Origin of the sequence: Roseicyclus mahoneyensis, from assembly GCF_003148775.1 — a bacterium.
Lineage (GTDB): Bacteria > Pseudomonadota > Alphaproteobacteria > Rhodobacterales > Rhodobacteraceae > Roseicyclus > Roseicyclus mahoneyensis.
In genome coordinates this window covers 1-51,001 of the sequence record NZ_QGGW01000015.1, presented here as the reverse complement: position 1 = coordinate 51,001, position 51,001 = coordinate 1, and the positions used below count along the sequence as shown (strand labels likewise).

The following is a 51,001-nucleotide window of genomic DNA, read 5'->3' as shown; positions in this document are numbered from 1 at the left end:
CTGATCGCGCCGATCGCGATGGAAGACGGCCTGCGCTTCGCCATCCGCGAAGGCGGCCGCACCGTCGGCGCAGGCGTGGTGTCCAAGATCCTCGCCTGACTTCGCCCGCGGCGAAATCAGCCCGCCCATACGGGTAGGCCCTTGCACTGAGACAGGCCGCGCTGTAGAGCGCGGCCTTCACCGGCCAACAAGGCCGGATCAATGAAACCGGTTCGACGAGGGATCGCGCATCGCGCCGCCCTCCTCTCAACTGAAAGGAACAGACCATGGCGATTGCCAGCCAGAATATCCGGATCCGCCTCAAGGCGTTCGACTACCGGGTTCTCGACGCCTCCACCGCGGAGATCGTGAACACCGCGAAGCGCACCGGCGCTCAGGTCCGCGGGCCGATCCCGCTGCCCAACAAGATCGAAAAGTTCACGGTTCTCCGTGGGCCGCACATCGACAAGAAATCGCGCGACCAGTGGGAAATTCGCACCCACAAGCGTCTGCTCGATATCGTCGATCCGACCCCGCAGACGGTGGACGCGCTGATGAAGCTCGACCTCGCCGCCGGCGTGGATGTCGAGATCAAGGTCTGAGGGGGGACACGCGATGTTGCGCTCTGGTGTAATCGCCAAGAAGCTGGGCATGACCCGGCTGTTCATGGAAGACGGCCGTCAGGTTCCGGTGACCGTCCTTCACCTCGACAAGCTTCAGGTGGTCGCGCAGCGCACCCCCGAGACGGATGGCTACACCGCCGTCCAGCTGGGTGCCGGCACCGCCAAGGTCAAGCGCGTCTCCGCCCCGATGCGGGGGCATTTTGCAAAGGCCAGCGTTGAGCCCAAGCGCAAGCTTGTGGAATTCCGGGTGGATGCCGAGAACCTGCTGCCCGTCGGCGAGGAAATCATCGCTGACCACTACTTCGAGGGTCAGTTCGTCGACGTGTCCGGTACTTCGATCGGCAAGGGTTTCGCCGGTGCGATGAAGCGGCACAACTTCGGCGGTCTGCGCGCGTCGCACGGCGTGTCCGTCAGCCACCGCTCGCACGGCTCCACCGGCCAGTGTCAGGACCCGGGCCGCGTGTTCAAGGGCAAGAAGATGGCGGGCCACATGGGCGCTGCCCGCGTGACCACGCAGAACCTGCAGGTCGTGCGCACCGACAGCGACCGTGGCCTGATCATGGTCAAGGGCGCGGTGCCCGGCTCCAAGGGTGGCTGGGTCACGATCAAGGACGCGGTGAAGAAGCCCTTCCCCGAGAACGCGATCCTGCCCGCCGGTCTGAAGTCTGCCGCCGAGGAAGCCAAGCGCATGGCCGACGAGGCCGCAGCCCAAGCCGCCGCCGAAGAGGCCGCCGCAGCCAAGGCCGCCGCAGAGGCCGAACAGGCAGCGCTCGAGGCCGCCGAGGCCGAAGCCGCGACCGAGGCACCTGCCGAGGATACCGAGAAGAAGGACGGTGAGGCATGAAAATCGACGTCATCAAACTCGACGGCGGCACAGCCGGAACAGTCGATCTGGGCGAAGAAATCTTTGGCCTGGAACCCCGTGCTGACATTTTGCACCGTGTGGTCCGCTGGCAGCGCAACAACGCGCAGCAGGGCACCCACAAGGTCAAGACGCGTTCGGAGACCAGCTACTCGACCAAGAAGATCTACAAGCAAAAGGGCACCGGTGGCGCACGTCACGGTGACCGGAACGCCCCGATCTTCCGCAAGGGTGGTATCTACAAGGGCCCGACCCCGCGCAGCCATGGTCACGAGCTGACCAAGAAGTTCCGCAAGCTGGGCCTCAAGCACGCGCTGTCGGCCAAGGCTGCCGAGGGTAACCTCGTCGTCATTGACTCGGCCGCGATGGATGCACCCAAGACCGCAATGCTGGCCAAGCAGATCAAGAACCTTGGCTGGAAGCGGGCGCTGATCATCGACGGCGCACAGGTCGACGAGAACTTCGCCATGGCGGCGCGCAACATCGAAGGGCTGGATGTCCTGCCGTCGATGGGCGCGAACGTCTATGACATCCTCAAGCGGGACACCCTGGTCATCACCCGGGCCGGTCTCGAAGCTCTGGAGGCGCGCCTGCAATGACCGCGAAAGCCGCACATTACGACGTGATCCGCAAGCCGATCATCACCGAAAAGGCCACCATGGCGTCTGAAAACGGCGCAGTGGTCTTCGAGGTCGCGATCGAGGCGAACAAGCCGCAGATCAAGGAAGCCGTGGAGACCCTCTTCGGCGTCAAGGTGAAGGCCGTTAACACGACCATCACCAAGGGCAAGGTCAAGAAGTTCCGCGGGCGCACTGGCACCCGCAAGGACGTGAAAAAGGCCTATGTCACTCTCGAGGCGGGCAACACCATTGACGTCTCGACCGGGCTCTAATAGGCCGCAACATCTTATTGGCCCCGGGCGCGTCCCGGGGCCGTGACATTCCCCCGGTTCGCCGGGGATCCAAGCCGGGGACCTACGGGGCCCTACACATCTAAAACAGGGTTCACCCCCTGCAAAGCAACGGAAGACAGAAAGCATGGCACTCAAGTCGTACAAGCCGACGACGCCGGGCCAGCGCGGGCTGGTGCTGATCGACCGTTCGGAGCTTTGGAAAGGTCGCCCCGTCAAGGCCCTCACCGAGGGTCTGACGGGTAATGGCGGCCGGAACAACACCGGACGGATCACGGCACGCCGGCGCGGCGGTGGCGCAAAGCGTCTCTATCGCATCGTCGATTTCAAGCGGACGAAATTCGACATCTCGGCCACCGTCGAGCGGATCGAATATGACCCGAACCGGACCGCGTTCATCGCGCTGATCCGCTATGAGGATGGCGAACAGGCCTATATCCTCGCGCCTCAGCGTCTGGGCATCGGTGACAAGGTCGTGGCTTCGGCCAAGGCCGACATCAAGCCGGGTAACGCAATGCCCTTCTCGGGCATGCCGATCGGCACGATCGTCCACAACATCGAACTCAAGGCAGGCAAGGGCGGCCAGATCGCACGCGCCGCCGGCACCTACGCCCAGTTCGTCGGCCGCGATGGCGGCTATGCGCAGATCCGCCTGTCTTCGGGCGAATTGCGTCTGGTCCGTCAGGAATGCATGGCCACCATCGGCGCCGTGTCGAACCCCGACAACTCGAACCAGAACCTCGGCAAGGCCGGTCGCGTCCGTCACATGGGCAAGCGTCCGTCTGTTCGCGGTGTCGCGATGAACCCGATCGACCACCCCCATGGTGGTGGCGAGGGTCGTACCTCGGGTGGCCGTACGCCGGTTACGCCCTGGGGCAAGGACACCAAGGGTCGCCGGACCCGCAACAAGAACAAGGCGTCGCAAAAGCTGATTATCCGCTCGCGTCACGCCAAGAAGAAAGGGCGCTGATCCATGTCGCGTTCCGTCTGGAAGGGTCCTTTTGTCGACAGCTATGTCCTCAAGAAGGCCGAAAAAGCCCGGGAATCCGGTCGCAACGAGGTCATCAAGATCTGGTCGCGCCGTTCCACCATCCTGCCCCAGTTCGTCGGCCTCACCTTCGGGGTCTACAATGGCGCGAAGCACATCCCGGTGAACGTCACCGAGGAAATGATCGGCCAGAAGTTCGGGGAATATTCGCCGACGCGGACCTATTACGGTCACGCGGCCGACAAGAAAGCCAAGAGGAAGTAAGCCATGGGCAAGGATAAAAATCCCCGCCGCGTGGCGGACAACGAGGCGATGGCCAAGCTGCGCATGCTGAAGACCAGCCCGCAAAAGCTGAACCTGCTGGCACAGCTGATTCGCGGCAAGAAGGTCGAAAAGGCGCTCAGCGACCTGACCTTCTCCAAAAAGCGGATCGCGCTGGACGTGAAGAAATGCCTTCAGTCCGCTATCGCCAATGCCGAGAACAACCACGGCCTCGACGTCGATACGCTTGTCGTGACTGAGGCTTGGGTCGGCAAGAACCTGGTGATGAAGCGGGGCCGTCCGCGGGCCCGTGGCCGGTTCGGCAAGATTCAGAAGCCGTTCAGCGAGCTGACCATCAAGGTCCGCCAAGTCGAGGAGACTGTCTGATGGGACATAAAGTCAACCCGATCGGCATGCGCCTGCAGGTCAACCGCACCTGGGACAGCCGCTGGTATGCCGACACCAAGGAATACGGCAAGCTCTTGCTTGAAGACCTCAAGATGCGCGAGTTCATCAAGGAAGAGTGCAAGCAGTCCGGCGTCAGCCGTGTGATCATCGAGCGCCCGCACCGCAAGTGCCGGGTGACGATCCACACCGCTCGTCCGGGCGTGATCATCGGCAAGAAGGGCGCCGATATCGAAACCCTGCGCAAGAAGCTTGCCGCGCTGACCGCGTCGGAACTGCACCTGAACATCGTCGAGGTCCGCAAGCCGGAACTGGACGCCGCTCTGGTCGCGGAATCGATCACCCAGCAGCTGGAACGCCGCGTGTCGTTCCGCCGTGCGATGAAGCGCGCGGTGCAAAATGCCATGCGCATGGGCGCGCTCGGCATCCGGGTCAACGTCGCGGGCCGCCTTGGCGGTGCCGAGATTGCCCGAACCGAATGGTATCGTGAGGGCCGGGTGCCGTTGCACACGCTCCGCGCCGATATCGATTATGCCCTGTCCGAAGCAATGACCCCGTATGGGATCATCGGGGTCAAGGTCTGGATCTTCAAAGGCGAAATCCTCGAGCATGATCCGTCGGCCCGCGATCGCCGTCAGGCGGAGCTTCAGGAAGGTGGGGGCCCACGTCCCCGCCGTGACCGGTAAGGAGCGCGAGAGATGCTGCAACCCAAACGCACAAAGTTCCGCAAGGCACACAAGGGCCGCATCAGCGGCGAAGCAAAGGGCGGGTCTGACCTGACCTTCGGCACCTTCGGCCTCAAGGCGCTCCAGCCCGAGCGCGTGACCGCGCGCCAGATCGAAGCCGCCCGCCGGGCCATGACGCGCCACATGAAGCGTCAGGGCCGGGTGTGGATCCGGATCTTCCCGGATACGCCCGTCACCTCCAAGCCGGTCGAAGTCCGGATGGGTAAAGGTAAGGGTTCGGTCGATTACTGGGCCTGCAAGGTCAAGCCGGGCCGGATCATGTTCGAGATCGACGGCGTGAACGAAGAAACCGCGCGCGAGGCCCTGCGCCTGGCCGCGATGAAGCTGCCGATCAAGACCCGGACCGTGGTCCGCGAGGATTGGTAACACCAATCCGCGCGAGTGCGGTATAGGCAGTTTCGCAGAAACTGTCCGGGCCGCACCCCGGTAGAGAATAAAGAGCCTCCGACGCCGCAGCGTCGGGGGCTTTTTCTTTTCCCCGTTGCGTGATCGTGCGCCTGAAGGCACACCCTACCCAAACGCCCGAGGATCACGCCCATGCCAACGATCAAGTCGCTCTTCGTCACCCGCCTCTACCACGGCAAGCTGGCCGAGCTGGGCCCCGCCGTCGACCCCGACGAGCTGGAGGCGTCGTGCTTCTCCATCGCCGAGGATGACGAGGCCGGGCAGGAGTGGTGCGAGGAGAACGGGTTTCCCGGCTACACCTCCTATGCGTCGCTGACCGACTTGCCGTGGCGCTTCCCGATCTTCAAGACGTTGGTGGCCGCCCTCGACGCCCATGTCGCGGCCTTCGTCACCGACCTGGAATTCGACCTCGAGGACCGCAATCTGGTGCTGGAGGATATCTGGATCAACATCCTGCCCGAGGGAGGCATCCACACCAGCCACATCCACCCCCATTCGGTGATTTCCGGCACGACCTATGTCGTGGTCCCCCCCGGCGCAAAGTCGATCAAGCTGGAAGACCCGCGCCACGCCATGATGATGGCCGCCCCCGCCCGCCGCCCGCACTGTCGCGAGGAATTGCGCGCCTTCGTCTATCCGGGGCCGCAGGCGGGCGACGTGCTGCTGTGGGAGTCGTGGCTGCGCCACGAGGTGCCGATGAATATGGACGAGGACGACCGGGTAAGCGTGAGTTTCAACTATCGGTGGGAGTGAGATAAGGTCGGTGTGCACAGGTCAAAAGTGGGCGGAAGTTGTTGAAAAAATTTAAATACGTTGTCTACAAGATCACGTTCCCAAACGGAAAAATCTACGTCGGCAAGGATATTGGTTACGATGGGCACACGATCCGGTATTTCGGTTCGTGGGACTATCGCCGGGTGGAAGCCGACTTCTCCAAGGAAGAGTTGATGGACTTCACCATTCGGCGTGAAATCCTCTTTGAAGGTGACGACAAGATTGAAGTTGGCAAGGTCGAAATGGCGTGCATCTCTCGCCTACAGTCCAACAACCCCGACATAGGATACAATCGGGTCCCAAAATGGCGCGGCGATGTAATGGATGCTCATAGCACTAGCTCGACATCACAAATGTCTGCCCTGCCAGCCACTCCGCAAATGGTTTCTCCGTCATCCCGCCTGCCGCGAGATTCTCCATCATCCTGACACCTTCTTCCGGGTCCGGCCGCATCTGCAACCCGTTCAGCCGCAGGAAGGTCAGCGTGGTAACGAAAGCCGTCCGCTTGTTCCCGTCGACGAAGGCATGAGCCTTGCAGATGCCAAAGGCATAGGCTGCGGCCAGCACATGCAGGTCCCGCTCGCCATACACAGCGCGGTTCATAGGCCGAGCACAGGCCGCCTCGAGCAAGGTGAGGTCGCGCAACCCCGGCGCACCTCCGTGGCGCGCGATCTGGCGGTCGTGGAAGGAAATGACGGCGCGTAGTGGCACCCAGGCGGGCTGGCTCACGCCAGCGCCTGCAGCAGGTCCCTGTTCTCGTCCATCACCGCTTCGCCCGCGGCAAGGGCTGCCGCCAGTGCCGGGTCATTGGCCATGATACGCAACGACCCGTCGTCGCCCCGCACGACATAGAGGGTGTCACCCTCCTTGGCGTCGAGGATGGCCAGCATCTCGGCGGTCAGGGTCATGACGGCCGAGTTGCCGACCTTGCGGATTCTGGTTTCGATCATGGCGCACCTCGGGGTTATACGTTCGTATATACTGACAGGTCCGGGACGGCAAGGAATATGGGGTTGCGGCATCCCCGCTTTGCGCCTATACGCGCCCTCTATTCACCGAGCTCCACGGGAATCGGCGTGACCCTGCGTTGCAGGGGCGTCCTCGTGATGTTGAAAGGACCAAGGCGATGAACGCCACTGATCTTCGCGAGAAGACGCCGGACCAGCTGCGCGATCAGCTTGTTCAGCTCAAGAAGGAGGCCTTCAACCTCCGCTTCCAGCAGGCCACTGGCCAGCTTGAGAACACGGCCCGCATGCGCACCGTCAAGCGTGACGCCGCGCGCGTGCTGACCATCCTGAATGAAAAAGCGACCGCCGCAGCAGGGGAGGCCAACTGATGCCCAAGCGTATCCTGTCCGGCACCGTCACGTCCAACGCCAACGCCCAAACCGTCACCGTGTCGGTCGAGCGTCGCTTCAAGCACCCGGTTCTTGCCAAGACCATCCGGAAGTCCAAGAAGTACCGCGCCCACGACGAAAACAACCAGTTCAACGTCGGCGACACCGTCCGTATCCAGGAATGTGCGCCCAAGTCGAAAACCAAGCGCTGGGAGGTGCTGGAGCGCGTCTGACGCACCCCAAGCACATCTCGGTTTGATCGAAACCCCGGGGTCAATGTCCTGAAAAGGCGGCCCCGGACGTCGGGAGAAACCAAATGATCCAGATGCAGACCAATCTGGATGTGGCTGACAATTCCGGTGCCCGGAAAGTTCAGTGCATCAAGGTCCTCGGCGGTTCGCACCGCCGCTATGCCTCGGTCGGCGACATCATCGTGGTGTCGGTGAAAGAGGCCATTCCGCGCGGCCGCGTGAAAAAGGGTGATGTCCGCAAGGCCGTCGTCGTGCGCACCGCCAAGGAAGTGCGCCGCGAAGACGGCACCGCCATCCGCTTCGACCGCAACGCCGCCGTCATCCTCAACAACAACAACGAGCCGGTCGGCACCCGTATTTTCGGGCCGGTGGTTCGTGAGCTGCGCGCGAAGAACTTCATGAAGATCATCTCGCTCGCGCCGGAGGTGCTGTAATGGCTGCCAAGCTGAAAAAAGGCGACAAGGTCCTCGTGTTGGCCGGCAAGGACAAGGGCAAGCAGGGTGAGATCACCCAAGTGATGCCCCAGGATGGCAAGGCCATTGTGGACGGCGTAAACATCGCCATCCGCCACACCAAGCAAAGCCAGACCAGCCAGGGCGGCCGCATTCCGCAGGCGATGCCCATCGCGCTGTCGAACCTTGCGCTGCTCGACAAGAACGGCAAACCGACCCGCGTCGGCTTCAAGATCGAAGACGGCAAGAAGCTGCGCGTCGCCAAGACCACGGGGGACGTGATCGATGCTTGATACTGCAACCTATACCCCGCGCCTCAAGTCCTTCTACCGCGAGACGATCAAGCCCGCGCTGAAGGAAGAGTTCGCCTATAAGAACGACATGCAGATCCCCCGGCTCGACAAGATCGTGCTGAACATCGGCTGTGGCTCTGAATCGGTGCGCGACTCGAAAAAGGCGAAATCGGCGGTCGACGACCTGTCCACCATCGCCGGTCAGCAGGCAGTGCCCACCATCGCCAAGAAATCGATCGCAGGCTTCCGGGTCCGCGAAGGCATGACGCTGGGCGCCAAGGTCACGCTGCGCGGTGACCGGATGTACGACTTCCTCGACCGTCTGATCACCGTCGCGATGCCCCGCATCCGCGACTTCCGGGGTGTGAAGCCGGCCTTCGACGGCCGCGGCAACTTTGCGATGGGGATCAAGGAACACATCGTGTTTCCCGAGATCAACTTCGACAAGGTCGACGAGGTCTGGGGCATCGACGTGATCATCGTCACCAACGCGGCATCCGATGCCGAGGCGAAGGCGCTGCTCAAGCACTTCAACATGCCGTTCAACGCCTGACGCAGGAGGGACACTCACATGGCAAAAGTTTCCATGGTCGAACGCGAACTCAAGCGTCAAAAGCTGGTGGCACAATACGCCACCAAGCGCGCGGCGCTGAAAGAAATCGCAAACGACGACACCAAGCCGATGGAAGAGCGCTTCAAGGCGCGCCTGAAGCTGGCCAAGCTGCCGCGCAATTCGTCGCCCAGCCGTCTTCACAACCGTTGCCAGCTCACCGGGCGCCCCAAGGCGTATTACCGCAAGCTGAAAATGTCGCGGATCATGCTGCGTGATCTGGCCTCGATGGGTCAGATCCCCGGCATGGTCAAGTCGAGCTGGTAAGGAGATCCAGAGATGAATGATCCTATCGGCGATATGCTGACCCGCATCCGCAACTCGCAGATGCGTGGCAAATCCACCGTCATGACCCCGGCCTCCAAGCAGCGCGCGCGCGTTCTGGATGTGCTGGCCGACGAAGGATACATCCGTGGCTATGCGCCCGCGACCGACAAGAACGGCCACCCGGCCTTCGAGATCAGCCTGAAGTACTACGAGGGCACTCCGGTCATCCGCGAGCTCAAGCGCGTTTCGAAACCCGGCCGCCGCGTCTATCTGGGCGTTGGCGACATTCCGCAGGTCCGTCAGGGTCTGGGCGTTTCCATCGTCTCCACGTCCAAGGGCGTGATGACCGATGCCACCGCCCGTTCGCAGAATGTCGGCGGCGAAGTGCTCTGCACCGTGTTCTGAGGAGGAACGGCACATGTCTCGTATTGGGAAAAAACCGGTCGAGCTGCCGTCGGGGGTTTCTGCCTCCGTCTCCGGCCAGACCGTCGAAGTGAAGGGGCCGAAAGGCACCCGCAGCTTCACTGCAACCGACGACGTCACGCTGACGGTCGCCGACAACACCGTCGCGGTCACGCCGCGCGGCAAGTCCAAGCGTGCGCGCCAGCAGTGGGGCATGTCGCGCTCCATGGTCCAGAACCTGGTGACCGGCGTCAGCGCGGGCTTCAAGAAAGAGCTTGAGATCCAGGGCGTCGGCTACCGTGCCAACGCGCAGGGCAATGTCCTGAAATTGGCACTTGGCTACAGCCATGATGTCGACTTCGCCGTTCCGGCAGGCGTCACCGTGACCACGCCCAAGAACACCGAAGTGGTGATCGAAGGCATCGACGAACAGCTCGTCGGCCAGGTGGCCGCCAACATCCGCGAGTGGCGCGCGCCGGAGCCCTACAAGGGCAAGGGCATCCGCTACAAGGGCGAGTATATCTTCCGCAAGGAAGGCAAGAAGAAGTAAGGGCGACGCACATGGCACTGAGCACAAGAGACCTGTTCCAGAAGCGCCGCCAGCGCAACCGGAACAAACTGCGCGCGATGGCGAACGGGCGTCCCCGTCTGTCCGTTCATCGTTCGAACAAGAACATCAGCGTCCAGCTGATCGACGACGCCAAGGGGGTCACCTTGGCCTCTGCCTCGTCGCTCGAAAAGGATCTGGGCGTTGTCGGCAAGAACAACCTGGAGGCTGCCGGCAAGATCGGCGCCGCCATTGCCGAGCGGGCCAAGGCGGCCGGCGTGGAAGAAGTCTACTTCGACCGCGGCGGTTTCCTGTTCCACGGGCGCATCAAGGCCTTGGCCGATGCAGCGCGTGAAGGTGGTCTTAAGTTCTGACCGGGGGTGTGGGCAGATTGCCCACCTTACGGCCAAGGCACCTCGTAGGGTGGGCAATCTGCCGGCCCCGCGCGGCGCGAAAATGCTGCAGGGCGCGCCCCATGGCGCGCCTTCGATGATCGGGGAAGACACGCTTCACCACGATCGAGTTGAACCGGCGCCCGCGGGTGCCTCTGATGACAAGGACATGCCACATGGCAGAACGTGAACAGCGCGATAACCGGGGCGAACGGGGCGATCGCAACCGTGGCCGCCGCCGCGAAGAGCGTGAGGAAACGCCGGAATTCGCAGAACGCCTCGTGGCGATCAACCGCGTATCCAAGACGGTGAAGGGCGGCAAGCGCTTTGGCTTTGCGGCACTTGTCGTCGTTGGCGACCAGCGCGGCCGCGTCGGTTTCGGCAAGGGCAAGGCCAAAGAGGTGCCCGAGGCGATCCGCAAGGCGACCGAACAGGCCCGCCGCCAGTTGATCCGCGTGCCGCTGCGCGAAGGCCGCACCCTGCACCATGACATGGAAGGCCATCATGGCGCCGGCAAGGTCGTGATGCGCTCCGCCGCGGAAGGTACCGGCATCATCGCCGGCGGTCCGATGCGCGCCGTGTTCGAGATGCTGGGCGTCAAGGACGTTGTGGCAAAGTCGACCGGGTCGCAAAACCCCTACAACATGATCCGCGCCACGCTCGACGGTCTGACCAAGGAAACCTCGCCCCGCCAGATCGCCGCACGCCGCGGCAAGAAGGTGGCCGATATCCTGCCCAAGCGTGACGGTCACCCCGCCGCCGAAGCCGTCGCAGAGGAGGCCTGAGATCCATGGCAAAAACCATCGTCGTCAAGCAGATCGGCTCTCCGATCCGTCGTCCCGCAGACCAGCGTGCCACGCTGATCGGGCTGGGCCTGAACAAGATGCACAAGACCCGCGAGCTTGAGGATACCCCCTCCGTCCGCGGGATGGTCAACAAGATCCCGCATCTGGTCGAAATCATCGAGGAGCGTGGCTGATCCTGCCACGCCTCTCAAGATCGGGGCAGGGGCCGCAGGCCCTACCCCGTCCCTGACACACAAGACGCCGCGTCCCTGCCAGTTTCGCTTCAAGGCAGGTGTTCCGGCTCAAGGAGAAGCGACATGAAACTGCATGAACTGCGCGACAATCCCGGCGCCGCCAAAAAGGCCAAGCGCATCGCCCGTGGCCCCGGCTCGGGCAAGGGCAAGACCGCCGGGCGCGGCATCAAGGGCCAGAAATCCCGCTCGGGTGTTGCGATCAACGCCTATGAGGGCGGCCAGATGCCGCTCTACCAGCGTCTGCCCAAGCGCGGCTTCAACAAGCCCAACCGCAAGGATTACGCGGTGGTCAACCTTGGCCTGATCCAGAAATTCGTCGAACTGGGCAAGATCGACGCCTCGGCGCCGATCACCGAGGACGCATTGGTTGCCTCCGGCCTCGTGCGCCGCAAGCTCGATGGCATCCGTGTGCTCGCCAAGGGTGACATCACCATAAAGCTGACGATCGCGGTCACCGGCGCCTCCAAGGCGGCCATCGAGGCGGTCGGAAAAGCAGGCGGGACACTGACCGTCGCGCAAGCGGTGGCAGCCGAGTAACACCGGGCGGGGGGCTGCGGCCCCCCGACGCTTGTGGGCGGGGCCATCTCCGCTTACATACCCCAAAAGTCTTTACGCGCCGCAGGACCGCAAGACCGGTCCGCGGCGCATTGCCCATCAGAGAGGCGTCATGGCATCAGCAGCGGAGCAAATGGCCGCGAACATGAGCTGGGGGGCGTTCGGCAAGGCGACCGAACTGCGCCAGCGCATCTGGTTCACCCTTGGCCTTCTGATCATCTATCGCATCGGCACCTATATCCCCGTGCCCGGTATCGACGGCGTGGAACTGCGCGCTTTCTTCGATCAGGCGGCGGCGGGACTGGGCGGCGTGCTCAACATGTTCACCGGCGGCGCGCTGAGCCGTATGGGCGTCTTTGCCCTCGGGATCATGCCCTATATCTCGGCCTCGATCATCGTGCAGCTCATGGCAGCCATGGTGCCCGCCCTTGAGCAGCTGAAGAAAGAAGGCGAAAGCGGCCGCAAGAAGCTCAACCAGTATACGCGCTACGGCACCGTATTGCTGGCAACTGCGCAAGCCTACGGCCTTGCCGTCAGCATGGAATCGGGCGGCCTTGCCTCGGACCCGGGCTGGTTCTTCCGTGCGGCCTGCGTCATCACGCTGGTTGGTGGCACGATGTTCCTGATGTGGCTGGGCGAACAGATCACCCAGCGCGGCATCGGCAACGGCATCTCGCTGATCATCTTCGTCGGTATCATCGCGGAAATCCCCGCGGCGCTGGCGCAGTTCTTCGAGAGCGGCCGGTCGGGATCGTTGACCACGGCGGCGGTGTTGGGCGTCATCGCCATGCTGATTGCCACATTGTTTTTCGTCGTGTTCATGGAGCGCAGCCTGCGCAAGATCCACATCCAGTATCCGCGCCGTCAGGTGGGGATGAAGGTCTACGACGGCGGCTCCAGCCACCTTCCCGTCAAGGTGAACCCCGCTGGCGTGATCCCGGCGATCTTCGCCTCGTCGCTTTTGCTGTTGCCGACCACGCTGACCACCTTCTCGGGTGGCGAGGCGGCGGGGCCGGTGATGTCTTGGGTGCTGGCCAACTTCGGCCCCGGTCAACCGCTCTACCTGCTGTTCTTCGGCGCGATGATCGTGTTCTTCACCTATTTCTATACGCTCAACGTGTCCTTCAAGACCGATGACGTGGCCGACAACCTCAAGAACCAGAACGGCTTCATCCCCGGCATCCGTCCCGGCAAGAAGACCTCCGAGTATCTGGAATATGTCGTCAACCGTATCCTCGTTCTGGGCTCCGCCTATCTGGCGCTCGTGGTCCTCCTGCCCGAGATGGTGCGCACCAACCTCGCCATCACGGCCTATTTCGGCGGCACGTCGATCCTCATCATCGTCTCGGTCGGCATGGATACCGTGCAGCAGATCCAGAGCCACCTTCTGGCCCATCAATACGAGGGCCTGATCGAGAAATCGCAACTGCGCGGCCGCAAATCTGGCACGCGCAAGCCGTCCAAGGGCCCGCAGCGCAGATGAGCGTGAACATCATCCTTCTGGGTCCGCCGGGGGCGGGCAAGGGCACGCAGGCGGGCATCTTGACCCAGACTCGCGGCCTCAAGCAATTGTCCACCGGCGACATGCTCCGCGCCGCGCAAGCCTCGGGCAGCGAGATGGGCAAGCGCGTGGCCGAGGTGATGGCCAAGGGCGATCTGGTCACCGATGACATCGTCATCGGTCTGATCCGCGAGCAACTGGAACAAGGTGGGTCGGGCTTCATCTTCGACGGATTCCCCCGCACGCTGGCGCAGGCCGATGCGTTGGGTCATCTGCTCGACGAGATGGGGCAGGGGCTCGATGCCGTGATCGAACTCAAGGTCAACGATGATGTGCTGGTCGACCGGATCGTGGGTCGCGCCGAACAGGCGCGGGCGGCCGGTCAGCCGGTGCGCGCCGACGACAACGCCGAAAGCCTCAGAACCCGCCTCATGGCCTACTACAAGCAGACCTCGCCGCTGGTGGGCTATTACCATGCCAAGGGATTGCTGCGCGGCGTGAACGGTCTGGGCGAGATCGACGAGGTCGCTGGGGATATCGGGCAGATCGTCGGCTAAAGGTCCGGGGGTCAGATTTCTCTTGACACCAACTCCGGTGCGCCACTTGACGCTCCGGCCGAATGCGCCTACACGGCGACTTCCCTTCGGGAATCAGGGTCGATCACCGGGCATCCGTTGCCTAGATCACCCCATGAGCAAGGGTCCTCCGGTTCGCCGGATCAAGGGCTCCGAGTTGTGAAAAAAGGGCCTGGCATCACGGGCTCGCAACGAAAAGGACAGACGACCTTGGCACGTATCGCAGGGGTGAACATCCCCACGTCCAAGCGCGTTCCCATCGCGCTTACCTATATCACAGGCATCGGCCCCGCATCGGCCAAGCAGATCTGTGACGCCGTCGGCATCGATCAGACCCGGCGCGTCAACCAGCTGTCTGATGCCGAAGTGCTTCAGATCCGCGAGCATATCGACGCCAACTTCACCGTCGAGGGCGATCTGCGCCGCGAGACGCAGATGAACATCAAGCGCCTGATGGACCTCGGCTGCTACCGCGGCCTGCGTCACCGCCGCAACCTGCCCGTTCGCGGCCAGCGGACCCACACCAACGCACGCACGCGCAAGGGCCCCGCAAAGGCCATCGCCGGCAAGAAGAAATAAGGGAGGGCTGGTTCAATGGCACGCGATCGTCGTCCCGCAAAGCGCAAGGTTTCCAAGAACATCGCCGCAGGCGTTGCACATGTGAATTCCTCGTTCAACAACACCAAGATCCTGATTTCCGACGTGCAGGGCAACGCGATTGCCTGGTCGTCGGCAGGCACCATGGGCTTCAAGGGCTCGCGCAAATCGACGCCCTTTGCCGCCCAGATGGCCGCCGAGGATGCCGGCAAGAAGGCGCAGGAACACGGCGTCAAGACCCTTGAGGTCGAGGTGCAGGGCCCCGGTTCGGGTCGTGAATCCGCGCTGCGCGCGTTGGCCGCCGCTGGCTTCCAGATCACGTCGATCCGCGACGTGACCCCGATGGCCCATAACGGCTGCCGTCCGCCCAAGCGCCGTCGCGTCTGAGGCATAGCGATTTACCCCGGCGGGCCGCGCGACCTTTGCGCGGTCCGCTGACGTCATTTTGATCCTCGAGCGTGCCGCGGCTGGATCGCCAAGGCACAAGAATGGAGGCGACGCATGATCCACAAGAATTGGCAGGAACTCATCAAGCCCGCGCAGCTGGTTGTCCAGCCGGGCACCGATCCTTCGCGCAAGGCCACTGTCGTGGCCGAACCGCTGGAGCGGGGCTTTGGCCTGACGCTCGGCAACGCGCTCCGCCGCGTGCTGATGAGCTCGCTGCAAGGCGCGGCCATCACCAGCGTTCAGATCGATGGTGTATTGCACGAATTTTCCAGCGTCGCGGGCGTTCGTGAGGATGTGACCGACATCGTCCTGAACCTCAAGGGCGTCGCCATCCGCATGGAGGCCGATGGCCCCAAGCGCCTGTCGGTCTCGGCCAAGGGTCCCAAGGTGGTGACGGCTGGCGACATCTCGGAAAGCGCAGGCATCGAGATCCTCAACAAGGATCACATCGTCTGCCATCTCGACGATGGCGCGAGCCTTTACATGGAACTGACGGTCAACACCGGCAAGGGCTATGTATCGGCCGACAAGAACCGCCCCGAGGATGCGCCCATCGGCCTGATGCCGATTGACGCGATCTATTCGCCGGTCAAGAAAGTGTCCTATGACGTGCAGCCAACCCGCGAGGGGCAGGTGCTCGACTATGACAAGCTGACTCTCAAGCTGGAAACTGACGGCTCGATCACGCCCGATGACGCGGTGGCCTATGCTGCCCGTATCTTGCAAGACCAGCTGTCGATCTTCGTGAACTTCGACGAGCCCGAGGCCGCTGGCCGCGCGGATGATGACGACGATCTCGAATTCAACCCGCTGCTGCTCAAGAAGGTGGACGAGCTGGAACTGTCTGTCCGCTCGGCCAACTGCCTGAAGAACGACAACATCGTCTACATCGGCGACCTGATCCAGAAGACCGAGGCGGAAATGCTGCGCACCCCGAACTTCGGTCGCAAGTCGCTCAACGAGATCAAGGAAGTGCTTTCGGGCATGGGTCTGCATCTCGGGATGGATATCGTCGACTGGCCGCCAGACAACATCGAGGAACTGGCCAAAAAGTACGAAGACAACTTCTGATGGGCAGGGGGCCTTGCGCCCCCTCTCCCGACCCCGGGCAATTCTGCCCCAATAGGTGAGAGGCCTGCACGCACGGGCCTCCGGACAAAGCAAAATGTATGATGGAGATTGACCCATGCGCCACGCCCGCGGATACCGCCGCCTGAACCGGACCCACGAACATCGCAAGGCGATGTTTGCCAACATGTCCGGCTCGCTCATCGAACATGAACAGATCAAGACGACCCTGCCCAAGGCCAAGGAATTGCGCCGGGTCATCGAAAAGCTGGTGACGCTCGCCAAGCGCGGCGATCTGCATGCGCGCCGTCAGGCCGCCGCCCAGCTCAAGCAAGATATGCATGTCGCCAAGCTGTTCGAAATCCTCGGGCCTCGCTACGCCGAACGTCAGGGCGGCTATGTGCGCGTGCTCAAGGCGGGCTTCCGCTACGGCGACATGGCACCGATGGCGATCATCGAATTCGTCGACCGTGACGTCGACGCGAAAGGCGCCGCAGACCGCGCTCGGCTCGAGGCCTACGTCGACGCCGACGCGTGATCGGCCGCCCGGCCACCCGACCCACAACAGCAAACGCCCCGGCCATCGGCAGGGGCGTTTCGCTTTTTCCGGGCCTGTCAGGGCCGGCGCGGTGGGGCAGCGCCGTGTTTGCGACGTGCGCTCGCGCTCTCATGACACGCCATGGCCGCCTTCAGCGGTTCCGCTGATACGGGGCCTTGTCCGATGAATTCCAGAAGCTCTTTGCGCGTCGGTGCAGACATCTGCATGAGACGCACAAAAAGATCGCGGTCGATCTCTTTGGTCATACGCCTCACCGCTACAAATCCTTGAAAAGAATACGGTTGACCGGTTCCGGAGCAACCTGTCTAAAAGGTCATGTCTATTTGGATAGTGTAAGATGTCGAAGGCGCCGGTCCTTGATCTGCTGCTGCACGAGTTGGCGCTCGCGGCGCCGGGTGGATTCGCCGTCGGCCTGCATATCCGCTATGTCTCGCCACTGATCATGGTGAATACCTATCCCGACGCTTGGCAGGAGGTGTATACTGCCAAGCTCTACGGGCTGCGCGACCCGACGCTGGCCTGGGGGCTCAGCCATACCGGCACTAGGCGGTGGTCGCAAATCGGCCTGCCCGATCCGTTCGGCATCCTGCCCGAGGCCGCAGGCTATGGCCTCGTTTACGGAATGATAGCCTCGATCGGTCCAATGTCCTCTCGCACGATCGCGGGGGCGTCCCGCAAGGACAGGGAATTCACCGACGAGGAAATGGATCTGATCCATCGGATCGTGCAGCGCATGCATGATCTGTCAGAGCCGCCCGCGCGCCTGTCCAAGGCCCAGGCGGACGCCTTGAGATGCATCGCGGATGGGGATCGCCATGCAGCTGCCGCCGCCCGTCTGGGCATATCCGAAAGCGCCTTCAAGGCGCGCCTGACCTCGGCCAGGCAAAAGCTCATGGCCCGCACCACGGCGGAAGCTGTCCAGCGGGCGCGGGAATACGGATTGATCTGAGACGGCACAGACAGCTGAGGATCTGGGGTGCCCCCCGCGGCGCGGTGTTTTCAAAACCCGGCCAACCCAGGGGGTATTGCCATGCAGATGACGACTCTGTCCTTCACAAATTTCCACCAGCACGGGGTGCTGTTTTCCAACATGCTCAAGGCGCGCCACCGCACCTTCATCGAGGGCATGAACTGGGAACTGCCGACCGCCGACGGGATGGAGTTCGACCAATACGACACCGCCCAAAGCCGTTGGGTCTGTGTCCATGACGGCGACCGCGTGCTGGCGGGTGTGCGCCTGACGCCCACCACCGCGCGCTGCGGGGTCTATTCCTACATGGTGCGCGACGCACAGCGCGGGCTGCTGGATGCGATCCCGGCCAACCTTCTCGATGATCCCGCGCCCATCGCCGATCACATCTGGGATGCGAACCGCCTGTTCGTCGCCGAAGGGGTCGAGACCGAGATCCGCCATGCCGTGCAACTGTCCCTGATGGGCCATATGGTCAGATCGGCCCGCGAACTGGGGGCATCGACGCTGATCGGCCTCCTGCCCATCGCAATCCCCCGCTTGGGCCGTCGTCTGGGCATCGACATGGAACCGGCCGGCCCGGTGATGAAGATCGGGGGCGTCGCACACCGCTGCTTCTTCGTGTCGATGGCGTCCAAGATGCACTGATCGGGCCCATCTGGCGTCCGCCATGCTGCGGGCGTAGGTTTACCCCCATGGACCTTTTCGACACCGCCCCGCCCGACAAGGGCCTCCCATCAAAAGGGCCGCGCCCGCTGGCCGACCGGCTGCGGCCCGCGCGACTGGCCGATGTGATCGGGCAGGACCATCTGCTGGGGCCAGAGGGGGCGCTGCGCGTGATGCTGGACGCTGGCGCGCTGACCTCGTTGATCCTGTGGGGGCCGCCGGGCGTGGGCAAGACCACCATCGCCCGGCTTCTGGCGCAGGAAACCAGCCTGCATTTCGTCCAGGTCAGCGCCATCTTCACCGGCGTGCCGGATCTGCGGAAAGTGTTCGAGGCCGCGCGCCACCGTCACGCCAACGGGCAAGGCACGCTGTTGTTCGTCGATGAAATCCACCGTTTCAACAAGGCGCAGCAAGACGGATTCCTGCCCCATATGGAGGATGGCACCATCCTTCTGGTCGGTGCCACGACCGAGAACCCCAGTTTCGAGTTGAACGCCGCGCTGATGTCCCGCGCGCAGGTGCTGGTGCTCAACCGGCTCGACGAGGCGGCGCTCGAAAAGCTCATCGCCCATGCCGAACTGGAGTTGCACCACCCCCTGCCGCTCCGCCCCGAGGCGCGGGCGGCGTTGATCTCCATGGCCGATGGCGATGGCCGCGCGCTGCTCAATCTCGTGGAACAGGTCGCGGCTTGGAAGGTCGACGGCCAGCTTGACCGCGATCACCTGTCGGCCCGCCTGCAACGCCGCGCCGCGCAATACGACAAGTCGGGCGAGGGGCATTACAACCTGATCTCAGCCTTGCACAAATCGGTGCGCGGCTCCGACCCCGACGCCGCGCTCTACTGGCTGGCGCGCATGCTGGAGGGCGGCGAGGATCCCCGTTTTCTCGCCCGCCGCATCACCCGCATGGCGGTGGAGGATATCGGCCTCGCCGATCCCGGCGCGCAGCGGCAATGCCTCGACGCCTGGCAGACCTATGAGCGTCTGGGCTCCCCCGAGGGCGAACTGGCGCTTGCGCAGGCCGTGCTCTACCTCGCCCTCGCGCCGAAATCGAACGCAGCCTATGTCGCCTACAAGGCGGCGCGGGCGAGTGCCAAATCGACCGGTTCCGCGCCCCCGCCCAAGCACATCCTGAACGCACCGACCAAGATGATGAAGGATCAGGGCTATGGCGCGGGCTATGCCTATGACCATGACGCCGAGGACGGGTTTTCGGGCCAGAACTACTTTCCCGACACCATGTCGCGCCCGTCCTTCTATGCGCCGGTTGAGCGGGGCTATGAGCGTGACCTGAAGAAGCGGTTGGAGTGGTTTGAGGGGCTGCGCGCCAAGCGCAAGGGCAAGGCCGACCATTGACTCCGCACCCCGCCCGACCCATCACGCGGCCATGACAGCCGTCCTGCAAGTCGCCCTTGGCGGCGCCATCGGCGCCGTACTCCGATACCTCACCGGGATCGGCCTGATCCGCCTGTTCGGGCAGACGCCCATGCCGCTCGGCGTGCTGACGGTGAACGTCCTCGGCTCGCTGGCCATGGGGCTTTTCATCACTGCCGCCGCGCAGCGCGGGCTGACGCATCTCTCGCCGCTTGTCGCCACCGGCATCCTCGGCGGCTTCACCACCTTCTCGGCCTTCTCGCTTGAGGCCGTCACCCTCTATGAACGGGGCGCGCTCGGTCTTGCGGCCGTCTACGTCATCGCCAATGTCACCCTGTCCATCGCCGCGCTGTTTGCGGGCATGGCAATCGCGCGAGGCCTCGCATGAGCGGCGTCCAGACCCTGACCATCGGCAGCGGCGAGGGCGGCCAGCGCCTTGACCGCTGGTTCCGCCGCCACTTCCCGCAGATCTCGCAAGGCCGCATCGAAAAGATGTGCCGCAAGGGCGAAATCCGCGTCGACGGCGCCCGCGCCAAACCCGCCACAAGGATTGAGGAAGGGCAGGCCGTCCGCATCCCGCCCCTGCCTGACACCGGGGCGCCCGAGGCTGTGCCGAAGTCCCGTATCTCGGACGCCGACATCGCCATGATCCGCGCCGCCGTCCTCTACCGTGACGACCACATCATCGCGCTCAACAAGCCCGCCGGTCTGCCCTCGCAGGGCGGATCGGGTCACAGCCGCCATGTCGATGGTCTGGCCGAAGCGCTGACCTTTGGCGCGCCCGACAAGCCGCGCCTTGTCCACCGGCTCGACAAGGACACGTCGGGCGTCCTGATCCTTGCCCGCTCGCGCATCGCGGCACAGGCCATGACCGAGGCGTTCCGCGCCAAATCCACCCGCAAGATTTATTGGGCCGCCGTCGCGGGCGTGCCCAGCCCCCGCATGGGCACGATCAAGACCGGCCTCGTGAAGGCCCCCGGCCATGGCGCGGGCGGCGAGGGCGAGAAGATGCTGGTCGTCCCCACCGACGCCATCGACAAGACCGACGGGGCAAAACGCGCGGTCACCGATTACGCCACCCTCTCCGCGCTTGGCTCGCGCACCGCATGGCTCGCCATGGTCCCCGTCACGGGCCGCACCCACCAGCTGCGCGCCCATATGGCCGCCATCGGTCATCCCGTCATCGGCGATGGCAAATACGGCGGATCGGGGCAGGAAAACCTTGGCGATGGCTGGGGCGCGCAACTGGGCGGAGAGATCAGCCGCAAGCTGCACCTGCACGCCCGGTCCCTCACCATGACGCACCCAATCACCAAGGCCCGCCTGACCATCACCGCACCTTTGCCCGAGCACATGCAAAGGACATGGGATCAGCTTGAATGGCGCGCCTCGGACGTGCCCGCAGACCCGTTCGAGGATGAGGCATGACCGACCTGCGGCTGGTCATCTTCGACGTCGACGGCACGCTCATCGACAGTCAGGCGCATATTCTGGCGGCGATGCAGGCCGCCTTCGACGCCAACGGCCTGCCCGCGCCCCCGCGGGCCGACACGCTCCCCATCGTCGGCCTGTCGCTCCCCGTCGCCATGGCCCGACTTGTCCCCGACCATGCCGACCATCACGCCCCCCTCGTTGCCGCCTACAAGGACGCTTTCGCCACCCTGCGCCTGTCGCCCGAGGGGGCGGCCCTCTCGCCGCTTTTCCCCGGCGCTCGGGCGGCCCTCGACCGGCTGGCGAGCGAGGATCACACGCTGATGGCCATCGCCACCGGCAAGTCGCGGCGGGGGATGGACCATATCCTCGACCTGCATGGGTTGCGGGGCCTGTTCCAGTCGGTGCAGGTGGCCGACGATCACCCGTCCAAACCCCACCCCTCGATGATCCACGCCTGCCTCAGCGACACCGGCGTAGATGCGTCCCGCGCGGTCATCCTCGGCGACACGACCTATGACATCGACATGGGCGTCGCCGCGGGTATTCACGCGTTGGGCGTCACCTGGGGCTACCACCCGCCCGCGAGCCTTACCCGCGCAGGCGCCACGGCGCTCATCGACCGCTTCGACGCCCTGCCCGCCGCCCTCGAAGCCATCGGGATGCCCGCATGATCGGCGGATGGAAGGCGAAACGGTTCTGGCAAGACGTGTCTGTCGCGCAAGACGCGGGCGGGTTCGCCGTGATGCTCGACACCCGCCGCGTCCTGACGCCCGGCAAGCAGCCCCTGATCTTGCCCACACCCGCCATGGCAAGGGCCGTGGCCGCCGAATGGGCCGCGCAGGACGGTGAGATCAAGCCCCTCACCATGCCTGTCACCCGCGCCGCCAACTCCGCCATAGAACGCGTCCGCCCCCAGCGGGCCGAGGTCGCCGCGATGTTGGCCGCCTATGCCGAGACCGACCTGACCTGCCACCGCGCCGCCGGCCCCGCCGAACTGGTCGCGCGCCAGGCGCAGGCCTGGGATCCGCTGCTCGACTGGGCGGCGACGGCCCATGGCGCGCCGCTGATCCCCACCACGGGCGTGCTGCCCGTTGACCAGCCGCCCGACAGCCTGCGCGCGCTGGCCGATCATGTCGCGGCATTGGGGGAATTCCACCTCACCGCGCTGCATGATCTGGTCACGCTGTCGGGCTCGCTTCTTCTGGGGCTCGCCACGTCCGCGCGCCATCTTGATCCCGAAACGGCCTGGGCCCTGTCGCGAATCGATGAGGAATGGCAGATTGAACATTGGGGCCGCGACGAGGACGCCGACGCGGCCATGGAGATCAAGCGCGCACAATTCCTGCAGGCCGATGCCTTCTGGACAATGTGCGCCGCCGATTGACCCAGTTTGCCCGGGCGGAAGGCGCGCGCGTCGCGTAATCAGGCCCGTCGCTGCGAAAATGGAAATTTTGGCTGGCCGTTCCTTACGGAAAGCGCCCTGTTTCCCTTGACGTCTCAGCAGGCATTGCACAGGTTGCCATCGTTAAGGGGTACCGTATCGCCGTGCACGAAGGCCGTGTGCTTTCGTAAACAACAATCAGATGCCGTCGGGCGGCCCTGCGGGAAGAGGTCAACATGATGAAACCGATGCTGTGCGGGGCTGTGGTTGCCGCAAGCCTCACCGCAGGCATGGTGCAGGCACAATCCGTGCGCGACGCCGTGCAAGATCGCGGCGTGCTGACCTGTGGGACCAACGAAAGCCTCGTAGGTTTTGCGTCGCAAAACGCCAATGGCGTCTGGAACGGATTCGACATTGCCATGTGCCGTGCGATTGCCGCGGCTGTTCTGGGCGACGCGCTGGCCGTCGAGGTGGTTCCGCTCGCCCCCGAGGCAAGCCTTGCCGCGCTGGTCGCCGGCGATGTGGACGTGCTCGTCCGCAGAACCTGGGATTTCTCGAACGATGCCGGCATGGACGTGGATTTTGTCGGTGTCTACCACTACGACGGCCTTGGCCTCATGGTGCGTTCCTCTCTCGGTGTCGCGTCCACGACGGAACTGGAAGGCGCGACTGTCTGCGTGACGCCTGACACCGCCACGGATGCCAACATCTCCGACTATTTCAGGGTCAACAACATCAGCTACACCGGCGTGCCGGTGACCAATTTCGGCGATGCGCAGCGCCGCTATCTTGCCGGCGACTGCGAAGTCATGAGCGGCGCGATCTCGAGTCTCGCCGCGACCCGCGCGACCTTCGAGACAGCCAGCGAACATGTCATCTTGCCCGAGATCTTGTCGCGTGAACCTCTCGGTCCTGCCGTGCGATCGAACGATGCGGAATGGTCCGATATCGTGCGTTGGACGCTGTTCGCCCTCATCGCAGCCGAGGAATACGGGGTAACATCGGTCAATGTGATGGAACTGGCCGCGGTCCCCACCAACAACCGCGAAGTGAACCGTCTTCTTGGCACCGAGGGGGATTTCGGCGCCATGCTCGGGCTGCCCGCCGACTGGGCGGCCCGCGTCATCGCGGCCGTCGGCAATTACGGCGAAGTGTTCGAGGGCAGCATCGGCGAGGCAACCCCCGTCGGCCTTGCACGCGGGCTGAACGCGCAATGGATCGACGGTGGCTTGATCTATGCGCCCCCGTTCCGCTGAGCGTCGGGGCACGAAGGGCTGGGCGCATGCGCCTTCATTCGTGACCCAAACCCAAGATCTTGGTGATTTTTTCAGCGAATCGTGATGGTCCGCTGAAAAATCTGGCGTGGGCGCGGGGTGGCGGGTTGCCGTATCGCGGTTTCGCGGTCACGCTGTCTCTCAACGCTGGGCTTGCCCGGCCGCGACCAGAAAGGAACGATGCCATGGCCGACGCTCAGGTAACCCGCGCCGAAACCCTCGATGTCGACCGGTCGCAGATGACAGTCTCGGACGAGATTGCGATCTCGATCACCAACATGAACAAGTGGTATGGCACTTTCCACGTGCTGCGCGACATCAACCTGACGGTGAACCGCGGCGAACGCATCGTGATCTGCGGCCCGTCCGGATCGGGCAAATCCACCCTGATCCGCTGCATCAACGCGTTGGAGGAGCACCAGAAGGGCCAGATCATCGTCGACGGCACGCGCTTGTCCAATGACCTCAAGAACATCGACAAGATCCGGTCCGAGGTCGGGATGGTGTTTCAGCATTTCAACCTCTTCCCGCATCTCACCATCCTCGAGAATTGCACATTGGCCCCGATCTGGGTGCGCAAGATCCCCAAGCGCGAGGCCGAGGAAGCGGCGATGTATTTCCTCGAAAAGGTGAAGATCCCCGAGCAGGCCAAAAAGTACCCTGGCCAGCTGTCGGGCGGCCAACAGCAGCGGGTCGCCATCGCCCGCTCCTTGTGCATGCGGCCGCGGATCATGCTGTTCGACGAGCCGACCTCTGCACTCGACCCCGAGATGATCAAGGAAGTGCTCGACACCATGATCGCGCTGGCCGAGGACGGAATGACCATGCTGGTCGTGACCCATGAGATGGGGTTCGCTCAAGCCGTGGCCAACCGCGTGATCTTCATGGATCAGGGCCAGATCGTCGAGCAAAACGAGCCCAAGGCCTTCTTCAACAATCCCCAGAACGAGCGGACGAAACTGTTCCTGAGCCAGATCCTCGGGCACTGAGGCCGGCCTGTTCCTACGCGGAAAACGCGGGGAAAACTGCAGTTCCGCGCCGTCGCTCAGAGGTCGCGCGGCACCACGAAATCGACCACGCGGCCAGACCACCAGTCGACGCTGGACCAATCGTCACCCGGAAACTCGGCCACCAGCGTGGCGCAGGTCGGGTAATCGATGAATCGGGGATGCGGGGCCGGTTCGGCCACGATGCGATGGGCGCATTCGCCGATACCGGGGTTGTGCCCGATCAACATGACCTTGCGCGCCGACGCCCCCCTGAGGTGCTGAAGGATCTGCTGCGCCTCCGCATGATAGAGATCCGGCTCGACCGTCATTGCCACGGGATGTTCAAGGGCGGGCGCGAGCCGCTCCCATGTCTCTAGCGTGCGCCGGGCAGATGACACCATTGCCGCATCGGGCATATGGCCCTGTGCCGCCAGCCACGCCCCGATCTTGGGCGCATCGCCCCGGCCGCGCGGGTTCAGCACCCGGTCGTGATCGGACAACAGAGGATCGTCCCAGTCGGATTTCGCATGCCGCGTCAGGATCAGGGTCAGCGTCATGGGTGAAAGCTCCGCATGTGGAACGCCGACTGCTCGGGGCGGCGGCCGTAGGTTTCGCTGACCGGGCAGGCCCGCCGCACGCGGCACCCCCGTTGCAGGCAATCCCGCCCTGCCTCTGTGTCGAGAAAGGCGTGGCAGGCCGTGACGTCATACCCCGACCTGTCCAGCGCGCCAACAGGGCAGGCTGTCTCGCAGGGTCGAGGGCATGACGGGCAAGGGGAAGGCGGCGGCTGCGGCAGGTCGAGCCGGTCGCGCAAGGCCAGCGCGCCGCGCCACGACGCCATCAGCCCGGCCGTGTCATGCAACAGCAGCGTCACCGGGCTGACATGGGCGCGACCGCTCCGCTGCGCCCATGCGATGAAGGGCTGGAACGGCGGTCCGCCGAAGGGGAACAGCGCCTTGGCCCGCAGGTCACAGGCCAGCCTGCCGATCACCCGGCGCGACCAGCGGTCGAGCGGGTCTGCCAAGCTGTCGGCAAACTCGGGCTCGCCGGTCACATGGTCCCAGAACCCCGGTTCACGCGGGCCAAGCAGCAAAAGCGTTTCGCAGCCAGTCGGCGCAGCGTCCTCCGGGCCGGGATGAAACCCTCCGAAAACCGCAAGATGATGGGGGGCAAGCCGGGCCTCGATCTCCTCCAGGGTCATCCTTGCCCGTCCTCACGATGTGTACGCGCCGTGTACGGCCCGTGTACGCCTTGTGACCGGCCATCAGGCCCGGATCATCGAGCCCGCGCCATGTTCGGTGAACAGCTCCAGCAACACCGCATTGGGCACCCGCCCGTCCACGATGGTGCAGGCACGGACACCTGCGCGGACCGCCTCGATCGCGGTTTCGGTCTTGGGGATCATGCCGCCCGCGATCACGCCCGCGCGCGTCATTTCTTCCACCTCGGCGGCCTTCAACTCGGTCACCAATTCGCCCTCGGCATTCTTCACGCCGGCGACATTCGTCAGCAATAACAAGCGGTCAGCCTTGAGCGCCGCGGCAATCGCACCCGCCGCCGTGTCGCCGTTGACGTTGAAAGTCTCGCCATTGCGGCCCATGCCGATGGGGGCGATCACCGGGATCATGTCATCCTCGAACAGGTTGTTGATGACCGCCGGATCGACCTCGACCGGGATGCCGACAAAGCCAAAAATCGCATCCGCCGGTTCGCAGATCATCAGCGAGGCATCCTTGCCCGACAGCCCCACCGCCTTGCCGCCCTGCGCGTTGATCGCCTGCACGATCCGCTGGTTCACGAGGCCCGACAAGACCATCTCGACCACCTCGACGGTCGCGGCGTCGGTGACCCGTTTGCCATCGATGAACTCGGATTTTATGCCAAGCTTATCAAGCATTTCGTTGATCATCGGCCCACCGCCATGGACCACCACGGGGTTCACGCCGACCTGCCTGAGCAGCACGATGTCCCGTGCGAAGCTGGTCATCGTGTCATCGTCGCCCATCGCGTTTCCGCCAAACTTGACCACCACGACGGCGTCGTTGAAGCGCTGCAGATATGGCAGTGCCTCGCTCAGCGTGCGGGCAACGGCAAGGTGATCGCGGGTCATGTCTCTTTGCTTCATGTCGGGGCCTCGGGGTGGCTTTGCGATTGAATAGGCGAGCCACGCGCCCGTGTGAAGCGGCGGCTTTGCATATTTGGGGAAAGATGAAGGCGCAGGGTCAGCCGATGGCGGCGATGGTGGCGCGCAACGTGGGCATCCCGTCGCCCTTTTCCGACGACGTCAAGATAAGCTCGGGATAGGCGGCCGGGTGTTTGGCCAGCGCCGCGCGGGTGCGTGCGAGCGACGCCTCGAGGTCCGTCCCGCGCACCTTGTCGGCCTTGGTCATCACCACTTGAAAGGGCACGGCGGATTTGTCGAGCAGCGTCATGATCTCCTGATCGACCTCCTTCGCACCATGGCGCGCGTCGATCAGCACGAAGGCGCGGCGCAAGGTGGCGCGCCCCGAGAGATAGGCGCGCAGCAGGACCTGCCACTTGCGCACCACGTCGATGGGCGCCTCGGCGTATCCATAGCCGGGCAGATCGACGAGGTAGTGGCTTTCGCCGAGGGTGAAGAAGTTGATCTCCTGCGTGCGGCCGGGCGTGTTGGAGGCTCGGGCGAGCGCCTTGCGCCCGGTCAGGGCGTTGATCAGCGTGGATTTTCCGACGTTGGAGCGGCCCGCAAAACAGACCTCGGGCCGGTCGGCGGGCGGCAGGCCGTCCATCGCCACCACGCCCTTGAGGAACTCCGCCCCGCCGGCGAAGAGCTTGCGGCCCACCTCGGCCGTGATTTCGTCGGGCTCGGGGGCGAGAGGAAAGGGCAGGGTGGTCATGCTCGGGTCACCTCGTCGCCGACCGTCACACGGCCCGCACGCCGCACCATGGCGTAGACGCCGAACTGGGTGTGGCCCCAGCCATCCTCCAGCGCGGCAAGTGTGTTCGCGTCGCGCTTGCCCGTCTCCGGGTTCGCCTCGGTTGCGCGGCAACGGCCGATGGGTTCGATCACATCCAACTCGGCTCCGGCGATGCGCAGGCGCTTGCTGAGCAGATCGAACTCCTCCCAAGGGGCAAGACCCTCGAGCCAGAGGTTCCCGCGGAACCGGCGCGGGTCGAGGGACTGGCCCAGCTTTTGGGACAAAGCGCGCAGCGAGGACATGTTGAGCACCGCGACCGAGGCGAAGGGCGCATCGCTCATGCCGGCTGGCGGGGCCTTGACCAGCGTGGCGGGGCCGCGGCGGTCGGTGGGGTAGATCGGCCTCAGCCAAGCGAAAAGCGCGGGCGCTGCCTCCGCCGTGCCGGGAGTGATCGTGATGTCGGGCCGGTCGGGATGCGAGAGGTGGATCGCCTCGCCCTCAACGCGGGCTGTGACCGCCATTAGCGACGGACCCTTGGCCCCGCGCAGAAAGTTGCGACATGGCCGCCAGCCATCGGCTGCCTCGCCCCCCTCCTCCAGCACGGCCCAGGCGCGATCCAGCGGTAGCGGCCGGTCGACCTGCAGGCCCACATGCTCCAGCGACTCAGCCCCGATCCCCTTGATCGGATGCCGCCAGATCTGGGCCAGATGCCAGGTCATTTCGCCTCGGGCTTTTTTCGCTGGAAGCTGGAGCGGATGTTGCCGAACAGGTCCGGTTTGTACCCGTGTCGCCGCATGATGATGTATTGCTGCGCGAAGGTGATCGTGTTGTTGGCGATCCAGTACACCAGCAGGCCGCTGGCGAAACTGCCCAGCATGAACATGAACACCCAGGGCAGCCAGGCGAAGATCGCCGCCTGTGTCGGGTCTGTCGGCTGCGGGTTCAGCTTTTGCTGGAGCCACATCGAGATGCCCAGCAGGATCGGCAGCACCCCGATGAAGATCAGCGCGAGGATGCTGGTGGGTTCCGGCGCGGCCCAAGGCAGCAGCCCGAAGAGGTTGAAGATCGACGACGGGTCGGGTGTCGACAGGTCATTGAGCCAGCCGAAGAACGGCGCATGGCGCAGTTCCAGCGTGACGAAGATCACCTTGTAGAGCGAGAAGAAGATCGGGATCTGTAGCAGGATCGGCAGGCAGCCCGAGGCGGGGTTCACCTTCTCCCGCTTGTAGAGCTCCATCATCTCCTGTTGCATCTTCTGGCGGTCGTCGCCGACACGCTCCTTGATCTTCTCCATCTGCGGTTGCAGCTCGCGCATGCGGGCCATCGAGGCATAGGATTTGTAGGCCAAGGGGAAGAGGGCTGCCTTGACGATGACGGTCAGTGCAATGATCGCAAGGCCCATGTTTCCGATCAGCACATTGAGCGTGTGCAGCAACCAGAACATCGGCTTGGTCAGGAAGTAGAACCAGCCCCAGTCGATCGAGTCGATGAAGCGTTCGACGCCTGCAGCCTCATAGTCGCGGATGGTTTCCCACTCCTTGGCACCGGCGAAAAGCTGGGTGGTAACCTGGGCCGTCTCGCCTGCCGCGACATCCATCGCGGGAAGGCGCGCTTCGGTCTGGTAGATGTCGGCGCTAGCGACATACTTCGTGACGCTGGTGAAGGGCTGGTCGGCGCCCGGGATCAGCGTGGTCATCCAGTATTTGTCGGTAAAGCCGATCCAGCCGTTCGCCTCCACGGCGACAATTTCAGCGGCTGCGGCTTCGCGCTCGACAAAGTCGAGATCGGGTAGGTCGTTGTAGCTGATTTCGTCCAGTTGACCGTCGACCTTGCGCACGACGCCTTCGTGCAGGATGAAGAAATTCTGCAGGTCATCGGGCAGGCCGTGGCGGGCGACGATGCCATATGGGGCCAGCCGGACGGCAGCCTCGCTAGTGTTCTCGACCGATTGGGTGACCGAGAACATGAAATTCGCGTCGATCTCGATGGTGCGCCGAAAGATCAGGCCCGAGCCGTTGTCCCACACCAAGGTGATCGGGGTTTCGGGAGTCAGAACCTCGCCGCTTTCGACCGCCCATTCGGTGTTGGCGCCCGGCACGTCCTCGAAGCCGAGGTCCGAGCTTCCCGCAGGAACCCAGCCGTAGAGGGCGTAATACGGATCTTCGCTGCCGACGGGTGACAGCAGGCGGACGATCGGGCTGTCCTCCTCTAGCGTCTCGAAATACCCGCGCAGCGACAGGTCGTCGATCCGGCCGCCGATCAGCGAGATGGATCCCTCAAGTTCGGGCGTGTCGATCCGCACGCGCGGCGCCTCGGGCGCGGCGGCGGTTGCCGCCTCGGCCTCGGGCAGGGCAGGGGTTCCATCCGTCGCGGCGGGCGGGAGCAGCGCGATATCGGTCCCGCCTGCCGCGGGTGCCTGCGCCGTGGGCGCAGTGGCGTTGGGATCGGTGACCGGCTCGGGCGGCGGGAAGAGGACAAACCAGACGAGGATGACCAAAAAGCTCAGCGCCGTGGCCAGGATCAGGTTTCTGTTCTGATCTTGCATGATTGTCAGCGTCCCGCGGTTGATATTCTCGCGGGTTCAACAGATCGGGGGGGCAAAGGTCAAGGGGCGTTTTCCGCGCGGGCCTGGCCAGGGACGGATCAACCCGCGCGCCGACCGATCGCGGGCGGACGGGCCAGCGTCTCGTTGTGACGGGTTGCCCATGCGACCGTATCCTCGATCGGCATCGGATGGGCGATGTGAAAGCCCTGCAGATGGGTGCAGCCCATCTGCGCCAGAAGTGTCTGGACGCAAGCGTCTTCCACCCCTTCGGCAAGGGTCTGCACGCCAAGGTGCCGCGCCACGGACAGGATGGCAGCAACCATGGCCTGCTGACCGGGATCGGCATCAAGCCCGAGGATGAAGGAGCGGTCGATCTTGATCCGGGCCACGCCGAAGCGCCGGATTGCCGCCAGCGAAGCTTGACCGATCCCGAAATCGTCGAGGTCGAGCGCGATGCCATGCGCACCGATGGCGGCGATGGTGGCAAGGATGGTGTCGTCGTCGCCCCGTGCCGCCACGGTCTCGAGGATCTCAACCGTCAGGCGTCCGGGGGCGATGTCGAAACGGTCCACCTGCCATTTAAGGTGGTCGGCAAGGGCGGGGTTGCGCAGTTCGTCGGCCGAGAAGTTGACCGAGACCGAGGGCACACGCAGCCCGGCCTTGTCCCACAGGCGCAGCGCGTCGAGCGCGTGGAACAAGATCACCTGCCCCAGCGCATCCATGCGTCCCGCGTCATCGACGGCCGACAGAAACTCCGCCGGGGCCAGCACGCCCCGGACAGGATGGTGCCAGCGCGCCAGCGCCTCGAACCCCGAGATCACGCGGCTTGTGGCATGGATCTGCGGTTGGAACCATGGGCGGATCTCACCCTCCTCCAGCGCGGCGGTAACTTCGCTGGCCAGATCGGCCCGCGCGGTGCGTTGGCGCAGCAGCGCTGGTGCAAAGGCGCGCACCGCATTGGGGCCATTGCGCAGCGCCTCGGTCAGCGCGGCCTCCGCGGCAATCAAGGTTGCCCCTGCGACATCACCTGTCTCGCGCATAAGACCGGCATGACCGACCGACGCCGTCAGGCGGACAGCGGCACCGCCGATGCCGATGGGTTCGCTCAGCGCGGCGCGCAAGCGTGAGGTGATCGCCTCGCGCGTGCCAAGACGGAGCGAGGGAACCGGATGCAGCACGATGCCAAAGCGCGCATCACCAAGGCGCACGACCAGATCATCTTGCCTGAGCGCGGTGCAGATGCGTTCGCCACAGCGCCGGGCGACATCCTCGGCGGCCTCAATGCCCAAGCGTTCGCCAAGCCTGCCCCAATCGTCGATCTGCATCAGGATGCAGGCACTGTCCTGACCGGGCGTTTGCGCGACATGATCCAGCATCGCCAGCAAAGCATCCTGCCCTGAAAGGCCGTTGCGCGGATGCGGCAGCAGTGCATAGCCCGTATCCGCCATCGGTGCGCCGCTTGCGGCCAAGGCCAGCGCGCGCAAGGCCAGCAGGGCGGGCAGGGCAAAGGCCGAGACCAGCACCAGATCCGACAGCCCCAGCCAGAGCGCCCCCAGCACGGTCAGCGGAAACAGCGCCAGCACGTCGATCCGCGTCAGCGCCCGGCCCGTCGCCCCGGCAAAGCGGGTGGCAAGGCTGCGATATCTCTCGGCCATGGGCTGCGCCTTTCGGATCATCCGGGGGCGCAAGACCCCAGCGGGGTTGCGCCAACGCGCACCGGATAATCGGCCAAGCCCTGACAGGCGCTTAACGTCGGAGGCCTCAGTTCTTCGAATTTTGTGCAGTTGCAAGCTGTGCCAATCCGGCGAAATCGAACAGCTCGGTGTCCAGCAGATGCGAGGGCCGTGCCGTCATCAGCGCCGAAAAGATCTTGCCCCGGCGGCCCGGTGCGCGCGCCTCCCACTCGTCGAGCATGCGCTTGATCACCTGTCGCTGCAGGCCGTCCTGACTGCCGCACAGGTCGCAAGGGATGATCGGATAGCCCATGGCGCGCGAAAACGCTTCGCAATCGGCCTCGGAGACATGCGCCAACGGGCGGTGCACGAACAGGTCGCCCTCGTCGTTGACCAGACGCGGCGGCATGGTCGCAAGCTTGCCGCCATGAAACAGATTTAGGAAAAACGTCTCGAGAATGTCGTCGCGGTGATGGCCGAGGACGACGGCCGAACACCCTTCCTCGCGCGCGATGCGGTAAAGGTTGCCGCGCCGGAGCCGCGAGCACAGCGCGCAATAGGTCCGGCCCTGCGGAACCTTGTCCATCACGATGGAATAGGTGTCGGCGTATTCGATCCGGTGCGGCACGCCCATTGCTGTCAGGAACTCGGGCAGGACGGTCGCGGGGAACCCCGGCTGCCCCTGATCGAGGTTGCACGCCAGGATGTCGACGGGCAAAAGTCCGCGCCACTGCAATTCGGTCAGGGCCGCCAGCAGCGTGTAGCTGTCCTTGCCACCTGACAGACAAACGAGCCAGCGTTGCCGTGGGCCGGAGGGGTCCCGATCAACCATGCCGTAGCGGTCGATCGCTTCGCGGGTCTCGCGGATGATGCGCTTGCGCAGCTTGCGGAACTCGGTGGTTTTGGGCGCACCATGAAACAGCGGGTGGATGTCGTCGCCGGCGTCTGCGGCGATGTCGTCACGGTCGAGCATGGGGCGTGTCCTTGTTGCGCGCGGCCTCGGTATGGGGCCGGGGCCGGGCGTGCGTCAAGCGGCGTGGGGGGAAACCCTACTTTGCGGATGGGCAGGCCTGAGTCATCCTCGGCCCGACCCTTCCCCGAGCCGAGGCCCGACCATGCCCCTTTTCGTCACCCGCCGCAGCTACAACGCGTCAACCGGCCGCTTCACGCACAACCGCGCCAGCGTCACGCGCCATGTGTCCGTGCCTGACGCGACGTCGCCCGGGGGGGATCACATCGTGGATCAGGCCACCTGGCTCAGCCTCGTCAAGCAAGAGGCGCAGGCGGGCGAGATCTTGATTTTCGTCCACGGCTTCAACACCGAACAGGCCGAGATGCTGGAGCGACGCCGCAAGATCGAGCTGGGCCTTGCTGCCGTCGGTTGGACCGGACTGGTCATCGGGTATGACTGGCCCAGCGACGGCACCGTTCTGGGCTATCTCAGTGACAGGGGAGATGCCAAGCACACCGCCCCCTATCTGGTGGTCGATGCCATCGGCCCGATCCTGAACCTGCGGCCGCAGCCCAAGGTCCATCTGCTGTGTCATTCGATGGGAAGCTACCTGACCTTGCGCGGTTTTTCCGGTGTGGGCGATGGTGGCGCGCCGGGCACGGTGCCTTGGGGGGTGGATCAGGTCGCCTTTGTCGCCGCCGACGCCGACAAGCCGTGGATGGAAAGCGGGGCTTGGGGTGCGCTGGTGATGGACCTGCGCTGCAAGCGGCTGACCAACTATTATTCGACCTTCGACCGGGTGCTGAGCCTGTCCGAGGGCATCGTGCACGGCCAGCAGCGCGCCGGTCGCAACGGGATGCCGGTCGCGGTGCCCGCACGGTTCCATGACGTCTACTGCGGTGCGCAATACGAGGCCAAGGTGCCGCCCTCGGGCAAGACGATGCGCGGCTCGCATACGTGGTATTTCGACGATCCGGGGTTCTACGCCGATCTGGCCCAGACGCTGAAGGGTGCCGATCCGGCGACGATGCCGACGCGGCGACCCGTGGCCGGGTCATCCGACCTTGCGCTGCTGACCTGACAGCGGCCTTGCCCGGGGCAGGCGTCGTGTTAGGTCCCGGGGAAGGACAAAACCGCGGGTGCCCTGATGCGACTGATCTTGATCCTTGTGGCGACCCTGACGCTGGGGGCCTGCGGTGGCCGGCCGTCGCTGGTGGATCCGCCGCTGAGCGAGGCGCAGCTGAACCTCGAGGAGTTCTTCGCGGGCGATCTGGTCGCCTATGGCCAGTTTCAGGATGTCTTCGGCACCGTCCGCCGGCGCTTCACCGTCGAGATCGAAGGCACTTGGGACGGCGAGACGCTGCGGCTGGTCGAGGATTTCACCTATGAGGACGGATCGACCGAACAACGCATCTGGACCCTGACCAAGACCGGACCGGACAGCTGGCAGGGGACCGCGCCCGGCGTGATCGGCATGGCCACGGGGCAGGAACGCGGTGACACGTTCAACTGGCAATACACCATCGATCTGCCCGTGCCGGGCGGCGAGACGATGCGCGTCAGCTTTGACGACTGGATGTGGCTTCTGTCCGAGGACAGGCTTTTGAACCGCGCCTACATGTTCCGCTACGGCGTTAGGATCGGCGAGGTCATCATCAGCTTCGAGCGGATTTGACCCGGTCAGTCCGGCACATTGTCCACACCCGACCCGCCCCAGGGATGGCAGCGCCCGATGCGCCGGGCGGCGAGCCAAGCCCCCTTGAGCGCGCCATGCTTCTCCAGCGCTTCCATCGCATAGGCCGAACAGGTGGGCTGATAGCGGCAAGCATGCCCGACCCATGGGCTGAACACGAGGCGGTAGAACCGCACCGGCAGCGACACGACAAAGGCAAGCGGCGTCATTTGTGCAGCATCCTCAGGGCCGTTGCCAGATCGGTCTTGAGCTGGTCGAAGGGCAGGCCCGCCGTGGCATCGGCGCGACCGACCAGAACGTAGTCCCAGCCCGCGCGGCCGTCCACGGGCAAGATGGCGCGGGCAATCTCGCGCAGGCGCCGCTTGGCGCGGTTGCGGGCCACCGCGTTGCCGACCTTTTTCGAACAGGTGTAGCCGATGCGGATGGGGGTCTCGGCCGGTTCGTCGGGACCGCGCAGGCGGGCTTGCACCAGAAAGCCCGGCATCGGCTGGCGACGGGCGCGGGCGGCGCGCAGGAAATCCGCACGCTGCTTGAGGACCGAAAGCTTCACCACAGGACAAGCCCCCGGCGGGCCATCGCCCGGCGGAGGCGCCTCAAGGGTCACGGCCCCGGCCTGTCTCAGGCGCTGAGCGATTTCCGCCCGATCGCGCGACGCGCGTTCAGGATCTTGCGGCCGGCCTTGGTGGCCATGCGGGCACGGAACCCGTGGCGCCGTTTGCGCACGAGGTTCGAGGGCTGAAAGGTCCGCTTCGACATCTGACTTCTCCGTCGCTTGTCTGGGCCGGGTCGCTACAAGAGCGCGCCTCATCGACCCAAGGGAATCTCCGATGAAGCCCGGGCAATACGGAATGCCACGCAGCCTGTCAATGAAGAGCGCAGTCAGCCCGGGCGATTTTCACGACACGCGATGACAGCGGCCAGATCGGCGATCTCTTCGTGCGAGAACACCCGCACGCCCGCCTGTCGCAGCGCGGCGGTCACCACGCCTTCGCCGGGCCGGGTGACGCCATCGAAACGTCCTGCGTGGATGCGGGCGACCCCGCAAGATGGGCTGCCCTCGGTCAGGAGCGCAAGACGGCAGCCGGTGTCGCGCACCAACCGCAAGGCTGCCGTCGCACCATCCAGAAAGCCTTTGGTCACGTCCTTTCCGCTGCGGTCATGGACGTGGGCAGTGCCTTCCAGAACGCTCGCCCCTGTCGCCCCCGGCGTAATCTCGGCCGGGGCACGCGGCACGGCGAACCCGCCCGCCAGTTCCGGGCAAAGCGGCATCAGCCGCCCCTCATCGGCCCACAGGCGCAGCAAAGCGCTGCCCGCGTCCTTGGCCCGACCGTCGTAGCGCACGGGCGCGCCGACAAGGCAGGCGCTGACCAGAATCCGTTCCATGGGGCCCCCGACTGAAACATCCGCCCCCATAGGTTACGGCGTCGCGGCCCGATCGTCACGAAAACCCGCGTTCCCGTCACGCCCCATCAAGCCGCTGTGAACTTGCCGCCTTTCCCCTGTCGCATCGACGCGGGCTGACGCATTTACTGGACATCGCCAAAGGACAGTGCCCCCATGACCGACATCGTGCCCCAGATCCGCAAATCCCCCCTTGGTCGCGCCCTGCCGTTGATCGCCATTGCGCTCGGCGCGGGGCTTGGCTGGTGGTATCTGGGCGACAGGCTCAGCTTCCAGACGCTGGCCGACAACCGCGACGCGCTGATTTCCCTGCGCGACACGCATTATCTTGCCGCTGTCATCGGGTTCATCGCCCTGTATGCGGTCATCGTGGCCTTTTCCCTGCCGGGTGCCACCCTCGCCACGCTGACGGGCGGGTTTCTCTTCGCCACCTTTCCGGGCGCGCTGTTCAACATCGCGGGCGCAACGTTTGGGGCGACGGCGATCTTTCTGGCGGCGCGCAGCGGCATTGGCGCAGGCATGGCCGCGCGGCTCGAAGGGTCCGAGGGGCTGGTCAAACGCATCAAGGACGGGATCGACGACAACCAGTGGTCGATGCTGTTCCTGATCCGATTGGTGCCCGTGGTGCCGTTCTTTCTGGCCAATCTCATCCCCGCCTTCCTCGATGTGCCGCTGCGGCGCTTCGTGATCTCGACCTTCTTCGGGATCATGCCGGGCGCCGTGGTCTTCACCTCGGTCGGGGCAGGCCTTTCGGACGTCTTTGCCCGGGGCGAAACCCCCGATCTGGGCATCATCTTCGAGCCGCAGATCCTGTTGCCGCTGCTGGGCCTGTCGGCGCTGGCCATGCTGCCCGTCCTCCTCAAACTGGCGCGCGGCCGTCCCGGCCTGTGACACGCTCCCCGTTCCGTTCCGAAAGGCCGTGCCCATGTCCCGCATCAAGACCGATATCTGCATCATCGGCGCAGGCTCGGGCGGCCTGTCCGTCGCGGCCGGTGCCGTGCAGATGGGGGCGGATGTCGTCCTGATCGAAGCCCACAAGATGGGCGGCGATTGCCTGAACTACGGCTGCGTCCCCTCCAAGGCGCTGCTGGCCGCAGGCCACAAGGCGCATGCGACGGCGCAGGGCGCCTTCGGCACTGAAGGGCACCCCACCGTTCCCGATTTCGCCGCCGCAAAGGATCATGTGCAGGCCACCATCGACCATATCGCCCCCGTCGACAGTCAGGAGCGGTTCGAGGGGTTGGGCGTGCGGGTGATCCGCGACCGGGCACGCTTCATCTCGGACACCGAGGTGCAGGCGGGCGATCACGTCATCACCGCGCGCCGCTTTGTCATCGCCACGGGCTCGCGCCCCTTTGTGCCGCCCATCCCGGGGCTGGACGCCGTGCCGCATCACACAAACGAGACGATCTTCGAGCTGCGCGAGCGGCCCGAGCATCTGATCATCATCGGCGGCGGTCCCATCGGGATGGAGATGGCGCAGGCGCATCGCCGCCTAGGCTGCAAGGTGACCGTGCTGGAAGGGCAAGAGGCGCTGGGCCGCGACGATCCGGAGGCCGCGGCCATCGTGCTGGGCGCCCTGCGCGCGGAAGGGATCGAGATCGTGGACGGCGCACAGGTATCCGCCGTCTCGGGCACCGAGGGTGCGATCCGGGTGGAAACCGACGACGGCCGCAGTTTTGACGGCTCGCATCTGCTGGTCGCGGTCGGGCGGCAGGTGAATGTCGAGGGGCTCGACCTCGACAAGGCGCATGTCGGCTTTGACCGGCGCGGCGTCACCGTGGACAGCGGCCTGCGCTCGACCAATAGGCGGGTTTATGCCGTCGGTGATGCGGCGGGCGGTCTGCAATTTACCCATGTCGCGGGATATCACGCGGGCGTCATCATCCGCCCGATGCTCTTCGGCTTGCCCGCCAAGGCGCGCACCGACCATATCCCTTGGGTCACCTACACCGACCCGGAACTGGCGCAGGTCGGCCTAACCGAGGCCGAAGCGCGTAAGAAACATGGGGACAGGCTGTTCGTGGCCCGCGCCGATTTCGCCCACAATGACCGCGCCATCGCCACCGGGCAGGCGCAGGGATTCGCCAAGGTCATGGTGGTCAAGGGCCGCCCCGTGGGGGCCACCATCGTCGGGCCGCAGGCGGGCGAATTGATCCAGATCTGGGCGCTGGCCATCGCCAACCGGCTCAAGATGTCGGCAATAGCGGGCATGGTCGCGCCCTATCCCACACTGGGGGAGATTAACAAACGCGCCGCGGGGGCCTATTTCTCTCCCAAACTGTTTGACAGCCCCCTCGTCAAACGGGTCGTGCGCGCGGTGCAGCGCTGGCTTTAAGGATCGGGGGGCTGTCTGTCTCGGCAAGGGCGTAAACCGCGTGACCAATACCCTTTCAGGGCGTTTCCTGATCCTCACCGTCATCTTCGTGATGCTGGCCGAGGTCTTCATCTTCCTGCCCTCCATCGCGCGGTTCCGCGAGGATTACCTGCTGGCGCGGCTGGAACGGGCGCAGATCGCCTCGCTTGCCCTGCTGGCGACGGACGGCATGATCTCCGAGGAACTCGAGGAAGAGCTGCTGCGCAACGCCGAGGTGCTGAACGTGGTGCTGCGCCGTGACGCCGTGCGGCAGCTGATCTTGTCGAGTGACGAGATGCCCGCCATCGCCGCCAGCTACGACCTTCGCGACCCCTCTGCCTTCGAGCTGATGCGCGACGCGATGGCCCGGCTGGCCAACCCCGAGGCGCAGGTGATTCGCGTGATCGGCGAACCGGTGCGCGAGGCGGGGCTGTTGATCGAGATCACCATGCCGACCGAACCGCTGCGCATGGCGATGATCGACTACGGGCTGCGCATTCTCGCGCTGTCGGCAGTGATCTCGATATTCACGGCGGTCTTGCTTTTCGTGGCGGTGCAACGCCTGATGGTCACGCCGATCCGGCGGCTGGTCGCCTCGATGATGCGCTATGCCGAGGCTCCGTCGGATGCGACGCGTATCATCACCCCGCAAGGTCGGGTGCGTGAATTGCGCAATGCCGAGGATGCGCTGCAATCGCTTCAGACCGACCTCACCGGCGCGCTCAAGCAACGCGAGCGTCTGGCGCAGCTGGGCGAGGCGGTGGCCAAGATCAGCCACGATCTGCGCAACATGCTGTCGGTGGCCACGCTGGTCGCCGACCGGCTGGAGGCCTCCGAGGACCCGACGGTGCGCCGCATTGCGCCGCGACTGGTCGGCTCGCTCAACCGCGCGATCAACCTGACCGAGGCGACGCTGGCCTTTGGCCGGGCCGAGGAACCGGCCCCCAAGCTCGACCGGGTAGGGTTGCGCAATCTGGTCGAGGATGTGATCGAAAACGAAAGGCTGGCTGCCGACAGTGCGCAGATCACCTATGCCTGCTATGTGCCCGCCGATGTCTCGGTGCGCGCGGACCCCGAACAATTGCACCGCGTTTTGTCCAACCTCGTACGCAATGCCCGCCAAGCCATCGCCGCGACCGGCAAGCCGGGCGAGATCCGCGTGACCGGCACGGATGGACCCGAGGCCTGGGTCATCGAGATCAGCGACACCGGGCCCGGCTTGCCGCAAAAGGCGATCGATCACCTGTTCCAGCCGTTCCATGGTGGGGCGCGCAAGGGCGGCAGCGGTCTTGGTCTTGCGATTTGCGCCGAACTGGTGCGGGGCCATGGCGGTCGGCTGGAACTGGCGCGCAGCGGGGCGGGTGGGACATGCTTTCAGGTCATACTGCCCGCAGGACTTGCGGCGTGACCGATCGGGTTTTCCCCCTTGCAAGGCCGGTTCACCGACGCTAAACCCCGCCCTCACGCACTGGTAGCTCAGTTGGATAGAGTACTTGACTACGAATCAAGGGGTCGGGGGTTCGAATCCTCCCCAGTGCGCCATCTTTCATTTATCAGAAATTTTCCTGTCGTCATTCAGTGAGCCCGGTGTCTGTATGACGCAAGTTTAAGCGGGCACCATTTGTTGAGCTGCTTAGCCAAGATGGATTGGAACGCCAGCCACGGGCGCCATTGACGCGGAGCGGCTTAGCCTTTCCCCCAGGTTCCGACGTTCCGACAGCGTATCAAGACTGTGGCACTCTGTGCGAAAGCCGGTGATCCACACGCGGCCCTTTTTGAGCCCCACCAAACAAAACGACATATAACGCCCAGAAAAACGTAGGTCTTGGTTCTGTGCGGAAGCAACGGATCAACCAGGGCCGGTCGGCATGTGCCGTGCCATGGCTCATGGCAAAGTAGGGTCGAAGTCACCCCCTAGGCGCGCGCTTGAGCGAGAAAAGGTTGCTCATCGCCCTGTTGGCCTTCGGCGTGCGAAGCCTGTCGCGACAAAAGCCCCAATTTGTCAAACTTTGGATGATTTTCTGGTCCTCACGAGGGCCGACGAGAAGCGCGCTTAACCGATTCAGAGGCTTCATATGCCAAAGTCGCGATCACATGCTTAAATCGGCAGGGTGACCCTCCGTTTCATGACGTGGCCACTGACGGCGGTCCTCTGGAGTTTGGTGGGTCGGAAACACCCCTAAAGGAGACGAAAGGTCTCGCTCTGCTTGCGTTGCTGGCTTGACGAGGAGCGTGTTCTTGCCTGGCAACCTATAACGTCACGACATCGAATTCCGCCGATCCTACTTTCTGGGGGTCGATCAGCGAATCCGCGTCCGGCCATACGCTGGACTTCACCGCCCTGCCGTCGTGGTTTGTCATCTCCTTCGAACCCGCAAGCTCTATCATCTGGATCTGGGTCGGCAGCACCTGGCGCGCGATCACCAAGGCGGGCGGTGGCGGGTTGCCGCTGTCAGAGAGGATCGACCTGTAGGTGTGCCGCCGACCGCCACCGCCTAGCGTCGGTCGGTCCATAGCTGCCAACCGGCGGGGGGCCGCGCGCTGGGGTATGGATTTCCCAAACCGGCCATTCATACTCTTTTCAGCAGTCCTGATCACAGACTTGGCCGTGACCCGATTCCTGACGGCGGTCGCGTGCCCCATCAGGACTTGCGGAACTGAAGCCTGATTGGCTTGGCCTGTCGCTCGCAGAGGAACGAATGCATGACGAACCGCCCCGATCGCATCCAATGCGGCGGATGATCATGGCTAACGCCGGCCTACAGCGGGTGGTCTTCCGGTACCGCTCAGGCTCTACGCGACAGGTCGGGTGCAGCTTCGATAAGACGAGAGGACATTTTTCTCTGATTTGAACACAGACGTTCCATGAGATGGAGTCGCTTGCGGACCGGTTCGCCCTTCGCGCCTTTATACCACACGATCAAGCGGTTCGGACCGCAGGTTCATCGAGCCAAGGCCGGTCTCTCGTTGGATCTTGCCCTGCGTCGAACACATCCCGGCAGTCAAGGGTGGACTAAAGTCATTGTAACTCTGCAATGAGGGTCCATGTTTTCTACAGCCGGTCTTCGTGGCGGGCTGCATTCGGGACTGCCAGTCCCGAAAGAGGAACCATCCAATGAACAGTCGCTCTGCCCCTTCGCTTGCCGCAGGCATGTTGGTCGCTGCTGTCGGTCTGGCCCAAGCTCAGACCGCAACGGGTGAGATGGGCGTGTCCGCCGAGGTTGCCAGAACCTGCACGCTGTCTGCAGAGCCGCTCGCCTTTGGCACCCTGAGCGTGACCGAAGTCACCAACGGGTCTGCTCTGGTGACGCTGGAATGCAACGGCGTCTCGACTGTGACCACCATTCTGGTCGGGATGGGGGCCAACGCGGACCCGCCCACGACGCAGCGAAACCTCGCCGCGGGCATCGACGACCGGGTGCCCTACACCTTGCACGAGCTGGAAGCGGGCGGTGCAGACATTGCAACCGACGGTGCCGTCACGCTGGTGCAGGTGGGAACGACGAACACCTACACCGCAACGCTCTACGGCAAGATCCAGCCCAGTCCTGCCTATCCGATGGGCACTTATGCCGACACGGTCATCCTGACTGCCAACTACGCTCCGTAAAGCCAAGAAAGGTACATCACATGTTCAAGTGTGCACGTTCGAGGATCGGCGGCGTCGTTCTGCTGGCAGCACTGGCCCTGACCGGTCCGGCCCTTGCCAATGACTTCACCGTCTCGCCCACATCGATCACGGTCGCCCCGGGAACGCAGGTGGCCACCCTCACCGTCAGGGCAGGTGGTCCGGGTGTGACCCAAGGTCAGGTCCGCGTAGTGCGGTGGCACCGCGATGGTGGCGCCGGAAGGCTGGAGGCGACGCGCGACGTCGTGGCCAGCCCGCCCGCCATGCAGATGGCCCCCAATCAGGAACTGACCATCCGGCTCGTGCGCACGGCCACGACCGCTGTGCGGGGCGAAGAGTGCTACCGGGTTCTGGTGGACCAGTTGCCGGGCGAAAGCCAGCAAGGCCAGGTGGTGAAGTTCACGATCCGGCATTCGGTGCCGCTGTGTTTTGGCCCCCCGGTCTGACCCGACAATGCACGCGGCAGCGCGGGTCCGCGCTGCCGACAGACAGGGGAGGGGACCCAGTTTGCGCAGCTGGCCCCACATCACCGCGGTTGCGATCGCGCTTTGCCTGGTCACGTGGACCTCCGTCATGGATCTCGGCGCGCAGACCCGGGATGACGAGGGACAGAGTGCAACCGGTCCTGTGCCCGGTGACGTCGGCGCGCAGTATGACCCCAACGCGGACGAAGCCCTGTATCTGCTCGTATCGATCAACGGGCGTGATACCGGCCTTGTGGCGGAGTTCGCCCTGCCCCTGCAGTCGCGGCGCATGATGGCACAACGCGAAGAGCTGCAAGGCATCGGGATCGCGGCGCCCCGCGACCTTGGGCAGACCGTGTTCCTTGATCAGATCCCGGGCCTGTCCTTTGTCTACGACGTCCCGTCGCAGACCCTGTCCATCACGGCGCGGGATGCGGCCCTTGTTCCGGTCGAAATCTCGGCGGTGCCGCAACGCGATCTGCCCCAGGCACAGGCGGGTTTCGGTGTGGTCCTGAATTACAGGGTAACGGCGAACCTCGGCGATGACATCTTCGACGACGGGTTTCGGGCCGAAACGGCCTTTGCCAGCTTGGACCTGCGGGCCTTCACGCCGCTCGGTGTCTTTACCACCACGGGGACTGTCAGCTCCCGGATCGACGATCCCGGCGATGCCGCGTTCCAACGGCATGACACCTCTTTCACCATCTTCAGCCCCGGCCGGATGGTGACCGTGACCGCCGGAGATTTCACGACAGCCGGCCCGACATGGGCCCGGCCAGTGCGACTGGGCGGAATTCAGATCCGCCGCGATTTTTCCTTGCGCGACGATGTCGTGACCAGCCCCATGCTGTCCTACTCCGGATCGCCCGCCGTGCCCTCGAGCATCGATGTCTATGTCGACAATGTGCGCGCCTATTCCGGGGCGGTCGCATCCGGACCGTTCAACCTCTCGAATGTCCCGATGATCACCAGCGCGGGCGAAGCCGTTTTCGTGTTGCGCGACGCGGCCGGCAACGAGCAGACCACCGTGGTGCCGTTCTTCGCGACGCAGAACCTTCTGGCCCGGGGCATGCTGGATTTCTCCTTCGAGGCAGGGCGCATGCGCCTGCCCTATGGCGACGGACGGTCCGCGTATGGCGACGGCAACGCTGTTGCGCTGAGCCTGCGCTATGGCGTTTCGAACCGCCTGACGGTCGAGACCCGCGCCGAAGCGCTTGGTGCGTTGCGGATGGTGGGGGTGGGTTTTCACGCGGTCTTGTTCAACCAGGCCGAGGTTTCCCTCGCGGGTGGTCAGAGCGTCAATGGTCAAGACAGCGGCAGTTTCGGTTTTGGCGCATTGCGCACCGAGGTTGGCGGTGTCGGGGTCCGGCTTAGCACCCGACGGACCTTTGGCACCTTCCAGGATCTGGCCTCCGTGACGTGGGAGGAACGGGCAGCGGCTTCCGATCCGGCTACCGTCGTTCCGTCCTTCGGCGCCATCACAGCCCTTGATGCCGTGACGCTGTCGATTCCGGTCTTCGGCGCGGGCAGCAGCCTTGGGCTGAGCCTGATCAACTCCGAGCGATCCGATCTGACCAATACCATCGTGTCGGCCTCCTACTCGCGCCAGCTTCCATGGCGGGCGGCGTCGTTTCGGATCAATGCGTTCCACGATATCGCGGGTGATGGCGGCTTTGGGGCGTCGATGGGCCTCTCGATGGCGCTCGGGGGATCTGCCCATGCCAGCGCCGGATTGCAACGCGACCGATACGGGCGCGTCGACACTGTCGCCGGGCTTTCACGATCGGCAGATCGTCGCGCGGGAAGCTATGGCTACCGGGTCAACCTCTCGGGCCAGAACACTTCGCTCGGTGCGACCTACCAGACCGGCTTTGGCCGGGCCGATCTCGCCCTGCGCAACGGCGATGCAGGCGGCAGCGCCAGCGCGACATTCGACGGGGCGCTGGTTCTGGCGGGCGGCGGATTGTTTGCGAGCAACCGCATCCAGGACGGCTTTGCCGTGGTCGATCTGGGGATTGCCGGTGTGCCGGTCAGTCTGAACAATCGTGCGGTGGCCCGTACAGGCGCGAGCGGGCGGGCGCTGGTGCCGGATCTCCGGTCCTACCGACTGAACCGGGTGTCCATCGACCCGCTTGCCCTGCCGCTCGACGCCAGCCTCGGCGCGACGGCAATCGATGTGGTTCCGGCGCGGTGGTCCGGCGTGGCCCTGGATTTCGGTGGCCAGTCCGAAGCTGGCGCACTGGTGGTGCTGCGCGATGCCAGTGGCGTGTTTCTTGCGCCCGGCGCCGAGGTCCGGCTCGCCGGGTCATCGACCGCGTTCACCTTGGGATACGACGGCGAGGTCTGGATCACCGGGCTTGGCGCACACAACCATATCACTGCGCAGACAGCCGGCAGGACCTGCACCGCCGCCTTCGCCTATGCACAGGTGGCCGATGAGCAGGTCTACATCGATGGAGTGGAGTGCAGATGACGATACGACCCATTGTTCTGGCTGCGAGCCTTGTCGCGCTTGCCAGTGCCGGCCATCCCGCCCGCGCGGAACTGGTCTGCGACGCCGATCCGGCCTCGCTCGATTTCGGGCTGATCTCGGTGCGGGACGGCCAGTCTCAACAGACCAGCGGCCCGGTGACCATCTCGTGCTCTGGCGGCACCCCCGGCGCATCGATCGTGGCTTGCGTAAGCCTCGGGGCAGGCAGCGGCGGCAGCGGGCCGGGCCTGACGCCCCGCACAATGTCTGGGAACGGGGCAGCAACGCTGGATTACCAGCTGACGGCCAACAACACCCTCTCGGTCGGTGGCATCATCTGGGAGACTGTCGGCTTCGCCGTTGACCTCGACGGTTCGGGCAGCGCCACGGTCGCACCGACCCTCTATGCCGAAGTGACCTCGATCGGTGCGCAAGCCACCATCGGACCCTACCTGTCCCGCTTCGAGGCTGGCGGAGATGTCCTGATGTCTTATGGCGAGACGGCCTGCGACCAGACCGGCACCGCGAGTTCGTTCTCGGTCCAGGCGACAGTCACCGCAAGCTGCACGGTCGAAGTCTCGAACATGGATTTCGGAAACATTGACGCCGCCATCGTGGCACCGGTGGACCAGACCGCCAGCATCACGGTGTCGTGCACCAATGGGTCCGCCTACACCGTTGGTCTTGACCACGGGCTCCATGCCATGGACGGCGGGCCCTCCGGTCGGCGGCTGGCAAACGGCGGGAACCTGCTTGCTTACGGTCTTTACCAAGACCCATCGCGCAGCCTGGGCTGGGGGTCGGGCGCGGGAACCCTTGTGGCGGGCGTGGGCACCGGCGGCCAACAGGTTCTGGCCGTGTTCGGCAGGATCCTTGCAGACCAGCAGGCGGTGGTCGGAAGCTACTCAGACCGGGTCGTCGTCACTGTCGCTTACTAGGTTGCGTCAAGCATGGGGGGCCTGCTCGCGTTCCGCATCAACTCCGCCCATGTGTCGGCACCTTGCGCATCGGAAGCTGAAGGCCATTGGATCCGAACGTCTGCTCCGGTTCATTGGCAAGACTGCTGCAGCCGGTCAGTGGACGGCGGCTCTCCGCCCCTTGCGCGGGTGGGCTATGGCTCGCCGCGCTTGGCACAAAGTGGCCGGACAACAGGAGCTTGACCGAGATCGAGAGGGCCTGGGTAGAGTTCAACCGCAGCATCAGCACCCGGCGAGATCCGGCCCCGCCGCTGCATGTGATAAAGTCCTTGCGGAGCACAGTGTGTCACTCTCCGTGCACCCAGAAACGTGAGCATTTGACTGCTTGTGCGCCATGCTGAAGAGGTTACGCTTCCGGTCTGAACGTTCGGCTGAAGGCGTGTTGCAGACCTTGGCCTGACCACATCGAACCGGGACACCCATCTTGAGCACATCCGCAGTCGACCCGAGCCTGCTCGCGGAACTGGCCCCCACGGGCCGGCTGCGCGCCGGCATCAACACCGGAAACTTCCTCCTCGTCAGCGGCCAGACGGCTGACGGCCGACCTGTCGGTGTGTCGCCGGATGTTGCGGCCGAGATTGCCGGCAGGCTGGGCGTGCCGCTCGACCTCGTTTGCTACCCCGACCCGGGGCTTCTCGCCGATGGCGCCGAACGCGGTGCGTGGGATATCGGCAATATCGGGGCCGAGCCGCAGCGGGCGCGCACCATCGCTTTCACCGCAGCCTATTGCCAGATCGAGTCGACCTACCTTGTGCCGGCAGGGTCGACCATCACCTCGATCGAGGAGGTCGACCGACCGGGCCGCCTCATCGCGACCAAGGGGCGGGCAGCCTATGGCTTGTGGCTCGAGAACAACCTGAAACATGCCGAGTTGGTGCGGACCGACAGCATCGACGACTCCTTTGACGTCTTTGTCGAGCGAAAGCTTGACGCGCTGGCCGGGCTCAGGCCGCGGCTCTTGCAGGACCTTGAGCGTCTGCCGGGCGCACGTATCCTCGAGGGTCAGTTCAGTGCGGTGCAGCAATCGGTGGGCACGCCGCGCGGCAACGCGCGGGCGGCGAAATGGCTGGCCGATGTGGTCGAGGAGTTGAAGGCATCGGGATTCATCGCCGAACGGATCGCACGGCATGGGGTGCAAGGGCTGAGTGTTGCGCCACCGGCCGAAGCGTTGGCACCGGGCTGACACCGCATCTTTCGTTCAACCCGTCGGAAATCGCGCCGGGGCGGATCAGGAAAGTGCCGCCTCCAACCAGGCCGCTGTGCCAAGCAGCCTGTGATCGTTTCCCGGATTTCCCACGAGCTGGACGCCGATCGGCAAACCGCGCGGTCCGGTCGCCGTCGGCAGATGCAGGGCGGGGCCACCGAGTAAGGTCCAGACCCGGTTGAACTGGGGGTCGCCCGTGCCCGTCTCTGCCAGAGGGGCTTCGCCCTGCGCGCTGAGCGTCAGGATCGCATCGAAGGGCTGCATGGCGGCACTCAACGCGGCACCTAGGGTCTGGCGCGTATGAAGCGCTTCGAGGTAGGTCTCGGGCGATGTGAGTGCGGCAGCGTCGAGGTAGGCGCGCAAGGGCCCGCTCAACAACTCGGGATGAACCTGCCGCTCGAAGGCAAGCGCCCTGGTGCCTTCCCAAGCCATGATGACCTTTTGTGCCTCGAGCAGCGCCTGCCAGCCAGCAGCGTCCGGCAAGGTCTGAACTGCAGCTCCCGCAGAGGCGGCGACATCAGCCACCCGCTCCAACTCAACCACGACACAGGGTTCGGCGTTGTCAGCGTCGGGCGTCGCCCAGACCGCGAGACGGGGCGCCTGTGGCGACACCGGCGTCATGAGGTCGCTCCGGCCTGCCATGACACCGACGAAAAGCGCCACGTCCGAAACCGTGCGAGCGAACCCGCCGATCGTGTCCAGGGTTTCCGAGAACAGCGACAGACCGCTGCGGCTGATCATGGCGAAGCTCGGCTTGTAGCCCACAACCCCGCAAAAAGCTGCGGGACGGATGATGGAGCCCGCCGTCTGTGTGCCCGTCGCCATGCTGGCGCCCCCCGCCGCAACGGTCGCGGCAGACCCGCTTGAAGAGCCGCCGGGCGTATGCGTCGGATTGTGCGGATTGCGGGTCGGCCCCGGCGTGAGATGGGCGAACTCCGTCGTGACCGATTTGCCGACCACCAGACCGCCCGCCGCGCGGATCGCGGCGACTGCGGCTGCATCCCGTGCCGGACGCCGCCCCGCATAGATCGGGGAGCCGCAAGCGGTGGGCATGTCGACCGTATCGAAGATATCCTTGATTGCGACCGTATGGCCGCTCAGGGGACCGCGCAGGTGCTCGTGATCCAGCCGACGCGCTTCGGCGAGAACAGTGGCCTCGTCGAGCCAAGCATAGGCATGTAGCCTGTCCTCGTCTTGCAAGATGCGCTTCAACGCAGCCTCGGCCAGTTCGATGGTAGACATGGCAATCTCCAGATCAGGCTCGGGAATTTGGTGGCCGTCCCAAAGCAGATGGGTGGCAGACTAGCGCCTGATTTGCCATCCAGCCATATCCAAGCGTAAAGCTGCTGGCCAAGCGCAAGGATCAGGAACGGGACAGTCGCCATGACCATCAGAACCGCCATCATCGGATTAGGCATCATGGGGCGCCGGATGCTCGAGCACATGCAGCGGCATCCAGACTACGAGGTGGTCGCGATGTGGGACCCGGACCCGCAAGCCTGCCGGGAGGCGCTGGCACTGGCGCGGGCTGTGCCCGTGGCAACGTCTGCCGACGAGGCGCTGGCGGCGGCCGACCTCGTCTATCTCGCCTGCCCTCCGGTTCCCCGGAAAGCTTACGCGCTGGCCGCGCTGCGCGCGGGCAAGGCCGTGTTCCTCGAAAAGCCGCTCGGCGTGGATGTGGCCGAAAGCGAGGGCCTCGTCGAGGCGTGCAAGGCGAGCGGTCTTCCCGTTGCCGTGAATTTCACCCAAGCCGCCGGGGCCGCGCTGACGAGCGTCTCGGACGCGGCCCGGACCCGGGCGCTTGGCGACTTGCAAGGCGTCGACATCGTCGTCACCTATGCTGACTGGCCGAGAGGCTGGCAAAAGGCGGCCGACTGGCTCCGCTTCCGCGACGAAGGCGGCATGACGCGCGAGGTGATCTCGCACTTCCTGTTCTTCTCGGAGCGAATCCTTGGACCTCTGTCGGTGGTCTGGGCGCATCCGTCCTACCCGGCGGACCCGCAGCTTTGCGAGACGCACCTGCTGGCGAGGCTTGAGAGTGCGGCGGGCGTGCCGGTGACGATCATGGCCAGCGTCGGCGGGGCGCAACCCGATCGGCAGGAGCTGACCATCAAGGGCTCGCTCACCAGCCGCCGGATCAGCGACTTCTACGTCGATGCCCGATCGGACGGCGGACCCTTCGAGGAGATCGCGGAACGCCCCTCCGATCCGCGTGCCGTGAGCCTGAGGGCGCAACTGGATGATTTGCTGCTGTGCATCGCGGGTAAGCCCAACAGGCTCGCCACGCCGGACGAGGCCCTGCGCGTGCAGAAGCTTGTCGAGGGGATGCTGAAAGGAACAAGCTGAGTGACGTGGGGTATCGCGTCCCGCAGGTCAGACAGCCCGGCCCTTCGCACCAGATGCGGCACACCCGGTCCGATCCTGTCGGTCTTCGCATGAGATCGGCGGGCTGCAAATCGTCATGGCACTGCCCGACCGCCGCTGGAACAACCAGGTGACAGCGCCGCGGTGCCGGCTGCTGCGCAGCTGGAAACTCATGGCGGGAACCGATTTGCGACACGGGTTTCGCTCATCGGATCACATGGACAATCTCGCCAAAACCGTCGCTAACTGAGCGGGGCGGTCGCAACAAAGACCGCGAAAGGGGCGGGGCCGATGAGCATCATCACATATTTGACCGAGATCGAATTTGCCGCTGGTGCGATTGCGCAAGTCGCGGCGCGGCTGGACCGGCTGGGCGTGAAACGGCCTTTGCTGGTCTCCGATCACGGGGTGGTCGCGGCCGGTCTGGTGGATCGCATCCGGCCCTACCTGCCGCAGGACACGCCCTGTTTCTTCGATGTGCCCTCCAACCCGACTGAAGAGGCCGCGCTGCAGGCCGTGGAACTTTACAAGGCCGCAGGCTGCGACGGTGTCGTGGCGCTGGGTGGGGGCTCGCCCATCGATCTGGCCAAGGCGGTGGCCCTTCTGGCGACCCATGGCGGGCCTCTGGCGCGCTTTGCGCTGATCGAAGGGGGATTCCTGATCACCGCATCCGTCGCGCCCGTGATCGCCGTGCCGACCACCGCCGGCACCGGATCCGAGGTGGGGCGCGCGGCTTTGATCACGATGGCGGATGGCCGGAAGCTGGGCATTGTCAGCCCGTTTCTCATTCCGAAAGCCGCAATCTGTGACCCGGAACTCACCTTGGGCATGCCGCCTGCGCTGACCGCCGCCACTGCGCTCGATGCTCTGTCGCATTGTCTGGAGACCTATCTTTCGCCGCGCGACAATCCCCCGGCGGAAGCCATCGCGCTGGACGGCGCGGCGCGCATCTGGGCGCATGTGATCCCGGCCTATGAGGATGGGACAAATCTTGCCGCCCGCCATGAATTGATGATGGGGTCGCTGCAGGGCGGTTTGACCTTCCAGAAGGGGCTGGGGGCTGTCCATGCGCTCTCCCATGCCTTGGGCGGGTTGAAATCCCCCAATCTGCACCACGGCACGCTCAACGCCATTCTGATGCCTGTCGTCCTGCGCCTGAATCGCCCCGCCGCGCCTGCGAAATTCGCCCGGATCGAACGTGCCCTCGATCTTGGGTCGGGCGCGCTGGAGGATGCGCTCGATGCGCTGAACCGGCGGCTTGGCATACCAGCGGGCCTCAAGACCTTGGGCCTGCGCGAGGATCAGTGAGCTACTCCCCAACTCTTGGACAGATTCCGAGGGTGATTTAAGTTACTGCCTGGACCTGCTGATCGGTTTGGGTTGCGTTGAAGTAGACCACGGCGGGCGGCTGTCCGCCATGGGCGGCATGGGGCCGCTGGTGGTTGT

68 protein-coding genes and 1 tRNA gene are annotated in these 51,001 nt (G+C 64.7%); 52 read left to right on the top strand and 17 right to left on the bottom strand.

The genetic code is table 11. The features are described from left to right. The 11 genes from C7455_RS19005 to C7455_RS18955 all read left to right on the top strand — a co-directional run. Nucleotides 1–99, top strand: a 99-nt coding sequence (locus C7455_RS19005; RefSeq protein ID WP_146200044.1) for an EF-Tu C-terminal domain-related protein, incomplete at its 5' end; no start/stop codon positions are given. 173 nt (nt 100–272) lie between these two features. Further along, the gene (gene rpsJ / locus C7455_RS19000) at nt 273–581 is read left to right on the top strand and encodes a 30S ribosomal protein S10 (protein WP_109670966.1); all 309 of its coding nucleotides are present in this window, start codon (nt 273–275) and stop codon (nt 579–581) included. Between the two features lie 13 nt (nt 582–594). Next, on the top strand, nt 595–1,446 hold the full coding sequence (gene rplC / locus C7455_RS18995) for a 50S ribosomal protein L3 (protein ID WP_109670959.1): 852 nt from the start codon (nt 595–597) through the stop codon (nt 1,444–1,446). Beyond that, the gene (gene rplD / locus C7455_RS18990; protein WP_109670957.1) at nt 1,443–2,063 is read left to right on the top strand and encodes a 50S ribosomal protein L4; all 621 of its coding nucleotides are present in this window, start codon (nt 1,443–1,445) and stop codon (nt 2,061–2,063) included. Before rplC ends, rplD begins: the two co-directional genes overlap by 4 nt. Beyond that, complete coding sequence (locus C7455_RS18985; protein WP_109670955.1) at nt 2,060–2,356, top strand: 50S ribosomal protein L23; 297 nt, start codon at nt 2,060–2,062, stop codon at nt 2,354–2,356. Before rplD ends, C7455_RS18985 begins: the two co-directional genes overlap by 4 nt. A gap of 145 nt (nt 2,357–2,501) precedes the next feature. Continuing rightward, complete coding sequence (rplB, locus tag C7455_RS18980) at nt 2,502–3,344, top strand: 50S ribosomal protein L2 (protein WP_109670953.1); 843 nt, start codon at nt 2,502–2,504, stop codon at nt 3,342–3,344. Between the two features lie 3 nt (nt 3,345–3,347). Next, nucleotides 3,348–3,626, top strand: coding sequence for a 30S ribosomal protein S19 (gene rpsS / locus C7455_RS18975; protein WP_109670951.1), 279 nt, complete (start codon nt 3,348–3,350; stop codon nt 3,624–3,626). Nucleotides 3,627–3,629: 3 nt separating this feature from the next. Further along, entirely contained in the window at nt 3,630–4,010 is a 381-nt protein-coding gene (rplV, locus tag C7455_RS18970) for a 50S ribosomal protein L22 (protein ID WP_109670950.1), read from the top strand. Further along, on the top strand, nt 4,010–4,714 hold the full coding sequence (gene rpsC, locus C7455_RS18965; RefSeq protein ID WP_109670948.1) for a 30S ribosomal protein S3: 705 nt from the start codon (nt 4,010–4,012) through the stop codon (nt 4,712–4,714). The genes rplV and rpsC overlap by 1 nt, the downstream gene beginning before the upstream one ends. Before the next feature lie 12 nt (nt 4,715–4,726). After that, complete coding sequence (gene rplP, locus C7455_RS18960) at nt 4,727–5,140, top strand: 50S ribosomal protein L16 (protein WP_109670947.1); 414 nt, start codon at nt 4,727–4,729, stop codon at nt 5,138–5,140. A 171-nt stretch (nt 5,141–5,311) separates the two neighbouring features. After that, nucleotides 5,312–5,932, top strand: coding sequence for a TIGR02466 family protein (locus C7455_RS18955; protein WP_109670945.1), 621 nt, complete (start codon nt 5,312–5,314; stop codon nt 5,930–5,932). Nucleotides 5,933–6,289: 357 nt separating this feature from the next. Here C7455_RS18955 and C7455_RS18945 read toward each other — a convergent pair whose 3' ends face one another. After that, nucleotides 6,290–6,682, bottom strand: coding sequence for a type II toxin-antitoxin system death-on-curing family toxin (locus tag C7455_RS18945; protein WP_109670943.1), 393 nt, complete (start codon nt 6,680–6,682; stop codon nt 6,290–6,292). After that, nucleotides 6,679–6,903, bottom strand: coding sequence for an AbrB/MazE/SpoVT family DNA-binding domain-containing protein (locus C7455_RS18940; protein WP_109670942.1), 225 nt, complete (start codon nt 6,901–6,903; stop codon nt 6,679–6,681). The genes C7455_RS18945 and C7455_RS18940 overlap by 4 nt, the downstream gene beginning before the upstream one ends. A 176-nt stretch (nt 6,904–7,079) precedes the next feature. Between C7455_RS18940 and rpmC the strand changes: the two genes are divergently transcribed. From rpmC to rplQ, 18 genes are all read left to right on the top strand, one after another. Continuing rightward, nucleotides 7,080–7,289 (top strand): 50S ribosomal protein L29, encoded by a 210-nt coding sequence (gene rpmC / locus C7455_RS18935; RefSeq protein ID WP_109670940.1) that lies wholly within the window; start codon nt 7,080–7,082, stop codon nt 7,287–7,289. Continuing rightward, on the top strand, nt 7,289–7,522 hold the full coding sequence (gene rpsQ / locus C7455_RS18930; protein WP_109670939.1) for a 30S ribosomal protein S17: 234 nt from the start codon (nt 7,289–7,291) through the stop codon (nt 7,520–7,522). Before rpmC ends, rpsQ begins: the two co-directional genes overlap by 1 nt. Nucleotides 7,523–7,605: 83 nt before the next feature. Continuing rightward, nucleotides 7,606–7,974 (top strand): 50S ribosomal protein L14, encoded by a 369-nt coding sequence (gene rplN / locus C7455_RS18925; RefSeq protein WP_107975769.1) that lies wholly within the window; start codon nt 7,606–7,608, stop codon nt 7,972–7,974. Beyond that, nucleotides 7,974–8,285 carry a 50S ribosomal protein L24 gene (rplX, locus tag C7455_RS18920; protein ID WP_109670937.1) on the top strand — a complete coding sequence of 104 codons (312 nt, stop codon included), beginning with the start codon at nt 7,974–7,976 and terminating at the stop codon, nt 8,283–8,285. Before rplN ends, rplX begins: the two co-directional genes overlap by 1 nt. Next, entirely contained in the window at nt 8,278–8,838 is a 561-nt protein-coding gene (gene rplE / locus C7455_RS18915) for a 50S ribosomal protein L5 (protein ID WP_109670936.1), read from the top strand. The genes rplX and rplE overlap by 8 nt, the downstream gene beginning before the upstream one ends. A gap of 18 nt (nt 8,839–8,856) precedes the next feature. Then, nucleotides 8,857–9,162, top strand: coding sequence for a 30S ribosomal protein S14 (gene rpsN / locus C7455_RS18910; protein WP_109670934.1), 306 nt, complete (start codon nt 8,857–8,859; stop codon nt 9,160–9,162). Nucleotides 9,163–9,174: 12 nt separating this feature from the next. Next, nucleotides 9,175–9,567 (top strand): 30S ribosomal protein S8, encoded by a 393-nt coding sequence (gene rpsH, locus C7455_RS18905; protein ID WP_109670933.1) that lies wholly within the window; start codon nt 9,175–9,177, stop codon nt 9,565–9,567. Between the two features lie 13 nt (nt 9,568–9,580). After that, complete coding sequence (gene rplF / locus C7455_RS18900; RefSeq protein WP_109670931.1) at nt 9,581–10,114, top strand: 50S ribosomal protein L6; 534 nt, start codon at nt 9,581–9,583, stop codon at nt 10,112–10,114. A gap of 11 nt (nt 10,115–10,125) precedes the next feature. Next, complete coding sequence (gene rplR / locus C7455_RS18895; protein WP_109670930.1) at nt 10,126–10,485, top strand: 50S ribosomal protein L18; 360 nt, start codon at nt 10,126–10,128, stop codon at nt 10,483–10,485. A 194-nt stretch (nt 10,486–10,679) separates the two neighbouring features. Then, nucleotides 10,680–11,288, top strand: a complete 609-nt coding sequence (rpsE, locus tag C7455_RS18890) for a 30S ribosomal protein S5 (RefSeq protein WP_109670928.1) — start codon at nt 10,680–10,682, stop codon at nt 11,286–11,288. A 5-nt stretch (nt 11,289–11,293) separates the two neighbouring features. Continuing rightward, entirely contained in the window at nt 11,294–11,482 is a 189-nt protein-coding gene (gene rpmD, locus C7455_RS18885) for a 50S ribosomal protein L30 (RefSeq protein ID WP_109670926.1), read from the top strand. A 123-nt stretch (nt 11,483–11,605) separates the two neighbouring features. Beyond that, a complete protein-coding gene (gene rplO / locus C7455_RS18880; RefSeq protein WP_109670925.1) occupies nt 11,606–12,079 on the top strand; it encodes a 50S ribosomal protein L15 in 474 nt (157 codons plus the stop codon). Between the two features lie 130 nt (nt 12,080–12,209). Continuing rightward, entirely contained in the window at nt 12,210–13,580 is a 1,371-nt protein-coding gene (gene secY, locus C7455_RS18875) for a preprotein translocase subunit SecY (RefSeq protein ID WP_109670923.1), read from the top strand. A 2-nt stretch (nt 13,581–13,582) separates the two neighbouring features. Further along, the gene (locus tag C7455_RS18870) at nt 13,583–14,155 is read left to right on the top strand and encodes an adenylate kinase (RefSeq protein WP_109670964.1); all 573 of its coding nucleotides are present in this window, start codon (nt 13,583–13,585) and stop codon (nt 14,153–14,155) included. Between the two features lie 228 nt (nt 14,156–14,383). Beyond that, nucleotides 14,384–14,752, top strand: coding sequence for a 30S ribosomal protein S13 (gene rpsM / locus C7455_RS18865; RefSeq protein ID WP_109670921.1), 369 nt, complete (start codon nt 14,384–14,386; stop codon nt 14,750–14,752). A gap of 15 nt (nt 14,753–14,767) precedes the next feature. Further along, nucleotides 14,768–15,157, top strand: coding sequence for a 30S ribosomal protein S11 (rpsK, locus tag C7455_RS18860; protein ID WP_109670920.1), 390 nt, complete (start codon nt 14,768–14,770; stop codon nt 15,155–15,157). Nucleotides 15,158–15,271: 114 nt separating this feature from the next. Further along, nucleotides 15,272–16,288, top strand: a complete 1,017-nt coding sequence (locus tag C7455_RS18855) for a DNA-directed RNA polymerase subunit alpha (RefSeq protein ID WP_109670918.1) — start codon at nt 15,272–15,274, stop codon at nt 16,286–16,288. A 115-nt stretch (nt 16,289–16,403) separates the two neighbouring features. Next, entirely contained in the window at nt 16,404–16,823 is a 420-nt protein-coding gene (gene rplQ / locus C7455_RS18850) for a 50S ribosomal protein L17 (RefSeq protein ID WP_109670916.1), read from the top strand. 77 nt (nt 16,824–16,900) lie between these two features. Here rplQ and C7455_RS18845 read toward each other — a convergent pair whose 3' ends face one another. Next, nucleotides 16,901–17,089, bottom strand: coding sequence for a hypothetical protein (locus tag C7455_RS18845; protein WP_109670914.1), 189 nt, complete (start codon nt 17,087–17,089; stop codon nt 16,901–16,903). Between the two features lie 92 nt (nt 17,090–17,181). Here C7455_RS18845 and C7455_RS18840 point away from each other — a divergent pair, with 92 nt between their 5' ends. The 9 genes from C7455_RS18840 (at nt 17,182) to C7455_RS18800 (ending at nt 24,931) form a co-directional block, all read left to right on the top strand. Continuing rightward, entirely contained in the window at nt 17,182–17,793 is a 612-nt protein-coding gene (locus C7455_RS18840) for a helix-turn-helix transcriptional regulator (RefSeq protein ID WP_109670913.1), read from the top strand. Nucleotides 17,794–17,874: 81 nt separating this feature from the next. Continuing rightward, the gene (locus C7455_RS18835) at nt 17,875–18,462 is read left to right on the top strand and encodes an acyl-homoserine-lactone synthase (protein ID WP_109670911.1); all 588 of its coding nucleotides are present in this window, start codon (nt 17,875–17,877) and stop codon (nt 18,460–18,462) included. A gap of 47 nt (nt 18,463–18,509) precedes the next feature. Then, nucleotides 18,510–19,835, top strand: a complete 1,326-nt coding sequence (locus C7455_RS18830; RefSeq protein ID WP_109670909.1) for a replication-associated recombination protein A — start codon at nt 18,510–18,512, stop codon at nt 19,833–19,835. 31 nt (nt 19,836–19,866) lie between these two features. Further along, nucleotides 19,867–20,241, top strand: coding sequence for a fluoride efflux transporter CrcB (gene crcB, locus C7455_RS18825; RefSeq protein ID WP_109670907.1), 375 nt, complete (start codon nt 19,867–19,869; stop codon nt 20,239–20,241). Next, nucleotides 20,238–21,281, top strand: coding sequence for an RluA family pseudouridine synthase (locus C7455_RS18820; RefSeq protein ID WP_109670905.1), 1,044 nt, complete (start codon nt 20,238–20,240; stop codon nt 21,279–21,281). Before crcB ends, C7455_RS18820 begins: the two co-directional genes overlap by 4 nt. Next, nucleotides 21,278–21,958 (top strand): HAD-IA family hydrolase, encoded by a 681-nt coding sequence (locus C7455_RS18815; RefSeq protein WP_109670903.1) that lies wholly within the window; start codon nt 21,278–21,280, stop codon nt 21,956–21,958. The genes C7455_RS18820 and C7455_RS18815 overlap by 4 nt, the downstream gene beginning before the upstream one ends. Beyond that, nucleotides 21,958–22,671, top strand: a complete 714-nt coding sequence (locus tag C7455_RS18810; protein WP_109670963.1) for an ATP12 family chaperone protein — start codon at nt 21,958–21,960, stop codon at nt 22,669–22,671. The genes C7455_RS18815 and C7455_RS18810 overlap by 1 nt, the downstream gene beginning before the upstream one ends. A 233-nt stretch (nt 22,672–22,904) precedes the next feature. Then, entirely contained in the window at nt 22,905–23,924 is a 1,020-nt protein-coding gene (locus tag C7455_RS18805) for an amino acid ABC transporter substrate-binding protein (protein ID WP_109670902.1), read from the top strand. A 203-nt stretch (nt 23,925–24,127) separates the two neighbouring features. Next, nucleotides 24,128–24,931, top strand: a complete 804-nt coding sequence (locus C7455_RS18800; RefSeq protein WP_109670900.1) for an amino acid ABC transporter ATP-binding protein — start codon at nt 24,128–24,130, stop codon at nt 24,929–24,931. A gap of 56 nt (nt 24,932–24,987) precedes the next feature. Here the strand turns inward: C7455_RS18800 and C7455_RS18795 are convergent, their stop codons facing one another. The 8 genes from C7455_RS18795 to ttcA form a co-directional block, all read right to left on the bottom strand. After that, nucleotides 24,988–25,488 (bottom strand): SixA phosphatase family protein, encoded by a 501-nt coding sequence (locus C7455_RS18795; protein ID WP_109670898.1) that lies wholly within the window; start codon nt 25,486–25,488, stop codon nt 24,988–24,990. After that, entirely contained in the window at nt 25,485–26,132 is a 648-nt protein-coding gene (locus C7455_RS18790) for a ferredoxin (RefSeq protein ID WP_109670896.1), read from the bottom strand. Before C7455_RS18790 ends, C7455_RS18795 begins: the two co-directional genes overlap by 4 nt. Nucleotides 26,133–26,195: 63 nt before the next feature. Further along, nucleotides 26,196–27,056, bottom strand: coding sequence for an acetylglutamate kinase (argB, locus tag C7455_RS18785; RefSeq protein ID WP_109670894.1), 861 nt, complete (start codon nt 27,054–27,056; stop codon nt 26,196–26,198). A 97-nt stretch (nt 27,057–27,153) separates the two neighbouring features. Further along, nucleotides 27,154–27,807 (bottom strand): ribosome biogenesis GTP-binding protein YihA/YsxC, encoded by a 654-nt coding sequence (gene yihA, locus C7455_RS18780; RefSeq protein ID WP_109670892.1) that lies wholly within the window; start codon nt 27,805–27,807, stop codon nt 27,154–27,156. Continuing rightward, nucleotides 27,804–28,547 (bottom strand): MOSC domain-containing protein, encoded by a 744-nt coding sequence (locus C7455_RS18775; protein WP_109670890.1) that lies wholly within the window; start codon nt 28,545–28,547, stop codon nt 27,804–27,806. Before C7455_RS18775 ends, yihA begins: the two co-directional genes overlap by 4 nt. Continuing rightward, nucleotides 28,544–30,373, bottom strand: coding sequence for a membrane protein insertase YidC (gene yidC, locus C7455_RS18770; RefSeq protein WP_109670888.1), 1,830 nt, complete (start codon nt 30,371–30,373; stop codon nt 28,544–28,546). Before yidC ends, C7455_RS18775 begins: the two co-directional genes overlap by 4 nt. Nucleotides 30,374–30,471: 98 nt before the next feature. After that, nucleotides 30,472–32,028: a GGDEF domain-containing phosphodiesterase gene (locus tag C7455_RS18765; protein WP_170119151.1), complete on the bottom strand. Its 1,557-nt coding sequence runs from the start codon at nt 32,026–32,028 to the stop codon at nt 30,472–30,474. Nucleotides 32,029–32,134: 106 nt separating this feature from the next. Further along, nucleotides 32,135–33,019, bottom strand: a complete 885-nt coding sequence (gene ttcA, locus C7455_RS18760) for a tRNA 2-thiocytidine(32) synthetase TtcA (protein WP_109670884.1) — start codon at nt 33,017–33,019, stop codon at nt 32,135–32,137. Nucleotides 33,020–33,161: 142 nt separating this feature from the next. On the opposite strand from ttcA, the gene C7455_RS18755 reads away from it, so the two are divergent. Both C7455_RS18755 and C7455_RS18750 read left to right on the top strand, forming a co-directional pair. Continuing rightward, nucleotides 33,162–34,079, top strand: coding sequence for an alpha/beta hydrolase (locus C7455_RS18755; RefSeq protein WP_170119150.1), 918 nt, complete (start codon nt 33,162–33,164; stop codon nt 34,077–34,079). 66 nt (nt 34,080–34,145) lie between these two features. Further along, nucleotides 34,146–34,673: a DUF3833 domain-containing protein gene (locus tag C7455_RS18750; RefSeq protein WP_109670880.1), complete on the top strand. Its 528-nt coding sequence runs from the start codon at nt 34,146–34,148 to the stop codon at nt 34,671–34,673. A gap of 5 nt (nt 34,674–34,678) precedes the next feature. Here C7455_RS18750 and yidD read toward each other — a convergent pair whose 3' ends face one another. The 4 genes from yidD to C7455_RS18730 all read right to left on the bottom strand — a co-directional run bounded on the left by yidD (nt 34,679) and on the right by C7455_RS18730 (nt 36,074). Next, on the bottom strand, nt 34,679–34,900 hold the full coding sequence (gene yidD, locus C7455_RS18745) for a membrane protein insertion efficiency factor YidD (RefSeq protein WP_109670879.1): 222 nt from the start codon (nt 34,898–34,900) through the stop codon (nt 34,679–34,681). Continuing rightward, nucleotides 34,897–35,295 carry a ribonuclease P protein component gene (rnpA, locus tag C7455_RS18740; protein ID WP_109670877.1) on the bottom strand — a complete coding sequence of 133 codons (399 nt, stop codon included), beginning with the start codon at nt 35,293–35,295 and terminating at the stop codon, nt 34,897–34,899. The genes yidD and rnpA overlap by 4 nt, the downstream gene beginning before the upstream one ends. Nucleotides 35,296–35,309: 14 nt before the next feature. Beyond that, a complete protein-coding gene (gene rpmH / locus C7455_RS18735) occupies nt 35,310–35,447 on the bottom strand; it encodes a 50S ribosomal protein L34 (RefSeq protein ID WP_109670875.1) in 138 nt (45 codons plus the stop codon). A 123-nt stretch (nt 35,448–35,570) separates the two neighbouring features. Beyond that, nucleotides 35,571–36,074, bottom strand: coding sequence for a 2-thiouracil desulfurase family protein (locus C7455_RS18730; protein WP_109670873.1), 504 nt, complete (start codon nt 36,072–36,074; stop codon nt 35,571–35,573). Nucleotides 36,075–36,248: 174 nt separating this feature from the next. On the opposite strand from C7455_RS18730, the gene C7455_RS18725 reads away from it, so the two are divergent. The 4 genes from C7455_RS18725 to C7455_RS18710 all read left to right on the top strand — a co-directional run bounded on the left by C7455_RS18725 (nt 36,249) and on the right by C7455_RS18710 (nt 39,990). Beyond that, nucleotides 36,249–36,983: a TVP38/TMEM64 family protein gene (locus C7455_RS18725; RefSeq protein WP_109670871.1), complete on the top strand. Its 735-nt coding sequence runs from the start codon at nt 36,249–36,251 to the stop codon at nt 36,981–36,983. A 34-nt stretch (nt 36,984–37,017) separates the two neighbouring features. After that, a complete protein-coding gene (locus C7455_RS18720) occupies nt 37,018–38,430 on the top strand; it encodes a dihydrolipoyl dehydrogenase family protein (protein ID WP_109670870.1) in 1,413 nt (470 codons plus the stop codon). Nucleotides 38,431–38,470: 40 nt separating this feature from the next. Beyond that, nucleotides 38,471–39,856, top strand: a complete 1,386-nt coding sequence (locus tag C7455_RS18715) for a sensor histidine kinase (RefSeq protein ID WP_109670868.1) — start codon at nt 38,471–38,473, stop codon at nt 39,854–39,856. Between the two features lie 57 nt (nt 39,857–39,913). Next, a tRNA-Arg gene (locus C7455_RS18710) sits at nt 39,914–39,990 on the top strand. Between the two features lie 708 nt (nt 39,991–40,698). On the opposite strand, the gene C7455_RS18705 is transcribed toward C7455_RS18710, so the two are convergent. Next, nucleotides 40,699–40,962 carry a hypothetical protein gene (locus C7455_RS18705; protein ID WP_146200051.1) on the bottom strand — a complete coding sequence of 88 codons (264 nt, stop codon included), beginning with the start codon at nt 40,960–40,962 and terminating at the stop codon, nt 40,699–40,701. A gap of 601 nt (nt 40,963–41,563) precedes the next feature. Between C7455_RS18705 and C7455_RS18700 the strand changes: the two genes are divergently transcribed. From C7455_RS18700 to C7455_RS18680, 5 genes are all read left to right on the top strand, one after another. Next, complete coding sequence (locus C7455_RS18700; protein WP_245904430.1) at nt 41,564–42,058, top strand: spore coat protein U domain-containing protein; 495 nt, start codon at nt 41,564–41,566, stop codon at nt 42,056–42,058. Between the two features lie 20 nt (nt 42,059–42,078). After that, nucleotides 42,079–42,522, top strand: a complete 444-nt coding sequence (locus C7455_RS18695; RefSeq protein ID WP_109670865.1) for a fimbrial biogenesis chaperone — start codon at nt 42,079–42,081, stop codon at nt 42,520–42,522. Nucleotides 42,523–42,649: 127 nt separating this feature from the next. After that, a complete protein-coding gene (locus C7455_RS18690; protein ID WP_170119149.1) occupies nt 42,650–45,013 on the top strand; it encodes a fimbria/pilus outer membrane usher protein in 2,364 nt (787 codons plus the stop codon). Continuing rightward, entirely contained in the window at nt 45,010–45,948 is a 939-nt protein-coding gene (locus C7455_RS18685; RefSeq protein WP_109670862.1) for a Csu type fimbrial protein, read from the top strand. The genes C7455_RS18690 and C7455_RS18685 overlap by 4 nt, the downstream gene beginning before the upstream one ends. 463 nt (nt 45,949–46,411) lie before the next feature. Beyond that, entirely contained in the window at nt 46,412–47,170 is a 759-nt protein-coding gene (locus C7455_RS18680; protein ID WP_109670860.1) for a transporter substrate-binding domain-containing protein, read from the top strand. 45 nt (nt 47,171–47,215) lie between these two features. On the opposite strand, the gene C7455_RS18675 is transcribed toward C7455_RS18680, so the two are convergent. After that, entirely contained in the window at nt 47,216–48,433 is a 1,218-nt protein-coding gene (locus C7455_RS18675; protein ID WP_109670858.1) for an amidase, read from the bottom strand. A gap of 141 nt (nt 48,434–48,574) precedes the next feature. Here C7455_RS18675 and C7455_RS18670 point away from each other — a divergent pair, with 141 nt between their 5' ends. The 3 genes from C7455_RS18670 to C7455_RS18665 all read left to right on the top strand — a co-directional run bounded on the left by C7455_RS18670 (nt 48,575) and on the right by C7455_RS18665 (nt 50,863). Continuing rightward, nucleotides 48,575–49,537, top strand: coding sequence for a Gfo/Idh/MocA family protein (locus C7455_RS18670; RefSeq protein ID WP_109670856.1), 963 nt, complete (start codon nt 48,575–48,577; stop codon nt 49,535–49,537). Between the two features lie 115 nt (nt 49,538–49,652). Further along, complete coding sequence (locus C7455_RS20270; RefSeq protein WP_170119148.1) at nt 49,653–49,805, top strand: hypothetical protein; 153 nt, start codon at nt 49,653–49,655, stop codon at nt 49,803–49,805. Nucleotides 49,806–49,846: 41 nt separating this feature from the next. Then, the gene (locus C7455_RS18665; RefSeq protein WP_109670854.1) at nt 49,847–50,863 is read left to right on the top strand and encodes an iron-containing alcohol dehydrogenase; all 1,017 of its coding nucleotides are present in this window, start codon (nt 49,847–49,849) and stop codon (nt 50,861–50,863) included. Nucleotides 50,864–51,001 lie beyond the last annotated feature (138 nt).

Coding starts and splice junctions, on each gene's coding strand:
- rpsH (WP_109670933.1), top strand. CDS start 9,175: ATGAATGATCCTATCGGCGATATGCTGACCCGCATCCGCAACTCGCAG.
- C7455_RS18955 (WP_109670945.1), top strand. CDS start 5,312: ATGCCAACGATCAAGTCGCTCTTCGTCACCCGCCTCTACCACGGCAAG.
- C7455_RS18725 (WP_109670871.1), top strand. CDS start 36,249: ATGACCGACATCGTGCCCCAGATCCGCAAATCCCCCCTTGGTCGCGCC.
- C7455_RS18720 (WP_109670870.1), top strand. CDS start 37,018: ATGTCCCGCATCAAGACCGATATCTGCATCATCGGCGCAGGCTCGGGC.
- rpmH (WP_109670875.1), bottom strand. CDS start 35,447: ATGTCGAAGCGGACCTTTCAGCCCTCGAACCTCGTGCGCAAACGGCGC.
- C7455_RS18690 (WP_170119149.1), top strand. CDS start 42,650: ATGGATCTCGGCGCGCAGACCCGGGATGACGAGGGACAGAGTGCAACC.
- rplD (WP_109670957.1), top strand. CDS start 1,443: ATGAAAATCGACGTCATCAAACTCGACGGCGGCACAGCCGGAACAGTC.
- secY (WP_109670923.1), top strand. CDS start 12,210: ATGGCATCAGCAGCGGAGCAAATGGCCGCGAACATGAGCTGGGGGGCG.
- yihA (WP_109670892.1), bottom strand. CDS start 27,807: ATGACCACCCTGCCCTTTCCTCTCGCCCCCGAGCCCGACGAAATCACG.
- crcB (WP_109670907.1), top strand. CDS start 19,867: ATGACAGCCGTCCTGCAAGTCGCCCTTGGCGGCGCCATCGGCGCCGTA.
- C7455_RS18840 (WP_109670913.1), top strand. CDS start 17,182: ATGTCGAAGGCGCCGGTCCTTGATCTGCTGCTGCACGAGTTGGCGCTC.
- C7455_RS18730 (WP_109670873.1), bottom strand. CDS start 36,074: ATGGAACGGATTCTGGTCAGCGCCTGCCTTGTCGGCGCGCCCGTGCGC.
- C7455_RS18775 (WP_109670890.1), bottom strand. CDS start 28,547: ATGACCTGGCATCTGGCCCAGATCTGGCGGCATCCGATCAAGGGGATC.
- C7455_RS18800 (WP_109670900.1), top strand. CDS start 24,128: ATGGCCGACGCTCAGGTAACCCGCGCCGAAACCCTCGATGTCGACCGG.
- C7455_RS18940 (WP_109670942.1), bottom strand. CDS start 6,903: ATGATCGAAACCAGAATCCGCAAGGTCGGCAACTCGGCCGTCATGACC.
- C7455_RS18815 (WP_109670903.1), top strand. CDS start 21,278: ATGACCGACCTGCGGCTGGTCATCTTCGACGTCGACGGCACGCTCATC.
- C7455_RS18820 (WP_109670905.1), top strand. CDS start 20,238: ATGAGCGGCGTCCAGACCCTGACCATCGGCAGCGGCGAGGGCGGCCAG.
- rpmC (WP_109670940.1), top strand. CDS start 7,080: ATGAACGCCACTGATCTTCGCGAGAAGACGCCGGACCAGCTGCGCGAT.
- C7455_RS18795 (WP_109670898.1), bottom strand. CDS start 25,488: ATGACGCTGACCCTGATCCTGACGCGGCATGCGAAATCCGACTGGGAC.
- rpsQ (WP_109670939.1), top strand. CDS start 7,289: ATGCCCAAGCGTATCCTGTCCGGCACCGTCACGTCCAACGCCAACGCC.
- C7455_RS18700 (WP_245904430.1), top strand. CDS start 41,564: ATGAACAGTCGCTCTGCCCCTTCGCTTGCCGCAGGCATGTTGGTCGCT.
- argB (WP_109670894.1), bottom strand. CDS start 27,056: ATGAAGCAAAGAGACATGACCCGCGATCACCTTGCCGTTGCCCGCACG.
- C7455_RS18670 (WP_109670856.1), top strand. CDS start 48,575: ATGACCATCAGAACCGCCATCATCGGATTAGGCATCATGGGGCGCCGG.
- C7455_RS18755 (WP_170119150.1), top strand. CDS start 33,162: ATGCCCCTTTTCGTCACCCGCCGCAGCTACAACGCGTCAACCGGCCGC.
- C7455_RS18835 (WP_109670911.1), top strand. CDS start 17,875: ATGCAGATGACGACTCTGTCCTTCACAAATTTCCACCAGCACGGGGTG.
- C7455_RS20270 (WP_170119148.1), top strand. CDS start 49,653: ATGGCACTGCCCGACCGCCGCTGGAACAACCAGGTGACAGCGCCGCGG.
- yidC (WP_109670888.1), bottom strand. CDS start 30,373: ATGCAAGATCAGAACAGAAACCTGATCCTGGCCACGGCGCTGAGCTTT.
- rplN (WP_107975769.1), top strand. CDS start 7,606: ATGATCCAGATGCAGACCAATCTGGATGTGGCTGACAATTCCGGTGCC.
- C7455_RS18830 (WP_109670909.1), top strand. CDS start 18,510: ATGGACCTTTTCGACACCGCCCCGCCCGACAAGGGCCTCCCATCAAAA.
- ttcA (WP_109670884.1), bottom strand. CDS start 33,019: ATGCTCGACCGTGACGACATCGCCGCAGACGCCGGCGACGACATCCAC.
- C7455_RS18805 (WP_109670902.1), top strand. CDS start 22,905: ATGATGAAACCGATGCTGTGCGGGGCTGTGGTTGCCGCAAGCCTCACC.
- rpsC (WP_109670948.1), top strand. CDS start 4,010: ATGGGACATAAAGTCAACCCGATCGGCATGCGCCTGCAGGTCAACCGC.
- C7455_RS18685 (WP_109670862.1), top strand. CDS start 45,010: ATGACGATACGACCCATTGTTCTGGCTGCGAGCCTTGTCGCGCTTGCC.
- rplX (WP_109670937.1), top strand. CDS start 7,974: ATGGCTGCCAAGCTGAAAAAAGGCGACAAGGTCCTCGTGTTGGCCGGC.
- rplB (WP_109670953.1), top strand. CDS start 2,502: ATGGCACTCAAGTCGTACAAGCCGACGACGCCGGGCCAGCGCGGGCTG.
- C7455_RS18705 (WP_146200051.1), bottom strand. CDS start 40,962: ATGGACCGACCGACGCTAGGCGGTGGCGGTCGGCGGCACACCTACAGG.
- rpmD (WP_109670926.1), top strand. CDS start 11,294: ATGGCAAAAACCATCGTCGTCAAGCAGATCGGCTCTCCGATCCGTCGT.
- rpsE (WP_109670928.1), top strand. CDS start 10,680: ATGGCAGAACGTGAACAGCGCGATAACCGGGGCGAACGGGGCGATCGC.
- rplQ (WP_109670916.1), top strand. CDS start 16,404: ATGCGCCACGCCCGCGGATACCGCCGCCTGAACCGGACCCACGAACAT.
- C7455_RS18790 (WP_109670896.1), bottom strand. CDS start 26,132: ATGACCCTGGAGGAGATCGAGGCCCGGCTTGCCCCCCATCATCTTGCG.
- C7455_RS18855 (WP_109670918.1), top strand. CDS start 15,272: ATGATCCACAAGAATTGGCAGGAACTCATCAAGCCCGCGCAGCTGGTT.
- rplV (WP_109670950.1), top strand. CDS start 3,630: ATGGGCAAGGATAAAAATCCCCGCCGCGTGGCGGACAACGAGGCGATG.
- yidD (WP_109670879.1), bottom strand. CDS start 34,900: ATGACGCCGCTTGCCTTTGTCGTGTCGCTGCCGGTGCGGTTCTACCGC.
- rplP (WP_109670947.1), top strand. CDS start 4,727: ATGCTGCAACCCAAACGCACAAAGTTCCGCAAGGCACACAAGGGCCGC.
- C7455_RS18845 (WP_109670914.1), bottom strand. CDS start 17,089: ATGACCAAAGAGATCGACCGCGATCTTTTTGTGCGTCTCATGCAGATG.
- rplC (WP_109670959.1), top strand. CDS start 595: ATGTTGCGCTCTGGTGTAATCGCCAAGAAGCTGGGCATGACCCGGCTG.
- C7455_RS18765 (WP_170119151.1), bottom strand. CDS start 32,028: ATGGCCGAGAGATATCGCAGCCTTGCCACCCGCTTTGCCGGGGCGACG.
- rplE (WP_109670936.1), top strand. CDS start 8,278: ATGCTTGATACTGCAACCTATACCCCGCGCCTCAAGTCCTTCTACCGC.
- C7455_RS18675 (WP_109670858.1), bottom strand. CDS start 48,433: ATGTCTACCATCGAACTGGCCGAGGCTGCGTTGAAGCGCATCTTGCAA.
- C7455_RS18985 (WP_109670955.1), top strand. CDS start 2,060: ATGACCGCGAAAGCCGCACATTACGACGTGATCCGCAAGCCGATCATC.
- rpsS (WP_109670951.1), top strand. CDS start 3,348: ATGTCGCGTTCCGTCTGGAAGGGTCCTTTTGTCGACAGCTATGTCCTC.
- rpsK (WP_109670920.1), top strand. CDS start 14,768: ATGGCACGCGATCGTCGTCCCGCAAAGCGCAAGGTTTCCAAGAACATC.
- rplF (WP_109670931.1), top strand. CDS start 9,581: ATGTCTCGTATTGGGAAAAAACCGGTCGAGCTGCCGTCGGGGGTTTCT.
- C7455_RS18750 (WP_109670880.1), top strand. CDS start 34,146: ATGCGACTGATCTTGATCCTTGTGGCGACCCTGACGCTGGGGGCCTGC.
- C7455_RS18665 (WP_109670854.1), top strand. CDS start 49,847: ATGAGCATCATCACATATTTGACCGAGATCGAATTTGCCGCTGGTGCG.
- rplO (WP_109670925.1), top strand. CDS start 11,606: ATGAAACTGCATGAACTGCGCGACAATCCCGGCGCCGCCAAAAAGGCC.
- C7455_RS18695 (WP_109670865.1), top strand. CDS start 42,079: ATGTTCAAGTGTGCACGTTCGAGGATCGGCGGCGTCGTTCTGCTGGCA.
- rpsN (WP_109670934.1), top strand. CDS start 8,857: ATGGCAAAAGTTTCCATGGTCGAACGCGAACTCAAGCGTCAAAAGCTG.
- rplR (WP_109670930.1), top strand. CDS start 10,126: ATGGCACTGAGCACAAGAGACCTGTTCCAGAAGCGCCGCCAGCGCAAC.